49 protein-coding genes (2 of these 49 only partly in view) are annotated in these 57,671 nt (G+C 60.2%); 11 read left to right on the top strand and 38 right to left on the bottom strand.

What is annotated here, in order from left to right; translation table 11 throughout:
- Positions 1-3,158, top strand: partial view of a PAS domain S-box protein gene (locus IB248_RS10255; protein ID WP_192240772.1) — the 3' portion only. Its footprint begins 517 nt before the window's first position; only the last 3,158 of its 3,675 coding nucleotides appear in the window; its start codon lies off the left edge, out of view; the stop codon is at positions 3,156-3,158.
- A 223-nt stretch (positions 3,159-3,381) separates the two neighbouring features.
- On the opposite strand, the gene IB248_RS10260 is transcribed toward IB248_RS10255, so the two are convergent.
- A complete protein-coding gene (locus IB248_RS10260; protein ID WP_169681219.1) occupies positions 3,382-5,334 on the bottom strand; it encodes an acetoacetate--CoA ligase in 1,953 nt (650 codons plus the stop codon).
- Between the two features lie 163 nt (positions 5,335-5,497).
- Here IB248_RS10260 and IB248_RS10265 point away from each other — a divergent pair, with 163 nt between their 5' ends.
- A complete protein-coding gene (locus IB248_RS10265) occupies positions 5,498-7,378 on the top strand; it encodes an AsmA-like C-terminal region-containing protein (RefSeq protein WP_192240773.1) in 1,881 nt (626 codons plus the stop codon).
- On the opposite strand, the gene IB248_RS10270 is transcribed toward IB248_RS10265, so the two are convergent.
- From IB248_RS10270 to IB248_RS10290, 5 genes are all read right to left on the bottom strand, one after another.
- Positions 7,379-8,197, bottom strand: coding sequence for an ABC transporter permease subunit (locus tag IB248_RS10270; protein WP_025659499.1), 819 nt, complete (start codon positions 8,195-8,197; stop codon positions 7,379-7,381).
- 2 nt (positions 8,198-8,199) lie between these two features.
- Positions 8,200-9,111, bottom strand: coding sequence for an ABC transporter permease subunit (locus tag IB248_RS10275; protein WP_062375944.1), 912 nt, complete (start codon positions 9,109-9,111; stop codon positions 8,200-8,202).
- A 3-nt stretch (positions 9,112-9,114) separates the two neighbouring features.
- Entirely contained in the window at positions 9,115-10,257 is a 1,143-nt protein-coding gene (locus IB248_RS10280) for an ABC transporter ATP-binding protein (RefSeq protein WP_169681215.1), read from the bottom strand.
- Positions 10,258-10,350: 93 nt separating this feature from the next.
- Positions 10,351-11,451, bottom strand: coding sequence for a polyamine ABC transporter substrate-binding protein (locus IB248_RS10285; protein WP_062375939.1), 1,101 nt, complete (start codon positions 11,449-11,451; stop codon positions 10,351-10,353).
- A 126-nt stretch (positions 11,452-11,577) separates the two neighbouring features.
- The gene (locus IB248_RS10290) at positions 11,578-12,990 is read right to left on the bottom strand and encodes a short-chain fatty acyl-CoA regulator family protein (RefSeq protein ID WP_192240774.1); all 1,413 of its coding nucleotides are present in this window, start codon (positions 12,988-12,990) and stop codon (positions 11,578-11,580) included.
- 191 nt (positions 12,991-13,181) lie between these two features.
- Here IB248_RS10290 and aceA point away from each other — a divergent pair, with 191 nt between their 5' ends.
- Both aceA and IB248_RS10300 read left to right on the top strand, forming a co-directional pair.
- On the top strand, positions 13,182-14,471 hold the full coding sequence (gene aceA, locus IB248_RS10295; protein WP_018856837.1) for an isocitrate lyase: 1,290 nt from the start codon (positions 13,182-13,184) through the stop codon (positions 14,469-14,471).
- Positions 14,472-14,493: 22 nt separating this feature from the next.
- The gene (locus IB248_RS10300) at positions 14,494-14,730 is read left to right on the top strand and encodes a hypothetical protein (protein ID WP_025659502.1); all 237 of its coding nucleotides are present in this window, start codon (positions 14,494-14,496) and stop codon (positions 14,728-14,730) included.
- Positions 14,731-14,747: 17 nt separating this feature from the next.
- Here IB248_RS10300 and IB248_RS10305 read toward each other — a convergent pair whose 3' ends face one another.
- The gene (locus IB248_RS10305) at positions 14,748-15,617 is read right to left on the bottom strand and encodes a LysR family transcriptional regulator (RefSeq protein WP_018856835.1); all 870 of its coding nucleotides are present in this window, start codon (positions 15,615-15,617) and stop codon (positions 14,748-14,750) included.
- 87 nt (positions 15,618-15,704) lie between these two features.
- On the opposite strand from IB248_RS10305, the gene IB248_RS10310 reads away from it, so the two are divergent.
- Positions 15,705-15,938 (top strand): hypothetical protein, encoded by a 234-nt coding sequence (locus IB248_RS10310; protein WP_018856834.1) that lies wholly within the window; start codon positions 15,705-15,707, stop codon positions 15,936-15,938.
- On the opposite strand, the gene IB248_RS10315 is transcribed toward IB248_RS10310, so the two are convergent.
- The 4 genes from IB248_RS10315 to IB248_RS10330 all read right to left on the bottom strand — a co-directional run bounded on the left by IB248_RS10315 (position 15,911) and on the right by IB248_RS10330 (position 22,275).
- A complete protein-coding gene (locus IB248_RS10315) occupies positions 15,911-17,752 on the bottom strand; it encodes a methyl-accepting chemotaxis protein (protein ID WP_169681211.1) in 1,842 nt (613 codons plus the stop codon). The genes IB248_RS10310 and IB248_RS10315 overlap by 28 nt on opposite strands.
- A 194-nt stretch (positions 17,753-17,946) precedes the next feature.
- Positions 17,947-20,475, bottom strand: coding sequence for a HAMP domain-containing methyl-accepting chemotaxis protein (locus tag IB248_RS10320; RefSeq protein ID WP_018856832.1), 2,529 nt, complete (start codon positions 20,473-20,475; stop codon positions 17,947-17,949).
- Between the two features lie 324 nt (positions 20,476-20,799).
- Positions 20,800-20,943 (bottom strand): hypothetical protein, encoded by a 144-nt coding sequence (locus tag IB248_RS10325; RefSeq protein WP_018856831.1) that lies wholly within the window; start codon positions 20,941-20,943, stop codon positions 20,800-20,802.
- Positions 20,944-21,093: 150 nt separating this feature from the next.
- Positions 21,094-22,275: an NAD(P)/FAD-dependent oxidoreductase gene (locus tag IB248_RS10330; RefSeq protein ID WP_025659507.1), complete on the bottom strand. Its 1,182-nt coding sequence runs from the start codon at positions 22,273-22,275 to the stop codon at positions 21,094-21,096.
- Positions 22,276-22,400: 125 nt separating this feature from the next.
- Between IB248_RS10330 and IB248_RS10335 the strand changes: the two genes are divergently transcribed.
- The 5 genes from IB248_RS10335 (at position 22,401) to edd (ending at position 29,349) form a co-directional block, all read left to right on the top strand.
- Positions 22,401-23,837, top strand: coding sequence for a glutamine synthetase family protein (locus IB248_RS10335; protein ID WP_025659508.1), 1,437 nt, complete (start codon positions 22,401-22,403; stop codon positions 23,835-23,837).
- A gap of 13 nt (positions 23,838-23,850) precedes the next feature.
- Positions 23,851-25,149, top strand: a complete 1,299-nt coding sequence (locus IB248_RS10340; RefSeq protein ID WP_018856828.1) for an FAD-binding oxidoreductase — start codon at positions 23,851-23,853, stop codon at positions 25,147-25,149.
- Between the two features lie 133 nt (positions 25,150-25,282).
- Positions 25,283-26,758, top strand: coding sequence for a glucose-6-phosphate dehydrogenase (zwf, locus tag IB248_RS10345; protein ID WP_192240775.1), 1,476 nt, complete (start codon positions 25,283-25,285; stop codon positions 26,756-26,758).
- Between the two features lie 11 nt (positions 26,759-26,769).
- Entirely contained in the window at positions 26,770-27,468 is a 699-nt protein-coding gene (pgl, locus tag IB248_RS10350) for a 6-phosphogluconolactonase (RefSeq protein ID WP_112649568.1), read from the top strand.
- A 60-nt stretch (positions 27,469-27,528) separates the two neighbouring features.
- Complete coding sequence (gene edd / locus IB248_RS10355; protein ID WP_018856825.1) at positions 27,529-29,349, top strand: phosphogluconate dehydratase; 1,821 nt, start codon at positions 27,529-27,531, stop codon at positions 29,347-29,349.
- A gap of 73 nt (positions 29,350-29,422) precedes the next feature.
- On the opposite strand, the gene IB248_RS10360 is transcribed toward edd, so the two are convergent.
- The 6 genes from IB248_RS10360 to IB248_RS10385 form a co-directional block, all read right to left on the bottom strand.
- Complete coding sequence (locus tag IB248_RS10360; protein WP_018856824.1) at positions 29,423-29,776, bottom strand: hypothetical protein; 354 nt, start codon at positions 29,774-29,776, stop codon at positions 29,423-29,425.
- Positions 29,777-30,045: 269 nt separating this feature from the next.
- Positions 30,046-31,137, bottom strand: coding sequence for a sn-glycerol-3-phosphate ABC transporter ATP-binding protein UgpC (gene ugpC, locus IB248_RS10365; RefSeq protein ID WP_018856823.1), 1,092 nt, complete (start codon positions 31,135-31,137; stop codon positions 30,046-30,048).
- 21 nt (positions 31,138-31,158) lie between these two features.
- Positions 31,159-32,811, bottom strand: coding sequence for an alpha-glucosidase family protein (locus IB248_RS10370; RefSeq protein ID WP_169681208.1), 1,653 nt, complete (start codon positions 32,809-32,811; stop codon positions 31,159-31,161).
- Positions 32,812-32,837: 26 nt separating this feature from the next.
- Positions 32,838-34,001 carry a carbohydrate ABC transporter permease gene (locus IB248_RS10375; RefSeq protein WP_018856821.1) on the bottom strand — a complete coding sequence of 388 codons (1,164 nt, stop codon included), beginning with the start codon at positions 33,999-34,001 and terminating at the stop codon, positions 32,838-32,840.
- Between the two features lies 1 nt (position 34,002).
- Complete coding sequence (locus IB248_RS10380) at positions 34,003-35,016, bottom strand: sugar ABC transporter permease (RefSeq protein ID WP_018856820.1); 1,014 nt, start codon at positions 35,014-35,016, stop codon at positions 34,003-34,005.
- Between the two features lie 164 nt (positions 35,017-35,180).
- Positions 35,181-36,545 (bottom strand): ABC transporter substrate-binding protein, encoded by a 1,365-nt coding sequence (locus IB248_RS10385; RefSeq protein ID WP_169681206.1) that lies wholly within the window; start codon positions 36,543-36,545, stop codon positions 35,181-35,183.
- 286 nt (positions 36,546-36,831) lie between these two features.
- Between IB248_RS10385 and IB248_RS10390 the strand changes: the two genes are divergently transcribed.
- Positions 36,832-37,878, top strand: a complete 1,047-nt coding sequence (locus IB248_RS10390) for a substrate-binding domain-containing protein (protein ID WP_169681204.1) — start codon at positions 36,832-36,834, stop codon at positions 37,876-37,878.
- On the opposite strand, the gene folD is transcribed toward IB248_RS10390, so the two are convergent.
- From folD to IB248_RS10495, 21 genes are all read right to left on the bottom strand, one after another.
- Entirely contained in the window at positions 37,857-38,756 is a 900-nt protein-coding gene (folD, locus tag IB248_RS10395) for a bifunctional methylenetetrahydrofolate dehydrogenase/methenyltetrahydrofolate cyclohydrolase FolD (RefSeq protein ID WP_169681202.1), read from the bottom strand. The genes IB248_RS10390 and folD overlap by 22 nt on opposite strands.
- A 117-nt stretch (positions 38,757-38,873) precedes the next feature.
- Positions 38,874-40,604, bottom strand: a complete 1,731-nt coding sequence (locus tag IB248_RS10400) for a succinoglycan biosynthesis protein (RefSeq protein ID WP_192240776.1) — start codon at positions 40,602-40,604, stop codon at positions 38,874-38,876.
- Between the two features lie 87 nt (positions 40,605-40,691).
- On the bottom strand, positions 40,692-41,495 hold the full coding sequence (locus IB248_RS10405) for a WecB/TagA/CpsF family glycosyltransferase (RefSeq protein ID WP_169681316.1): 804 nt from the start codon (positions 41,493-41,495) through the stop codon (positions 40,692-40,694).
- A gap of 317 nt (positions 41,496-41,812) precedes the next feature.
- Positions 41,813-42,319, bottom strand: coding sequence for a membrane protein (locus tag IB248_RS10410; RefSeq protein ID WP_025659519.1), 507 nt, complete (start codon positions 42,317-42,319; stop codon positions 41,813-41,815).
- Positions 42,319-42,684, bottom strand: a complete 366-nt coding sequence (locus IB248_RS10415; RefSeq protein ID WP_018856813.1) for a hypothetical protein — start codon at positions 42,682-42,684, stop codon at positions 42,319-42,321. Before IB248_RS10415 ends, IB248_RS10410 begins: the two co-directional genes overlap by 1 nt.
- Positions 42,685-42,701: 17 nt before the next feature.
- A complete protein-coding gene (locus IB248_RS10420; protein ID WP_025659520.1) occupies positions 42,702-43,268 on the bottom strand; it encodes a rod-binding protein in 567 nt (188 codons plus the stop codon).
- A gap of 31 nt (positions 43,269-43,299) precedes the next feature.
- Positions 43,300-43,713, bottom strand: a complete 414-nt coding sequence (locus IB248_RS10425) for a hypothetical protein (RefSeq protein WP_018856811.1) — start codon at positions 43,711-43,713, stop codon at positions 43,300-43,302.
- Positions 43,714-43,717: 4 nt separating this feature from the next.
- A complete protein-coding gene (gene fliR / locus IB248_RS10430) occupies positions 43,718-44,470 on the bottom strand; it encodes a flagellar biosynthetic protein FliR (RefSeq protein WP_018856810.1) in 753 nt (250 codons plus the stop codon).
- On the bottom strand, positions 44,467-46,554 hold the full coding sequence (flhA, locus tag IB248_RS10435; RefSeq protein ID WP_192240777.1) for a flagellar biosynthesis protein FlhA: 2,088 nt from the start codon (positions 46,552-46,554) through the stop codon (positions 44,467-44,469). Before flhA ends, fliR begins: the two co-directional genes overlap by 4 nt.
- 88 nt (positions 46,555-46,642) lie before the next feature.
- The gene (gene fliQ, locus IB248_RS10440; protein ID WP_018856808.1) at positions 46,643-46,909 is read right to left on the bottom strand and encodes a flagellar biosynthesis protein FliQ; all 267 of its coding nucleotides are present in this window, start codon (positions 46,907-46,909) and stop codon (positions 46,643-46,645) included.
- A 63-nt stretch (positions 46,910-46,972) separates the two neighbouring features.
- On the bottom strand, positions 46,973-47,413 hold the full coding sequence (gene flgD, locus IB248_RS10445) for a flagellar hook assembly protein FlgD (RefSeq protein WP_018856807.1): 441 nt from the start codon (positions 47,411-47,413) through the stop codon (positions 46,973-46,975).
- Entirely contained in the window at positions 47,404-47,853 is a 450-nt protein-coding gene (gene flbT / locus IB248_RS10450) for a flagellar biosynthesis repressor FlbT (RefSeq protein WP_018856806.1), read from the bottom strand. Before flbT ends, flgD begins: the two co-directional genes overlap by 10 nt.
- Positions 47,850-48,197 carry a flagellar biosynthesis regulator FlaF gene (gene flaF / locus IB248_RS10455; protein ID WP_007530128.1) on the bottom strand — a complete coding sequence of 116 codons (348 nt, stop codon included), beginning with the start codon at positions 48,195-48,197 and terminating at the stop codon, positions 47,850-47,852. The genes flbT and flaF overlap by 4 nt, the downstream gene beginning before the upstream one ends.
- Before the next feature lie 36 nt (positions 48,198-48,233).
- On the bottom strand, positions 48,234-49,355 hold the full coding sequence (locus IB248_RS10460; RefSeq protein WP_025659523.1) for a flagellar hook-associated family protein: 1,122 nt from the start codon (positions 49,353-49,355) through the stop codon (positions 48,234-48,236).
- Between the two features lie 3 nt (positions 49,356-49,358).
- The gene (flgK, locus tag IB248_RS10465) at positions 49,359-50,825 is read right to left on the bottom strand and encodes a flagellar hook-associated protein FlgK (RefSeq protein WP_018856804.1); all 1,467 of its coding nucleotides are present in this window, start codon (positions 50,823-50,825) and stop codon (positions 49,359-49,361) included.
- 18 nt (positions 50,826-50,843) lie between these two features.
- Entirely contained in the window at positions 50,844-52,145 is a 1,302-nt protein-coding gene (locus tag IB248_RS10470; protein ID WP_192240778.1) for a flagellar hook protein FlgE, read from the bottom strand.
- Between the two features lie 129 nt (positions 52,146-52,274).
- On the bottom strand, positions 52,275-52,946 hold the full coding sequence (locus tag IB248_RS10475; protein ID WP_018856802.1) for a winged helix-turn-helix domain-containing protein: 672 nt from the start codon (positions 52,944-52,946) through the stop codon (positions 52,275-52,277).
- A 283-nt stretch (positions 52,947-53,229) separates the two neighbouring features.
- Positions 53,230-53,793 carry a lytic transglycosylase domain-containing protein gene (locus IB248_RS10480; RefSeq protein WP_025659524.1) on the bottom strand — a complete coding sequence of 188 codons (564 nt, stop codon included), beginning with the start codon at positions 53,791-53,793 and terminating at the stop codon, positions 53,230-53,232.
- The gene (locus IB248_RS10485) at positions 53,735-55,141 is read right to left on the bottom strand and encodes a flagellar hook-length control protein FliK (protein WP_192240779.1); all 1,407 of its coding nucleotides are present in this window, start codon (positions 55,139-55,141) and stop codon (positions 53,735-53,737) included. Before IB248_RS10485 ends, IB248_RS10480 begins: the two co-directional genes overlap by 59 nt.
- Before the next feature lies 1 nt (position 55,142).
- Positions 55,143-56,438 (bottom strand): chemotaxis protein MotC, encoded by a 1,296-nt coding sequence (gene motC, locus IB248_RS10490; RefSeq protein WP_169681191.1) that lies wholly within the window; start codon positions 56,436-56,438, stop codon positions 55,143-55,145.
- Positions 56,439-56,441: 3 nt separating this feature from the next.
- Positions 56,442-57,671: the 3' portion of a MotB family protein gene (locus IB248_RS10495; RefSeq protein ID WP_192240780.1), read on the bottom strand. It continues 9 nt past the right edge of the window; only the last 1,230 of its 1,239 coding nucleotides appear in the window; its start codon lies off the right edge, out of view; the stop codon is at positions 56,442-56,444.

Raw genomic sequence — 57,671 nt, forward strand, 5'->3', positions numbered from 1 at the left:
CCAAGGCCATGACGACGCTTGCGGGCGGCCACGCGGACCGATTGGTGAAACGGCCCGTTGCCACCGGCAAGGGCCTCCTTCCGGCCGCCGTCGGACGACTCAGTGACGAGCCGGCCCTCAATCTCCTATTCGCCGTTGAAACCGTCATCGGGCATCTCGACCCGATCGACTCTCAGGCGCCCGCAGAGGACTTTTCCACAGCCACCGTTAACCATAAGGAGGCACCGCAGGTCGCGAGCTTTGTCGACGCGATCGATGCCATTGCTGGCATCGAGGACATGGAAGAGCTTCCCGAGGAGAACAATCACGAGGGCGAACCCGAAGCCATGACCACGGAAGCTGCCGCAATCGCCGAGGAGGCGATCGGCGCTGAAGCGATGGGCCAGGAAGCCGAACCGCTGCCGGCTCCGACGGACGAGGCTGCCGAGGAACCGAACGCAACCGAGACAACGCCGGAACGCCTGACGGATGAACCCGCTGTGGCCGCTGCCGTCGCATACAGTCCTGCGGAAGCACCAGCAACCGAACATGTGGGAGCCGCCGCCGATCAGGATGCCGCCGGCGCCCCTGAGATAGAGCAGTCGGAGCCAGCCCGGGCCGCCAAGGCGGGTACCTTTGTGTTCAATCCAAATAGCCGCGCGACCCGATTTGTTTGGAAAATCGATGCGGCGGGACGGTTCAGCGAGGTGTCGAGCGAATTTGCCGAGGCGGTCGGACCACATGCGGCTGACATCGTCGGCACGCCCTTCAGCGATATTTCGGCACTCTTCAATCTCGATCCCGATGGCAAGATCAGCGAAGCTCTGGCGCGGCGCGACACATGGTCGGGCAAGACAATCAACTGGCCGATCGAAGGGACGAGTCTGGCAGTCCCGGTCGACCTCGCGGCCCTGCCCACCTACACCCGAAGCCGGGAATTCGACGGTTTTCGCGGCTTCGGTGTCGTGCGCCTGTCCGATGCCGCCGAAGATCCTTTGGCGCTAGGCCTGACACTTGGCCCGAACGGCATCGACGCGGCAGCGCTCGAGCAGCAGGCGGAAACCTCTGACGACGCAGCGTTGTCGGCGCTCGCCGATGAAGTGGCGACCAGCGAGCCGACGGTGGTGGAGACGGCCGCCCCGGCTTTCGAGCCGGCTGCAGAAGAGGCCGCAACCACCGAAGCTGACATTGAGGCGACACCCGAGCCGACGAAACCACAACCATCAGCAGAGCCGCCGGCCCTGCGGATCGTCGAAAGTCCGAGCCGCCGCCTGACCGACAAGATCGTACAGCTCCACGGGGCCGGGCCGCAGCTCACCTCCGCCGAGCAGGCAAATTTCCGCGAGATCGCCAAGCGTCTCGAAGCCTTCGGCGTTCGCGAGCCGCGCAGCGACGACGAGCCTCGGGTAAGCGAAACCGGGAAGCGCGACATCGCGGCAGCGGAAACGCCGAAGGCCAGTATGCATGCTGATCAATCCTCCGCATTCGAGGACGATTCGGTAGACGCCTCGCCTGAACAGAAAGAGGGTGACGAGGCACAGCCTTCTGTCAACGAACCCGAGACGGTCACTTCGGCCTCCGCACCCGACGACGGTGTGACCGAGGGGTTGGAAGAAACCGTCAGCCAGATGGATATGCTGGCGAGCTTCATTCCGCCGCGCGCAAAGATGGGCGCCGGCCTGTCCGCGGCTGCCATCGACCAGCTGCCTGTCGCCGTCCTCGTGCATGCGGGCGACCAGTTGATCCACGCCAACCCGGAATTCATGCGACTGACCGGCTACAAGTCGCTGGAAGCCCTGGGCGAGGTCGGTGGCATCGATGCGCTGCTGCAGCGCTCGGAGCTCGAAGGAAGTGCCGGCCGCTCCGGTTCGATGATGCTGGTAACGGTCGATGATAGTCTCGTTCCGGTCACGGCGCGGCTGCAGTCCATTCGCTGGGAGGAAAGCAGCGCCTTGATGCTGGCGTTGATGCCGGCGGCAAGCGACGCGGCAGTTCGCGCGCGCCCTGCGCCGCCCGCAGAGCCTCGTTCGTTCGAAAGGATGCTGGAGAAGGTCGCCAAGCTGCAGGTGGAAGTCGAAGAACTGCGCTCGATCCTGGAAACGGCGACCGACGGCGTCGTGGTGATCGGCGCTGAAGGCGACATCCGCTCGATGAACCGCTCGGCAAGCGCGCTGTTCAACTACGATGAGGACGAGACCCGCGGAAAGCCCTTCGTCATGCTGTTTGCGCATGAGAGCCAAAGAGCTGTGCTCGATTACCTCGGCGGCCTCTCGGGCCACGGCGTCGCAAGCGTGCTTAACGATGGCCGCGAAGTCATCGGACGCGAAGCCGGCGGCGGCTTCGTGCCGCTGTTCATGACGATGGGACGCCTCACCTCCTCGAGCGGCTATTGCGCGGTCATCCGCGATATCACCCAGTGGAAGCGTACCGAGGATGAACTGCGCAGCGCCAAGAGCGCAGCGGAGACGGCGAGCGAACACAAGACCGACTTCCTCGCGCGCGTCAGCCATGAGATCCGTACGCCCCTCAATGCGATCATCGGCTTTTCCGACATGATGGCGAGCGAGCGCTTCGGCCCGATCGGGCATCCGCGCTATGTCGAGTATGCCAACGACATCGGTCGTTCCGGACGCCATGTCCTCGATATCGTCAACGACCTGCTGGATATCTCGAAGATCGAGGCCGGCGAAATGGACCTCGATTTCGGCGCCATCGACCTGAACGAGGCGGTTTCGGAGGCGGTCTCGCTCCTCCAGCCGCAGGCCAACAGCCAGCGAGTCATCATCCGCACAGCCCTATCCCAGGCCGTGCCTGACGTCGTCGCCGACCTCCGTTCGGTCAAGCAGATTGCACTCAACATCCTGTCGAACTCGATACGGTTCACGCCGGCGGGCGGACAGATTGTCGTCTCCACCTCCTATGAGGCAAACGGCAGCGTCGTCTTGCGGGTGCGCGATACCGGCGTCGGCATGACACGGAGCGAACTGGACCAAGCCATGAAGCCGTTCCGTCAGGTGTCCGCGCAGTCTCGGCCGCGTGGCGAAGGTACGGGACTCGGCCTGCCGCTGACCAAGGCGATGGTCGATGCCAACCGGGCCATTTTCGCGATCAGTTCCGCACCCAACGAAGGCACGCTGGTAGAGATCGCCTTCCCGTCACAGCGGGTCCTTGCAGGCTGAACGAAAAAAGGCAGCCGGAGGGGCTGCCTGAGAGTTGGGGTGTGCTGTTCAACAAAGGCTTAGTTAAGCAACATCATGTTTCAGGAGCCCAAGGCTCCGGCTGCCTCGTTCATCTGCAGCCCCAAGTTAAATTCATTCATGACCAACGTTTCTTAGCGAAAAGTTGCCGCAGCCTTCAATCTGTTAACGGTGAAAGCTTGTAGTGGCCGGTTGCACCCGTTGCTCACGCGCGCAGTTCGGCAAGCCCCGCGAAGAGATCCAACGCCTCCGGATTGGCAAGCGCCTCCTTGTTCTTGACCGGCCGACCGTGGACGACCTCGCGCACCGCAAGTTCAACGATTTTCCCCGATTTGGTGCGAGGAATATCGCTGACGGCAATGATCTTTGCCGGCACATGCCGTGGCGAGGCGCCTGTGCGAATGCGGCTCTTGATCGCCTTCGTCAGGTCATCGGTCAGGAATACGCCGGGCGCGAGGCGCACGAACAGAACCACGCGGACATCGTCATCCCATTCCTGGCCGATGCAGAGAGCCTCCGCGACTTCGCCCATCTGTTCGACCTGATTGTAGATCTCCGCGGTTCCGATGCGGACGCCGCCGGGATTGAGGGTGGCGTCAGAGCGCCCGTGAATGATGATGCCCTCGTGCGCGGTCCACTCCGCGAAGTCGCCGTGGCACCATACATTGTCGAAACGCTCGAAGTAGGCTGCCCTGTACTTCGCCCCATCAGGATCGTTCCAGAACATCACGGGCATCGACGGAAAGGCCTTTGTACAGACAAGTTCACCCTTTTCCTGGCGAACCGGCCGGCCCTCGTCGTCCCACACATCCATCGCCAGGCCGAGGCCCGGCCCCTGGATTTCGCCACGCCAGACTGGCTGCAAGGGGTTGCCGAGGACGAAGCAGGAAACAATATCCGTGCCACCGGAAATAGATGCGAGTTGCACGTCTTCCTTGATGCCTTCGTAGACAAAGGAGAAGCCCTCCGGCGAGAGCGGCGATCCGGTCGATGTCATCAGCCGAAGACTGGAGAGGTCGTGAGTGGTGCGCGGCGTCAGCCCGCTCTTGCGCACCGCGTCGATATATTTCGCCGAGGTCCCGAAAACAGCAAACTTCTCGGCTGCCGCAAAGTCGAAGAGCACATTGCCGTCAGGCGCGAAAGGCGAGCCGTCGAAAAGGCAAAGCGTGGCACCTGCCGCCAAGCCGCTCACCAGCCAGTTCCACATCATCCAGCCGCATGTGGTGAAATAGAAAAGCTTCTCGCCGGGTTGAATTCCGCAATGCAGCCGGTGTTCCTTGAGGTGCTGCAACAATGTGCCGCCGACCGAGTGGACGATGCACTTCGGAACGCCGGTCGTTCCCGATGAGAAGAGGATATAGAGCGGGTGCGCGAAGGGCAGGCGCGTAAACTCGACAGAACGCGGCTCGAAGGGCGCGATGAAGTCGTCCAGCGTCTTGGCGCCGGGTGTTTCGTCGGCGACCGCGGCGGCACCCCCTGCATAGTGGACGACGAGGCATGGCGCGCCGAGTTGCTTCGTCACGGTCGCCACCTTGGCCTTCACGTCCTGCAGCTTGCCGCCATACCAATAGGCGTCGCAGGCGATGAAAAGCTTCGGCCCGATCTGGCCAAACCGATCAAGAACACCCTGCTCCCCGAAGTCGGGCGAACAGGACGACCAGATCGCGCCGATCGACGCGGCCGCCAGCATGCAGGCCACCGTCTCGGGCATGTTCGGCATCATCGCCGCAATCCGATCTCCGGGACCGATCCCCATTGCCTTGAATGCCTGCTGCAACCTGGAAACCAGGCCACGCAGCCGGTCCCAGCTCCAACGATCGGCAACCTTGTCCTCCCCCCGAAAGATCAGTGCATCGTCAGCGCCTTCTCCGGAAAGCAGGTTCTCGGCAAAATTCAACATCGCATCCGGGAAGAAGCGCGCATCGAGCATGACATCGCCATCGAGGAGCGCGCGTGCTCCGCGCTCGCCCTTGACGCCGCAGAACTCCCAGACCGATGTCCAGAACCGTTCCCTGTCGGCGACAGAAAAAGCGTGCAAATCATGGTAGCTTGTCAGGGAGAGATCGAAGTCACGGTTGCACTGCTGCATGAAGGCGTACATCGGGCTCGCTTCGACCGATGTGCGCGAAGGTATCCAGAGTGGCTTATCGTCGCGCATTCGAGACTTCTCCTATTTGTTCGCCTGTATACCATGCAATATCAGCTTATAAAGGGAGTGACGAGCAAAGTCAGAGGCTCGCGTTTGCATGCAGCTTGCATTTGATATATCGGGCATTTCAGAGCATTAACGGCGGCGACGGCCGAAAATACCGGCGGAATTCATGGGTACGTCAAGACAACCGCGATGGCGGAAGAAAATCAGACCCGTGTCACGCTGGCTGCCTGGCTTCGCCCGGCTTGCCACAGTCACCCTGCTTGTCGTCCTGTCGATCTTCGTGGCGCTTCGTGTCGCCGCCCCCTACCTGATTTCAACCGGCCTCGTTCGCTCCGGCATCGAGGATGCCCTGTCCAAATGGGCCGGCTATCGTGCCGAGGTCGCGGGCAAGCCGGTCATCGAATTCTGGCCGACGCCTCGCATCACCCTCAGCAAGATCTCGGTTCACCAGAAAGGCGACAGCAATAGGCTGCTCGGAACGATCGAAAGCCTCTCCGCCGAGTTCAGCCTGATCGATGCGATCCGAGGGCGCGCGAGCTTCCACGAGTTCCACCTTTTCCGCCCAAACCTGCAACTCACCCGTGAAAGCAGCGGCGTGATCGACTGGACCAATGAGGGGCTTCTGGCGCGAGCGATCTCAGGCGCGCGTGAGGAAGGTGGAAGAGAGGTTCTAGATCGGAAACTGGATGCCGCCGTCGGTGCCATCACAGTTGAGGATGGCACCGTCAACGTCGCCGATGTCGCAAGCGGTAGGACTTATCGCTTCGAGGGTGTGACCGCCGACGTCAGCTGGCGCAAACTGTCGAGTCCGATTACCGCCGTGCTGATCGCACGGATGAGTGGGCAGGATCTCAAGCTCGATTTCTCGTCCCCCAGCCCGCTTCTCATTTTCGGCGGCAACAAGGCCGAAATGAGCGGATCGCTGACTTCGAGCCTGCTCACGGCACGGTTCCAGGGACTCGCGAACATCTCGCATCTCTTTGACCTCTCCGGCAACATGGCGCTGAACATCCCCGATCTGCCGGCACTGTTGACATGGGCCGACCGCTCGCTGCCGGGTATCGCGACCCTCAAGACCTTCTCGATCGAGACCGATGTCGCTTCGGTTGCGAACGGATTCCGCTTCGACAATGTCGATATGAGCATGAATGGGTCGAATGCGAAGGGCGTGATGGACGTGGCCTTTCCGCCAGGCAAACGCGCCAAACTCGGCGGCACGCTGGCCTTCGACCAGATGAATTTCAGGTCGCTCTTCGATGCATTCGTGCTTCGTCTGGCCGCCGGCGAGGCTGGCGGACGGCCTGATGGCGGTGCGCTGCAGAAACTCGATCTTGATCTCCGGCTTTCCGCGAAACAGGCCCTCATCGAACCTTTCATCCTCTCCGATGTCGGAGCGGGCATCATCGTTTCCAGCAACGAGGCAAAGTTCGACATCGGTGACAGCGAGTTTGAAGGCGGCTCCCTGTCCGCTCATCTCGAGGCGATGCGCGGTGATTTCGACGGCGGCGGCAAACTGCAACTGTCGATCCGCGGCGCCGACTTCGCCGGGCTGATCGAGCGGCTTCAGCTGAAGGGGCCACTCCCCCTTGCCACCGGCTCTCTCGACATGTCGATCAAAACGACAAAGCCGCTCTGGAAGGTCGAAGCCGGCGACGTGACGGGCAGGATCGCTTTCCGCGCGCGCTCGGGCTCGCTTCCGGGCTTCGATGCGGAGGCCGTACGCGAAGAAGCCACGCGCGCGGACTTCTTCACGCTGAACGCGGTATCCCACCGTGCCTTTGCCTTTGACAATTTCGACATCGCCGCCGATCTCGCCGATGGCGTGGCGACCATCCATGGCGGCCGTATCGAAGGTCCCCAGCAGACGCTGATCCTTTCCGGCGTCATCCCATACCACTCGAATGGATTGGCACTGTCGGGGACGATCGAAGCAACTGACCCGACAGCATCGACGAGTTTCCCGCCTCTGCCGTTCTTCGTTGGCGGCGCGTGGCCGGAGCCGGTGATCTCCCCGGCTCCCGTCACGCAGCAGGGATCGACCAAATAGTCACGGCGCGTTTGCAGCCGCACGTTCGTCACGCTCGCGCTGCAGTTCACGGCGTTTCGTGATGGTGGAGGCGCAGATGACGCCAATCGCCACGACTGCAATGAGAATAGTGCAGACCGCGTTGATTTCAGGCGTTACCCCGAGACGGACCTGGCTGTAGATCTTCATCGGCAGCGTCGTCGCCCCAGGGCCGGAGGTGAAGCTCGCGATGACGAGGTCATCCAGCGACAGCGTGAAGGCGAGGATCCAGCCGGAAAGCACGGCAGGCGCGATGATCGGCAGCGTCACTTCGAAGAAGGTCCGCACCGGTGGTGCGCCAAGATCCTGCGCCGCTTCCTCAATCGACCTGTCGAACGTCAACAGTCGCGACTGCACAACGACGGCGACGAAGCACATGGTGAGGGTGGTGTGCGCCAGCGTGATCGTCCAGAAGCCGCGGTCGAAACCGATCGCCACGAACAGCAGTAGAAGCGACAGGCCGGTAATCACCTCGGGCATGACAAGCGGTGCATAGACCATGCCGGAAAACAGCATGCGGCCGCGAAAGCGCGTGTAGCGCACCAAGGCGATCGCGGCGAGCGTTCCAAGGACCGTTGCCGCCGTGGCCGAAAGGAGGCCGACGCGGATCGTCACCCAGGCGGCATCGAGCAGAGCCTGATTGTGCAGGAGCGAGACGTACCATTTGGTCGAGAAGCCGCCCCAGACAGTCACCAGCTTCGACTCGTTGAAGGAAAACACCACCAGCAGGACGATCGGCAGATAGAGAAACGCAAAGCCGAGCGCGACGGAGGCGATGTTGAAACGGGTCCATCTCAGCATGTCTATCTCCCCTGCTCGTCGGCCTTGGCCTGCGCGTTCTGGAAGAACACGATCGGGATCACCAGGATCAAGAGCAGGATCGTCGCCACCGCCGAGGACACCGGCCAATCGCGGTTGGAGTTAAACTCGTTCCACAGCGTCTTGCCGATCATCAGCGTCTCCGATCCGCCAAGCAGGTCGGGGATAACGAACTCGCCAACCGCGGGGATGAACACCAGCATGCATCCGGCAACCACACCTGGCAGCGACAGCGGGAAGGTTACCCGCCAGAATGCGGTAATCGGCGTGCAGCCGAGATCCTGCGCTGCCTCGATCAAGGTGCCGTCCATCTTTTCCAGCGAGGAATAGAGGGGCAGGACCATGAACGGCAGATAGGAATAGACAATGCCGATGTAGACCGCGACATTCGTGTTCAGAATGATCAACGGCGTATCGATGGCGTGCACCGACAGTAGCAGCTGGTTGAACAATCCCTCCGGCTTCAGGATTGCGATCCAGGCGTAGACGCGGATTAGGAAGCTCGTCCAGAACGGCAGGATGACGAGCATCAGTAGCGTCGGACGGATGCTGCGTGGGGCCTGGGCCATGCCGTAGGCGATCGGATAAGCAATCAGCAGCGTAAGGAACGTCGATACGCCAGCGATCACGACGCTCGATATGTAGGCGTTCAAATAGAGCGGGTCGTCGAGCAGATAGCTGTAATTCTCGAAGGAAAAGGTGCGCATCTTCGCCCAGAACTCGGCCCAGCCGTCAGCCAGAGCAAAGACCGGCTCGTAGGGAGGCATGGCGATTGCCGTCGTCGAGAGCGATATGCGGAAGACGATGAAGAACGGCGCCATGAAGAACAGCAGCAGCCAGACATAGGGAATGATGATGACCAGGCGATTGTAGAATGCGGAACCGAGCTTGCCCATGGTTCAATCCTTGAGGAGGACGCCGGCATCCACGGCGAAGGTAATCCAGACTTCCTGGTCGTAGGTGAACGGGTCGTCGACAGCGCGCTGCGCATTGAGGAGCGAGGCCTTGACCACCTTGCCGCTCTTCAGCTTCACGTGGAAGACCGTCATGTCGCCGAGATAGGCGATGTCCCACAGCTCCCCGGACGCCGCGTTTACCCTTGGATTGGCTGGCGGCTTGCGCGAGACCTTCAGCTTTTCCGGACGGATGGCAAAGCCGACTGGCGCGCCCATTGCCGGCTTTTCGGGAGTGACGACACTGATCGAGAAATTTTCGTCGACGGCGATCTCGACGGTGCTGTCGTTCGTGCTCGCGACCTTGCCATCAAAGATATTTACGTCGCCGATGAAGTCGGCGACGAAGCGGGAATTCGGCGCCTCGTAGATCTCCGCCGGTGTCGCGACCTGGATGACCTTTCCGTGGCTCATGACCGCAATGCGGTCCGCCATGGTCATCGCCTCCTCCTGGTCGTGGGTGACCACGACAAAGGTCAGGCCGAGGTTTTGCTGCAGGTCCATGAGCTCGAACTGTGTTTCCTCGCGCAGCTTTTTGTCGAGCGCGCCAAGCGGTTCGTCGAGCAACAGCACCTTCGGTCGCTTGGCAAGGGAACGCGCCAGGGCCACGCGCTGGCGCTGGCCACCGGACAGCTGGTTCGGCTTGCGCGTGGCGAACTTCTCGAGCTTCACCATCTTCAGCATCTGCAGAACGCGCTCGGTGATCTCCTCTTTGGGCATGCCATCCTGGCGCAGGCCGAAGGCGATATTCTTCTCCACCGTCATATGCGGAAACAGCGCATAGGACTGGAACATCATGTTGACCGGTCGCTTGTACGGTGGCGTTCCAGCCATGTCGGTACCGTCGAGGACGATTTCGCCCGAGGTCGGCTGCTCGAAGCCTGCAAGCATGCGCAGCAGCGTGGATTTCCCACATCCGGAAGCCCCAAGCAGGGCAAAGAACTCACGATGATAAATATTCAGGGACAGGTCATCGACGGCGGTGAAGTCACCGAACCGCTTCGTGACGTTATTGAACGATATGAACGGCTTCGATGCCGGGTCTGCCCACGGCGCAAAGGAACGGCGAATATTGCCAAGTGACTTCATTATGTGCCCCGAAAAGTCATTTTGAGAACCGACGTCCCCGCAATCGGCATGATAAGGAAAGGCCCGGGCGTTGCCGTCCGGGCCTGATACTCTTTACTGGCCGGTGACGACTTTCGTCCAGATCCGGGTCGCCGTGCGCTGCGTTTTCGGATCCCATGGGGTGACGCTATAGAGCTTCTTCATCACGTCCTCGCTCGGATAGACCGACGGGTCTTCGAGGATTTCCTTGTCGATGAACTGCTGCGACGCCTTGTTGCCGTTGGCGTAGAATACGTAGTTGCTGGCCTTGGCGATGACTTCAGGCTTCATCATGTAGTTGAGGAATTCGTGCGCCTCGGCAACATGCTTGGCATCCGCCGGGATCGCCATCATGTCGAACCACATCTGCGCGCCCTGTGACGGAATGGAGTAACCGACCTCCACGTCGTTCTTGGCTTCGGTCGCACGGTTGGCAGCCTGGAAGATGTCGCCGGAATAACCGAAAGCGATGCAGATGTCGCCGTTCGCCAAGGCGTTGATGTATTCCGAGGAGTGGAACTTGCGAACGAAGGGCCGTACCTTTTCCAGCATTTCGCCGGCCTTCTGCAGATCGGCCGGCTTGCTCGAATTGGGGTCAAGTCCGATGTAGGTCAAGGCAGACGGCAGGACGTCCTTCGGCGCATCGAGGACATAGATGCCGCAGTCCTTGAATTTTTCCGCAACCTTCGGATCGAAGATGACTTCGAGGCCCGGCGCCTTTGCGTCCGGCCCGAGGATTTCGGCGAGCTTTTTCTTGTTGTATCCGATCCCGTTGGTGCCCCACATGTAGTCCACCGCGTATTCGTTACCGGGGTCGTACATGGCGGTGCGCTGCTGGATCATATCCCACATATTCGAAAGGTTCGGCAGCTTGGATTTGTCGAGCTTCTGGAAGACGCCGGCCTGGATCTGGCGCTGCAGGAAGTCGCCGCTCGGGACGACAACGTCATAGCCGGTACCGCCGGCGAGCAGCTTGGTTTCAACCGTCTCGTTGGAATCGAAGGTATCGTAGACGACCTTGATGCCGGTTTCCTTGGTGAAGTCTTCAAGGATGGAGCTGTCGATATAGTCCGACCAGTTGTAGACGTTGACCACCCGCTCCTGCGCAAAGGACGGCGCAGCGGCGAATGCAAGCACAACGGCGCTCGCTGCAAGTCTTGCGAATGTTGACCTCATGATATCTCCTGTCTTCTTCTTGCTTTGTGGCGCCTGTAGACGCCGACCCTCTGGTTTTGCAAGCAGACTAGAAATGTTTTTGTGAGCCCACAAGCGCAAAAACCTGCACTCTCAATCATTTCACAATCATTGAAAATCAAAGCTGCTGAGGCCCGCAACCATCTCGTCGAGGCCCAATGGTCGTGTGACCGGCGGCTCGGCGCGTGAGAGGCATCCGCGCCGTTCGCAAAGGCGGCAAGCAGGTCCTATCGCAACTGGCTGCTGAGACGTTGCGACCTGGCCGTAGACCGACGCTTCGCCTGCGGCAGCGTCGCAGCCGATCTGCAATGCGGTGCGCCTGACGCGCTCGCCGAACGCGGCGTTCGGCCCTTCAAGCGTCCGGGAGACCGTGAGATAGCGGGCGCCATCCGGCATTTCGACCGTTTCGGCAAGGATCTGGCCCGGCTGCAGGAAGGCGGCATGAATGTTCAGCTTGGGACAGCCGCCGCCGAAACGCGAATGCGGGAAACCCTGCGCCCCAGCCCGCCGCAGTCGGTGACCGGCGGCGTCGATCTCAATCATAAAGAAGGGAATCGCGGAAGCGCCCGGTCGCTGCAGCATGACCAGCCGCGCTGCGGCCTGCGCATAGGAAACTCCGAAGCGGGAACGGAGGATATCTACATCGTATCGGCTGCCTTGGGCCGCGGAGAGAAATGGCCCATAGGGCATGGCAAGCGCCAAGGCGCCGTAACGACAGAGTTCGAAGCGCGCTATCCGCTTCGCCTCCGGCGTCGACAGCGCCAGACCATCGAGTTCCGCCAGGATCGCATCACGCAAGGCGAGCGTTGCCACCTCGATGGCGATCTCATGCGCCTGATCGGCCGGCGACAGGCGCTCGGAAACGAAGAGCCGCATCGAGTGCCGGTCGAAGCGGCGCCGCAGATCGGGCATGACGTGAACGGGAAGGACACGCACGCTGATCCCGCGTTCCGCCCGCAGCCACTCCCTGAACGCGGCCGGCAGATCGCGCGTCTCGGCAAAGCGGGCCAGGAAGGTCTCCGCCGCAGCCTCCAGTTGAGAGAAATAGGCGGAGCGCCGCTCCATGATATCGCGGACCTCGTCGGCCGGCAGCCGCGCACCGGCGAGCGGTACCTGCCCCGCGCCGGCCGTCAACGACGTCAGGTCCGACAGGCGGCTCGCCTGTTCGCTATAGGCCCGGTACAGCTTGATGATGCCGCTTGCCGCGTTGGGCGCGGCCTCCGCGACCTCCACGAGTTCCTGGTCGCCGGGAAGCTCGCCGGCCAGGAGCGGATCCGCAAAAATCTCGCGCAGCTGGTTGAGGCTGCCGCCGCTCTCGTCCCTCAGCTCCTCCAGATCGACTTTGTAGACCGACGACAGCTTCAGGAGCAGTTGCACCGTCAGTGGCCGCTGGTTGCGCTCGATAAGGTTGAGATAGGATGGAGAGATGCCAAGCTCCTCGGCCATCGCTGACTGATTCAAACCGAGGCCGTTGCGAATGCGCCGGACCTTTGGCCCCGCAAAAATCTTGCGCTCCGCCATGTGACAATCCTTTACAAAAGTCCGCGCAGATAACTTTACAATACTTTACAAATTGACAGAGCCAGCCTGTCAAGGCTTTGCATCCTAACTCGTTTCTGATGGCTACTCCATAGAAAACTCTGGTCTTTTTCCGGGATCTGTAAATTCTGTCAATCATCCAAACTGACCACACAATCTGCAAGGAGCATAAGATGACAGAATTTGACAAGCTGCACCGGGACCTTCCAGCTGGGCGATTCAATGGGGTTGAGCGTCCCTACTCGATCGATGACGTCAAGCGGCTGCGCGGCTCCGTCGAACTGCGCTATTCCCTCGCGGAAATGGGCGCCAAGCGGTTGTGGCAGCTTCTGCATCAGGATGATTTCGTCAATGCTCTCGGAGCCCTGTCGGGCAATCAGGCGATGCAGATGGTTCGCGCCGGATTGAAGGCAATCTACCTGTCCGGCTGGCAGGTCGCCGCGGATAGCAACACCGCCTCGGCCATGTATCCGGATCAATCCCTCTATCCGGCAAACGCCGGTCCGGAACTGGCCAAGCGGATCAACCGGACCCTGCAGCGCGCCGATCAGATCGAAACATCAGAGCAGAACGGCCTCTCCGTCGAGACCTGGTTTGCGCCGATTGTTGCTGACGCGGAAGCAGGCTTCGGCGGCCCGCTGAACGCCTTCGAGATCATGAAGGCCTATATCGAGGCCGGTGCAGCCGGCGTCCATTTCGAGGACCAGCTGGCGTCGGAGAAGAAGTGCGGCCATCTCGGCGGCAAGGTCCTGATCCCGACCGCAGCACACATCCGCAACCTCGATGCGGCTCGCCTCGCCGCCGACGTCATGGGTGTTCCGACGCTCGTCATTGCCCGCACGGATGCGGAAGCCGCCAAGCTACTGACCTCAGATATCGACGAACGCGACCAGCCCTTTGTCGACTACGATGCCGGCCGCACGGTCGAAGGCTTCTATCAGGTTCGCAACGGGCTCGAGCCGTGCATCGCCCGTGCCGTCGCCTATGCACCGCACTGCGATCTCATCTGGTGCGAGACGTCGAAGCCGGATCTCGAGCAGGCACGCCGTTTTGCCGAGGGGGTCCACAAGGTGCATCCCGGCAAGCTGCTCGCCTACAACTGCTCGCCGTCGTTCAACTGGAAGAAAAACCTGGATGACGCGACGATCGCCAAGTTCCAGCGCGAACTCGGCGCAATGGGCTACAAGTTCCAGTTCATCACGCTTGCCGGCTTCCACCAGCTGAACTTCGGCATGTACGAACTCGCCCGCGGCTACAAGGACCGGCAGATGGCTGCCTATTCCGAATTGCAGGAGGCGGAGTTCGCGGCGGAGATCAACGGCTACACCGCGACCAAGCATCAGCGCGAAGTCGGCACCGGTTACTTCGATGCCGTTTCGATGGCCATCACCGGCGGACGTTCGTCGACTACGGCGATGAGGGAATCCACCGAACATGCACAGTTCAAACCAGCAGCAGAATGATCGCACCAAGGAGGAGAATGCCATGCCTACTCTTGCACGCGTCAAGGAACGCGCTGAAGAACAGTCCACCTGCATGACCACAGACCAGCAGACGACGATCCGCACGCTCGCCAACGATCTGCACCGACTGAACCAGTCGGTCATGAAGGCGGTCGATGCCGGTGTCTCCGTCGAGATCGTTCGCTCGGCGAGACACCACGGCGGCGACGGTAACTGGGGAGATCTTTTGATCCCCATCATAGTCGCGGGGCGCAACTGAGATCGCGGCGGGCGCCCTCAACTTCGGCTGGCGCGCCTGCCCGCAAACAGATCGACATAGCTCTTCAGCAATTTCGTCATGCGATCGGCAACGGTCCGGATTTCCGGCCGGTGCCGATCCTCGTTGTTCATGACGATCCACTGCCGGTGGCGCAATTCCGGCAGTTCGCCGCCAAGACGCTGCAGTTCGGGATCGAGGTCGCCGACGAAGCATGGCAAGACCGCCTTGCCCGCCCCTCCTCTCACCAGCTCCAGCAGCGAGCGTGGCCGGTTGACCGTTGCAACGATCAAGCCGCCTGCATTGCGGTGCGGCCAGCGGAGATAGTTCGAGATCGCATCCTCTTCGGAGACGGCCACCCACCTGTCCTCGGTCGCGTCAACATTGCGTCTCGTATAGACCGCGTAGGCCACCTCGCCCAGCAGGCGGGCGGCAAGGTTGCTTTCTTCGGGCTCGAAGGCGCGGATGCCGATATCGCTTTCCCTGTAATTGAGGTTGGCGCGCGCTTCGCCGACCGTCAAAGAGATAGCGAAGGCATCGCCGGGTTTGCGGATCGCGGCGAAATTCTCCGTCAGAAGCCACGCGACCCAAGTGCCGGCGGCAACCTTGACCGTCGCACCAACGCTCCCGGCCTGCCGCCAGGCGTCAATCTTGCGCGCCGCGGCCTCCATGTCCTGCAGATGATCCAAAAGGACCTGGCCATCCGCGGTGAGGCTGTAACCCTTCTGGCTGCGGATGAAGAGCGCCTTGCCGATCTCATGCTCGAGATCGAGCATGCGACGACCAATCGTGGCGGGACTGAGCCCGCTCGACGCACTGGCGCCCGTCAGCCCGCCGAAGCGAGCGACCTGCACGAATAGCTGAAAGGAATCCCATTGTGTGTTTTTCATCGATGAAAAACATAGTGAGGAAATTCCCGTTTATAAACCAAATTTCGAGGAATAACTAAGGCGATGCCCATATAGAAGGACATCGCCATGATCACTCTCATCGCCGTCGCCCAGATTGCAGACCTGCTGAATGGCAGTCGTGACAAGTACTCGGCAAAGGCCGAAAGCGAATTCTACGAGAGCCTCGGCAGCTCCCGCGCGGTCCGTGTCGCGGCTTTCCTCACGTCTCCGTGGCTATGGAGCGGGAAGCGCCGCTCCGGAAGAACGGACGCTTGCCGATCCGGGAACGTCGGTCACGCCGCATGCCTCACGCGGTCGTAATTCTGGGCGGCTTCGAACCGGAACTGCTGTACCAGCGTCATCAACGCATCGGCCTCGTTGGCGAGCTGGCGGCTCGCCTCGGTCGTTTCCTCGACCATGGCGGCGTTCTGCTGCGTCATCTGGTCCATCGCATTGACCGCGCCGTTGACCTCCTGCAGGGCAGCGGACTGATCCTGGCTTGCCGTCGCAATCATTTCGACATGGCTGCTGATCGCAATGATCTCCTGGCTGATCGCGGCGAGCACGGCACCGGTCTTCTGCACAAGGCCGGAGCCTGCGGTAACCTCGCGCGTCGACTTCTCGATCAGCCCCTTGATTTCGCGCGCCGCATCGGCGGACCGCTGTGCAAGTTCCCGCACCTCCTGCGCAACCACGGCAAAACCCTTGCCCGCCTCGCCAGCCCGGGCGGCTTCGATACCGGCATTCAACGCCAGAAGGTTCGTCTGGAACGCAATGTCATCGATGACTTCGATGATCTGCTCGATCTGCTTCGACGCCTCTTCGATACGGTTCATCGCCGCGACCGCGTCGGTGACGACAGCGCCTGAACTATCGGCGTTTTTCTTGGTCGCGGACACGGCATCATTCGCTTCGCGGGCACGTACGGCCGACGATTTGACGGTCACGGTGATTTGCTCAACTGCGGCCGCCGTCTCCTCCAGGTTGGCAGCCTGTGCTTCCGTACGCTTCGAAAGCTCATCGGCAGACGCCAGCATCGCGCCGGAGTTGTTCTGGATCGAAGCGGTGTTGTCGCGAATGCGCGCCAAGGTTTCCTGCAGCCGCACGAGCGACGCATTGAAATCGACGCGAAGCTGCTCAAGGCGACCGACAAACGGCGTCTGGATCGTCTGCGAAACATCGCCCTGCGCCAGGCGCCCCAAACCGGCGGCGAGCTGGTTGACGGCGAAGTCGATCTGGCCGTCAAGCGCGCGCTTCTCGGCGTCGTTGCGGGCACGTTCACTATCGCTAAGCTGCCGCTGTTCGGCCGCCTGCATCTCCAAGTCCTGGCGGGCGCGGGCGTTGTCGCGGAACAGCGCGAGCGCGCGTCCGATCGCGCCGAATTCGTTCTGCTTCTCAACGCAAGGGATCGGCCTGTCGAGATTGCCGTCGGAAATCGTATGAATGGTCGCCGTCAGCGCCTCGAGCGGCCTGATGGACGCCTGGATGGCGAAGTAGGCTGCCACGCCGACGAGCAGCAATACCGCTACACCGACACCGGCCACCAGCATCAGCAGTTGCTGCAGGCTGCTGTAATAGACCTCCATCGGGATGCCGATGAACAGGATGCCGACGTTTGAACCGGCCGTGTTCTTCACCGGAAAATAGCCTGTCATGAACTTCCGACCGAAAAGGTCAGCCGGGCCGTAGTAGGCCTGCCCCTTGGCCAGTACCGCCTGCGCGGGATGATCCGCCGCGAGCTTCGTGCCGACAGCGCGGTCGCCGTTCTCTTTCTTGACGTTCGTGGAAACACGGACGTAGTCGCTGCCTTGGCGTTCAAAGACGGTGGCAACGCCAGCAATCGACTGTGCCGTGCGATCGACCAGAACGTGATCGCCGAGCGATGGCAGCTTTTCCTCGGTTACCCCGGCAAGCTCGTTGTTGCTCACGTCGACCTTCACTCCGGCATCGCTCGCGCCGTAGAGGACCGCCATCGTCCTGCTTGCATCCTTGGCGTCAGACACGGCGCTCGTCATCACGTAAGCGCTCAGATTGTAATAGGTGGCGCAGACGATCGCTGCGGTGCTGAAGACGAGTAGAACGAGTGTGATGGCGACGATCTGACGTACGATGGAAGCCGAGAACAGGCGTAGCATAGGTATCCCCTGAGACGTGAGCCCCGGAGGCTAATGCGAAAATTTAAAGAAAATCTTCAAAAAATTGATAATCGTCGAAAACTTAAAAAGACGCGGCCGATATTCGGAAAAACAGAAGAGCCCCGGTATACCGGGCCCGGTATACCGGGTCCCGGTATACCGGGGCCTTCCAAGCGCTTGTTTTGGTCGTCGTCTTATGCCGCGCGGTAGACGCTCGCCTGCATGTCGCCGTCGATCTTGAACTGCTGGATGAGCCGCAGCAGTGAATCCGCCTCGACCGCAAGCTCGCGGCTTGCTGCCGTCGTCTCTTCGACCATGGCCGCATTCTGCTGCGTCATCTGGTCCATCTGGTTGACCGTCGCGTTGACTTCACCAAGTGCGCTCGACTGATCATGGCTCGCGCGGGCGATCGTTTCGACATGCTGGCTGATCGTGACGATCTGGGCACTGATCTTCGCGAGCACCGTGCCGGTCTCCTGCACGAACTGCGAGCCGGAGCTGACTTCGGTGGTCGACTTGTTAATGAGACCCTTGATCTCCTGCGCCGCAGCAGCGGAGCGCTGCGCCAATTCACGCACTTCCATGGCGACGACGGCGAAGCCCTTGCCGGCTTCACCGGCGCGTGCTGCCTCGATGCCGGCGTTCAGAGCCAGCAGATTGGTCTGGAATGCGATCTCGTCGATGACGCCGATGATCTGTTCGATCTGCCGGGACGCCGCTTCGATCCGGCCCATTGCGTCGATCGCGTTGCTGACGACAACTGCGGAGTCGTCGGCGCTGCGTTTTGCCTGACGCACGATCTGATCGGCGTCCTTGGCCCGCTCGGCCGAAGAACGGACCGTGACAGTGATCTGGTCAACGGCAGCGGCGGTTTCCTCCAGCGAAGCCGCCTGCTGCTCAGTACGCTTGGAGAGGTCTTCAGCAGACTGAGCCATCTGGTTGCCGTTGCCCTGGATCATCTCGACGTTGTCGCGGATCTGGCTCATGGTGGCCTGCAGGCGCATCATCGAACCGTTGAAGTCCTGGCGGAGCTGCTCGAGGCGACCGATGAACGGCGTGTCGATCGTGGTCGAAATATCACCCTGCGACATGCGCTCGAGACCGGAGGCAAGCGCATTGACAGCAAACTCGATCTGGCGGTCCATTTCGCGCTTCTCGGCGTCGTTGCGCTGGCGTTCATGCTCGGCCGCGACGCGCTCTTCCTCGCTCTGCTCCTCAATGCGGATCTTGGAGATCGCATTTTCCTTGAAGATGCCAAGCGCGCGGGCAATGTCGCCGATTTCGTCATACCGCTGGTCGCCCGAGATGTTGGTGTCGAGCGCACCATCGGCAATGCGGCGCATCGCGGCGGTGATCTGGCCGATCGGGCGCTGCAGCGTCAGGACAAGGGCAATACCGCCGATGATCGAAACCAGGATGCCGAGGCCCGTCGTCAGCACGGAGATGCCATTTGCCTGGGTGCGCTCGGCACCGGCGCTCTTCTTCTGCAATTCGGCAAACGTCGTGAGCTGCCCCCAGACGGCATCAAGCTGCTGGCGAGCGGATGCGTAGTCGGTGACGCGCTGGTTGATCGTGTCGACCAGGCTCTGCGCATCCTTATCCATGGAGGCAAGGGCAGGCGACATTGCCGCGACGATGTCTTCCGCGAAATTCATGCCCTTCGCGCTGGCGAGCAGCGTGTTTAGGTTGGTGCCGAGCGTCGCGATCTCCTGATGCAGGCGGACGCGATTTTCCTTGCCAGGCTTGGCAGCGAACTCACCGAGCACGAGTTGCAGCGAGTAGATCGCGCTCTCCAGACGGCGCGTGTCTTCGAGAACAGAGTTCGTCTGCGCGATACGGCTGTCGAGCTCGACGAAGGTCGTCGTCGCTGCGCGCATCATCTGCGTTGCCGTCAGCTGGGTATAGGTCGACATCTGACGGAAGCGGGAGACAAGTCGCCCGAGATTGGCGATCGCCTCGTCGGTGCCGGCATCGGCCGCCGTTGCCTGCGCCTTCACGTCGCTGATCGTCTGCGACAGCGACTGTGTCATGCTCTTCTGGTTCGCGGGGACCGAAATCTCGATCAGGCGCTGCGCCTTTGCGATAGCGGGAATGGCGTCCGTGACGACCTTCAGCTTGTCAGCCGGCAGCTGGGCCTTGTTGAAGTCGGCCATGACGGCCGCAAGGGTATCACCGCCCTTCAGCAGGCGGTCGGCGGCGCGCAGCGTTGCAGTGGCGTTGCCCTCATCCTTGCGGATGTTTTCCTCGAGTTGCTGCGCATCGTAGTTGACGTTGAAGCGGCTGGTGATCATCACCTTCTGCGCGTCATCGATCGACTTGCGAAGGGCGAGCTCCTGCTCGTGCAGGGTCCAGAGCTTGCCCACGGTGTCGGAAATTCCCGAGGTACCGTCGATGGCGGCAAGAAGGTTGTCGCGACCGCCATTGTCGCCGATCTGCTTCAGCGTGGCGTTCAGCGTGCCCTGTTGCGTCTTGATGTCCCCGTAAAGCTTGTCACGCGCTTCCTGGCTGGTCATTTGCAGGAAGTCGTCCATGGAGCCATAGAGATCCTTGAACCCGCTGAGCGACTGCAGGACGCTGTTGGAGATTTCCATACGTCCCTGCAGCATACCCGAAGCATAGAGGCCGGTCAGGCCGACGGCAGAAATGCTCACGACGAAGGGCAATACAAAGATCAGGACCTTGGTCTTGATCTTGAAACGGGAAAGAAACTTGTCAATCAACATAGCGGTTCCGGCCTTCCATACACCACTCCTCCCGCCGGCCGCCTGGCGGGGCGCCGACCGAGTGCATCGAGCTGCTTTATTGGAACATTGGAGTCCCGGACGGCGAGGCCCGGTCGGCAGTCATTGCCGGTTCGCCTCACGCCAACGCGGAAGCGCCCAAAAAATCATCGAGCAAGTTTTGCAGAGGATGTCTTAATTTTCGGATAAGCGGAAATTACGGATAGCCGCAATCAAATCGATTTTAGCGGTGGTCAAATCGATTTGGCCCAGAGATGGCCGGCGGCCCGAATGCGGCCGATGCTCACAGATCCGAGATCGGGAGTGTCAGAACCAACGTGCGAGGAGGAGAGCGGCCACGGCGGCCAATGCACTGGCAGAGAGGACGAAGTAGCGTGCGGCAACGAGCTTGTTGTCGGGCTTGGCTTGAGCGATTGCAATGGCGCGGGCGCGTCGTGCGTTCCTGTTCATTTTGCAGAACCTCACTTCATTTCTGACACAACAATCCAACAAAACGACCTGTTGGTAAAGCTCTATTTAGGAAGTGCTTTTCCACTCCGTCATGAGGCAGGATGGCGCACCCTTCTTAAGAACTCTTGAATCGAGCAGATAGTTTCGCGCCTATAGAGATTCACCGGCGACGAAGCCCGAAGCCCAGGCCCACTGGAAGTTATAGCCGCCGAGCCAGCCGGTCACGTCGACACATTCACCGATGAAATAGAGGCCCGGAATACTCTTCGCCGCCATGGTACGGGAGTCGAGCCCCGTCGTATCGATGCCGCCGAGCGTCACTTCGGCAGTCCTGTAGCCCTCAGAGCCGGACGGCTTGATTTTCCAGCTTTGTACCGCTTCGGCCAAACGCGCCAGGACCTTGTCGGAAAGATCGGCCATATGGCCGACGATGCCTTCTCGGTCGGCCAGATATTGCGCCAGCCGCTTCGGGAGTATCTCGGCCAGCGCCGTCTGAGCGGACTGCCGGCCATTCACCCTTTTCGCCGCCTTCAGATGTTCGAACAGATCGACATCGGGCTCGATGTCGACGGTGATGTCCTCGCCCTCGCGCCAGTAGGAGGAGATTTGCAGGATCGCAGGGCCGCTGAGGCCGCGATGGGTGAACAGCAGGGCTTCGCGGAATGCTGTCTTGCCGTGACGGATTTCGGCTGGCGCCGATATGCCCGACAGGTCGGAAAGGCTTTCGAGCGTCGCCTGATCCAGGGTCAGCGGCACAAGTCCAGGCCGCGTCTCCACCATGGGAAGGCCGAACTGCTCAGCAATGCGATAGGCAAAGCCCGTGGCACCCATTTTCGGGATAGACTTGCCGCCGCTCGCGATCACCAGCGAGCGACATTCATATGCCCCCTCCGACGTCGAGATGCGGAAGCCTTCGCCGCTCTTTTCCACGTCCGCGATCTCGGTGCGCAGATGCAACGCCGCTCCGGCAGCCTGCATCTCATCGAGAAGCATGCGGATGATGTCCTTGGCGCTGTCGTCGCAAAACAGCTGCCCAAGCGTCTTCTCGCGCCAGGCAATCCGATGACGATCGACCATGGCAATAAAATCCGAAGGCGTGAAGCGCGCCAGCGCCGACTTGCAGAAATGCGGATTGGCGGAGAGGAAGCTCTTCGGGCCGGCGTGAATGTTGGTGAAATTGCAGCGCCCCCCCCCGGAGATGCGGATCTTTTCGCCCGGCGATTTCGCATGGTCGAGAACGATGACCGAGCGGCCGCGCTGAGCGGCGCGAATGGCGCACATCATGCCGGCTGCGCCCGCGCCGATGACGATCACATCGCTTTTTCGCTGCAAAACCACTTCCCTTGTCGAAAGGCATCTTCTTTTTCCATCAAGAGGCGAAAGTCAACGTGCCTCCCCCTCGCCAATTGCCAAACTCCAGCTATGATGCCGTCACGATCAACGCAAACCGGTGTGTCATGTCCCCAAAAAAGACGACGCTGAAGCCTGCCAGAAACGTACCTGCCTCGAAGAAGACACCCCCGGACCCCGGACATCAGCGCGGCGTGGAAAACTGGAAGGAAGCAGCGCAGTTCTTACGGGCGCGCGGCATTGAAGACATCGAATGCATTACGCCGGATCTTGCCGGCGTGCCGCGCGGCAAGATGATGCCGAGTTCCAAGTTCACGTCAAACACCTCGCTTGCGCTGCCTTCGGCGATCTACCGTCACACCATCTCCGGCGAATATCCGGACGAGACGGAAAGCTTCCGCTACGAGCCGCGCGACAGCGACCTGAAGCTGGTGCCTGACCTTTCGACGCTTTCGGTCGTCCCCTGGGAAACCGACCCGACGGCGCAGGTGATCTGTGATATCGTTAGCGTGGATGGGGAAGAGGTCCCCTACACGCCGCGAAACGTTCTGAAGCGCGTGCTGAAACTCTATGGCGATCGCGGCTGGAAGCCGATCGTGGCGCCCGAGATCGAGTTCTACCTCGTGGCGAAGAATGATGACCCGGATTATCCGCTGCATCCGCCGAAGGGCCGCTCCGGCCGTTCGATCCTCGGGGGTCAGGGCTATTCGATCGCCGGCATCAACGAATTCGACGAACTGATCGACGACATCTACCATTTCTCGGAAAAGCAGGGTCTCGAGATCGATACGCTGATCCACGAAGAAGGCCCGGCGCAGCTGGAAATCAACCTGCGCCACGGCAATCCGATCGAACTTGCCGACCAAGTGTTCCTGTTCAAGCGCACGATCCGCGAAGCGGCGATGAAGCACGGCATCTATGCCACCTTCATGGCCAAGCCGATGCAGGGACAGCCGGGCTCGGCGATGCACATCCACCAGTCGGTCGTGAACCAGGAAACCGGCAAGAACATCTTCTCCAACCCTGATGGTTCCGCCTCTCGTGAGTTCTTCCATTTCATCGGCGGCCTGCAGAAATACGTGCCGAGTTCCATGGTGATGCTGGCGCCCTATGTGAACTCCTATCGGCGGCTGACGCCTGACATGTCGGCGCCCGTCAACAATGCCTGGGGTTATGACAACCGCACGACGGCGTTCCGCGTCCCGGTATCCGATCCGCAGGCACGGCGCGTCGAAAACCGCCTGCCGAGTTCGGATGCCAACCCTTACCTTGCGCTCGCCGCCTCGCTCGCATCGGGCCTGCTCGGCATCATGAAGGGCATCGAGCCGACAGCACCAACAGAGGATACGGCAAACGAGGGCTCGATCGAACTGCCACGCGGCCTTCTGGAAGCAGTCGCGTTGATGGAAGACGAGGAAGCCTTCGAGGAAGTGTTCGGCAAGGAGTTCCTCGGCATCTACGCCGGTGTGAAGCGCGGAGAATTCGAAACTTTCATGCAGGTGATCAGCCCCTGGGAGCGCGAATTCCTTCTGCTGAATGTTTAGGGAGGGCTTCATCATGACATCGCAGGAGAGATGGCAGAGCCCGATTGCGCCCGGCATTTCCTGGTATCAGGCAACATCAGGCGAGCGGCCGACCTACCCGGAAATGGACGGCTCGAAGACATGCGACGTCGCAATCGTCGGCGGCGGCTACACCGGCCTTCAGGCCGCCTACAATCTCGCCAAATCCGGCGTCTCGGTGGTTCTCATCGAGGCGTGCCGGTTCGGCGACGGCGCCTCGGGGCGCAACGGCGGCCAGCTCGGCACCGGGCAACGCTGGTGGCCGGAAGAGCTTGAGGAAAAGATCGGCTACGAGCGTTCGCGCGCGCTGTTCGATCTCGCCGAGGCGGCCAAGCACCATCTCATGGATTTCGCGACCGACTATCAGATCGACATGGACTACATGCCGGGGCAGATGAACGTTGCACACAAGCCGAGCTACAGGGCCGACTACTACGAAAACGCCGAGATCGCGGCGATGCGCTACAACTATCCGCATGTGCGCTTCATGGACAAAGCCGAAACGCAGGAACGGCTCGGCTCGACGCGCTACCACTGCGGCGTTCGCGACATCGGGACGGGCCACATCCATCCGCTGAAGCTGCTGATCGGCCTTGCCCGGGTTGCCGCCAATGCCGGTGCGCAGATCTTCGAGATGACCAAGGCCTCGGCGATCCTTCATGGCAGCAGCAAGGTGTTGATCGAGACGCCAAGGGGCACGATCACTGCCGACAGGGCGCTGATCGCCTGCAACGGCTATGTCGGCAATCTCGAGCCGGTGACGGCAAGTCACGTGATGCCTATCCGCTCCTTCATTGGCGCCACGGTGCCGCTCGACGCGCATCCGCAGGTGCTGCCGGGCGGCGAGTCCGTGGCCGACTCGCGCTTTGTCGTGCGCTACTTCCGCAAGTCCAAGGACGGACGATTGCTCTTCGGCGGGCGCGAAGCCTATACGGCCGACAATCCGCGCGACATAACGCAGCACATCCGCCGGCAGATCGCCGAGATTTACCCGGCGCTTCGGGACATCGAGATCACGCATGCCTGGGGCGGTTCGGTCGGCATCACCATGCCGCGTCAGCCTTTCGTGCGCGAGGTCATGCCTGGCGTGACGTCGATCGGCGGCTATTCCGGTCATGGTGTCATGCTCGCCAATTACTGCGGAAAGCTCTATGCCGAAGCGGTTCTGGGAAAATCGGCGGATCTCGATCTTTTCAAGTCGCTCGATATTCCGGCCTTTCCCGGGGGTGCGGCCATGCGCGCTCCGCTGCTTTTCCTGGCGCTCTCCTGGTTTGCACTGCGCGACAAGTTTTAGTCAGATTGCGGATTTCATCGCGCGGCAATTCGATCTAAAACCTCTTTCCGAGAGATTCATTGCATCGCACACTGGCTTTTTTAAATCGATTAGATTAAAGAGCCAATAACCCGTCTGATTGAGAGACATCCTCATGAGCAGCCAAACCATCCCCGTTGAACCCTTTGATTATGTCGTTTTCGGTGGCAGCGGCGACCTTGCGGAACGCAAGTTGCTGCCTGCCCTTTACCATCGTCAGATCGAGGGGCAGTTCTCCGAACCGACCCGTATCATCGGCGCGTCGCGTAGCCCGCTGACGAACGAGGAATATCGCAAGTTTGCCCAGGACGCCCTGAAGGAGCACCTCAAGAAGGGCGAATACAACGAGGCCGAGGTTACGAAGTTCCTGCAGCGCCTGTACTACGTGCCGGTGGATGCGCGTTCGGATGCCGGCTGGGATCAGCTCAAGAAGCTTCTGGACGAAAGCAAGGATCGCGTGCGCGCCTTCTACCTCGCCGTTGCTCCGGGCATCTTCGGCGACATCTCGCAGAAAATTCATGACCACAAGCTGATCACCAAGTCGACGCGCATTGTCGTTGAAAAGCCGATCGGCCGCGACCTTGCTTCCGCCCTGCAGCTGAACGACACGATCGGCAAGGTCTTCAAGGAAGAGCAGATCTTCCGCATCGACCACTATCTCGGCAAGGAAACGGTGCAGAACCTGATGGCGTTGCGCTTTGCCAATGCGCTCTATGAGCCGCTGTGGAACGCCAACCATATCGACCACGTGCAGATCACAGTTGCCGAGTCGGTCGGCCTCGAAGGCCGCGCCGGATATTATGACACCGCTGGCGCGCTGCGCGACATGGTGCAGAACCACATCATGCAGCTCGTCTGCCTGGTCGCGATGGAGGTCCCCTCCTCGATGGACTCCGAGGCCGTCCGCGACGAGAAGCTGAAGGTGCTGCGCGCATTGAAGCCGATCAATGCATCGAACGTCGAGACCAATACCGTTCGCGGCCAGTATCGCGCCGGCGCTTCCAGCAGTGGTCCGGTCAAGGGTTACCTTGAGGAGCTCGAAGGCGGCGTTTCGAACACCGAAACCTTCGTTGCCATCAAGGCCGAAATCGGCAACTGGCGCTGGGCTGGCGTTCCCTTCTACATCCGTACCGGCAAGCGTCTTGCCGGCCGCATGTCGGAAATCGTCATCACCTTCAAGTCGATCCCGCACTCGGTCTTCGACCAGTCCGCCGGCCGTATCAACCAGAACCAGCTCATCATTCGCCTGCAGCCTGATGAAGGCGTCAAGCAGTCGCTGATGATCAAGGATCCGGGCCCGGGCGGCATGCGCCTCCGCAACGTCTCGCTCGACATGAGCTTTGCCGACGCTTTCCAGGTCCGCAATCCGGACGCCTATGAACGGCTGCTGATGGACGTCATTCGTTCAAACCAGACGCTGTTCATGCGCCGCGACGAAGTCGAGGCCGCATGGCAGTGGGTCGACCCGATCTTGAAGGGTTGGGATTCGACCGGCCAGAAGGTTCAGGGATACACCGCCGGCACCTGGGGCCCCAGCCAGTCGATCGCGCTCATCGAGCGTGACGGCCGCACCTGGCACGACAACCTGTAGGATAAAGAACGATGGCAGCGACGATGCATGCTTTTGCCAATGGCGCGGAACTGGCTCGCAACCTTGCCGACAAAGTCGCTGCGTCGCTTTCCGCGGCAATCGACGCACGGGGAGCTGCAACCTTTGCCGTTTCCGGCGGCTCGACGCCGAAACTGTTTTTCCAAGAGCTTTCGGCCCGCGATCTCGACTGGACCAAAGTGACCATCACACTCGTCGACGAACGCTTCGTAGCGGCGAACAATCCGCGCTCGAACCATCTGCTGGTGGCCGAAAACCTCCTGCGGAACAAGGCGAAGGCTGCAAACTTCCTGCCGCTCTACCAGGCAGCAGGCTCGGTCGAGGAGGCTGCGAGGCTTGCGACGAGCGCGACGGCCACGATCGGCAATCCCTTCGATGTGGCGATCCTCGGAATGGGCGGCGACGGCCATACCGCCTCGTTCTTTCCGCGCGGCAGCAATCTGAAGGTCGCGCTCGACCCCAACACGCCGCGTGGTATCATCACCATGGAGGCGGAGGGCGCGGGCGAGCCGCGGCTCACCTTCACCTTCTCCAGCCTTCAGGATGCAAAGCTGCTCGTGCTTCACATCGAAGGCGAGAGCAAGAAGGACGTCCTGACGAAAGCACAGAGCGCCGGCGACGAGGCAGAGATGCCGATCCGCGCCATTTTGCGGCGGGCGGCGAGCCCCGTCGAAATCTACTGGGCTCCATAAGCCTTCGGGCAGATAGCCGCGAACGAAAAACTGAAGAGCAAACAAGGCAGGATACCTCCCATGTCCGCTAATGCACGCATTTCTGCGATCACCTCCCGCATCGTCGAACGATCGAAGCCGACACGCGGACTTTATCTGGAGCGCCTGCGCAATGCGACCTCCAAGGGTGTAAGCCGCTCGGTTCTCGGTTGCGCCAACCTCGCGCACGGCTTTGCGGTCTGTTCCCCCGCCGAGAAGGACGCGCTTGCAGGCGACCGCGTGCCAAACCTCGGCATCATCACTTCCTACAACGACATGCTCTCCGCGCACCAGCCCTTCGAGCATTATCCGGCGATCATCCGCGAGGCGGCAGCGGAAGCCGGGGGCATCGCGCAGGTCGCCGGCGGTGTTCCTGCCATGTGCGATGGCGTCACCCAGGGGCAGCCGGGAATGGAGCTTTCCTTGTTCTCGCGCGACCTGATCGCCATGGCTGCCGGCGTGGGCCTCTCCCACAATATGTTCGATGCCGCGCTTTTCCTCGGCGTCTGCGACAAGATCGTGCCCGGCCTTGTCATCGCCGCCCTCTCCTTCGGGCATCTGCCGGCGATCTTCGTGCCGGCCGGTCCGATGACGTCGGGCCTGCCGAACGACGAGAAGTCACGCGTGCGCCAGCTTTATGCCGAAGGCAAGGTCGGCCGCGCCGAACTGCTGGAAGCAGAGTCGAAGTCCTACCACGGTCCGGGCACCTGCACCTTCTACGGCACGGCGAATTCGAACCAGATGCTGATGGAGATTATGGGCTTCCATATGCCCGGCTCCTCCTTCATCAATCCAGGCACTCCGCTGCGCGAAGCCTTCACACGCGAAGCTGCCAAGCGTGCGTTGGCGATTACGGCCCAGGGCAACGAATACACGCCGGCCGGTGAGATGATCGATGAGCGCTCTATCGTCAACGGCGTCGTCGGCCTGCACGCGACCGGCGGCTCGACGAACCACACGCTACACCTCGTCGCCATGGCGCGGGCAGCAGGCATCCAGCTGACCTGGCAGGATATTGCCGAGCTATCCGAGATCGTGCCGCTGCTGGCGCGCGTTTATCCGAACGGCCTTGCCGACGTGAACCACTTCCACGCCGCCGGCGGCATGGGCTTCCTTATCAAGGAGCTGCTCAAGCACGGCATGGTGCATGACGACGTTCGTACGGTCTTCGGCCATGGCCTGCAGGCTTACACGATCGATCCCCGCCTCGGTGACGACGGCACGATCGTGCGCGAACCGGCACCGGAAAAGAGTGTCGACCCGAAGGTGCTTGCCAATATCGAAACCCCCTTCCAGGCCAATGGCGGCCTGAAAATGCTTCGCGGCAATATCGGCAAGGCCGTCATCAAGATCTCTGCAGTCAAGCCGGACCGCCACGTCATCGAAGCGCCGGCCATCGTCTTCCACAGCCAGCAGGAACTGCAGGACGCTTTCAAGGAAGGCAAGCTCAACAAGGACTTTATCGCCGTCGTTCGCTTCCAGGGACCGAAGGCGAATGGCATGCCGGAACTGCACAAGCTGACGCCGCCACTCGGCGTGCTGCAGGATCGCGGCTTCCGCGTGGCACTTCTGACCGACGGCCGTATGTCCGGCGCTTCGGGCAAGGTTCCGGCTGCAATCCACGTGACGCCGGAGGCTGTCGATGGTGGTCCGATCGCTCGCATCAAGGACGGCGACATCATTCGCCTCGACGCGATCGCCGGCACGCTGGAGGTTCTGGTCGATGCTGCCGATCTGGCGGAACGCGAGTCCGTGGTTGCCGATCTTTCCGAGAACGAATTCGGCATGGGCCGCGAGCTGTTTTCGCCCTTCCGCCGCGCCGTCGGTCCTTCGGATCGCGGGGCCAGCGTCCTCTTCCATTGAGGCAATAGCCCGCTCTAGAAACAACGAAGCCCGCGAGGAAACTCGCGGGCTTTGCTTTTGATGCTTGGCGAAATCAGCCGCGGATGTCGAGCACGCGATCGCGGTGTGCCGGGTGTGTGCTGTAGACGAAGATCTTGTTGAGTTCCTTATCATTTAGCATGCGCAGAAAGCGAACTTCGATCGTGTTGTTGGCATTCACCCGCGTTAGCATGCAGCCGATCTTGGTGATGCGTGCATCCGGGATATCGAGATAGAACTGCTTCGGAAGGGCGTACTGGGTGAGGAGCGCGAGGACGGCCGTGCTCTTCGAAATGCGAATGATATCGCAACGCCGGGACGCCATGTGCATGACGCCCTTCTCAGTATATTCGATGCGTGCGGCATTCATCGTATCCTCCATTTTGAACCGCACTTCGCGGTCGTACATGAAGGATTCCTCCTTATTTAGAAAGTGCTGCCCGGAAGGCATTGGATTCGATGCTGCCACCGCCGTATTCCCTTCGATATTCAATGAGGAAATACTAGCTGGCGATGTTTAACAGAAGGTGAGAGTAGTTTCGATCCGGCACGCTATACACACTGAACGCCGCAGCGAACCTGCAAGAATAAACCCGTTTTCGATCAAATACATAACAAAGCCCGGGCAACACATCGCGGTCCCCGGGCCTGATTTTTCTCGTTCGCAACGAGGCAACTTTATTTACGATACGTGCGCCCTTCCGCATCGAAAAGATGCAGCTTGGAGCGGTCGGCCGAGAAGTGCATCTTCTGGCCCTTCTTGATATCGTAAATGCCAGGCAGCTTGACGATGATCGGCTCGCCCGGAACGAGACCCTCGATGTAGAGCAGTGTCACTTCGCCGAGCGCTTCGACGATCGAGACTTCGCCCTCGAAGAGGTAGTCGTCGCCGGCACCGGCGATGCGTAGATCCTCGGGGCGAACGCCGAAGCTCGCGGTCTTGCCCTTCTCAGAGCCCGCCGTCGGAATGTCCAGCGTTACGGACTTGCCGCCGGTCAGCGTCACCGTCGTTGAGTTGCCAGCCTCGGTAATCGTCGACGGAATGACGTTCATGGCCGGAGAGCCGATGAACTTGGCGACGAAGAGATTGGCCGGACGCTCGTAGAGCTCCAGCGGTGCGCCCACCTGCTCGATGTTGCCGGCGGAAAGAACGACGATGCGGTCGGCAAGTGTCATCGCCTCGACCTGGTCGTGCGTGACGTAGATCATTGTCGTGCCGGCCATCTGCTCGCTCAGGCGGGCGATCTCGATGCGGGTCGCGACACGGAGAGCTGCGTCGAGGTTCGACAGTGGCTCGTCGAAGAGGAAGACCTTCGGATTGCGGCAAATGGCGCGGCCGATGGCAACACGCTGGCGCTGACCACCGGAGAGCGCTTTCGGCAGGCGATCGAGATATTTGCCGAGTTGAAGACTGTCGGCCGCCGCACGAACACGGCGATCGATCTCCTGCTTGTTTTCGCCGGCGATCTTCATGCCGAACGCCATGTTGTCGTAGACCGTCATGTGCGGATAGAGCGCATAGGACTGGAACACCATGGCGATGCCGCGCTTCGACGGCGGCACATCGTTGACCAGCTGGCCATCGATATACATGTCGCCACCGGTAATGTTCTCCAGGCCGGCAATCATGCGCAGCAGGGTGGATTTTCCGCAGCCCGAAGGACCGACGAACACAACGAACTCGCCCTCCTTGATCTCCAGATCGATGCCGTGGAGAACGTCCACGGAACCGTAGGATTTGCGAATATCCTTGAGCGTCAGTCCAGTCATTAAATCCTCCTCCTCAAGTCGTCAGGCGAGACGAGCGAAGTACGCTCCCCATGCCGGAATATCGATCTTCTCACCGTAGTTATTGCTGACGAAGCCGTGGCCCGTCAACGCCTGCCAGTCACCGGCAGGCAAAACGACGGCACTTTCGGTAGCGCTTATGTTGAAGACGCAAAGCAGCTTTTCGTTGCCGTACTCGCGCACGAAAATCAGCACGTCCTCCTGCGGTTCCATGAACTCGATCTCGCCCTTGGCAAAGGCCGGATGCAGCTTGCGGAAGGCGAGGAAGCGGCGATAGTGCTCGAGGACCGAGTTCTCGTCGCCCTGCTGGACGCTGACGGCGCGCAGGATGTGTTCGACAGGAACCGGCAGCCACGGCTTGACGGTCGAGAAGCCGCCCTGGGCGACCTGGCTATCCCAAACCATCGGCGTGCGGCAACCATCACGGCCCTTGAATTCCGGCCAGAACTGGATGCCGTAGGGATCCTGCAGGTCCTGATAGGCGAGATCGGCCTCGGTCAGGCCGAGTTCCTCGCCCTGGTAGAGGCAGACGGAACCGCGCATCGTCATCAGGAGCGACGCATACTGCTTGGCGAATGCATCGTGATCGGCGACCAGCGAGCCCCAGCGGCTGACATGGCGCATGACATCGTGGTTGGAAAACGCCCAGCAGGCCCAGCCATCGGGTGCCGCGGCCGCGAAGTCTTCCATCACCTCCTCGACGCGTTCGGGCGACAAGGGGTCGGGCGCCAGGAACTCGAAGGCATAGCACATATGCATCTTGTCATTGCCTGACGTGTATTCGCCGACGATCTCAAGACCGCGTTGACTGTCGCCCACCTCGCCGACGGCAGCAATCGCCGGAAACTCCTCGAGCACGGCGCGGAACCGCTTCAGGAACTCCAGGTTCTCCGGCCGGTTCTTGTCGTAAAGGTGCTCCTGGAAGTTATAGGGATTGACCGCCGGAGCGGTTGAAGCGTTGCGGCGCTCGGGGGCGAGCGCCGGATTGTCGCGCAGTTCCCTGTCGTGGAAGTAGAAGTTGATCGTATCGAGGCGGAAGCCATCGACGCCGCGCTTCAGCCAGAAGCGGACGACATCAAGCAACCGGTCCTGAACCTCGGGATTGTGCAGGTTCATGTCCGGCTGCGAGGTCAGGAAGTTGTGCATGTAGTACTGCATGCGCGTCGGATCCCACGCCCATGCGGAACCGCCGAAAATCGACAGCCAGTTGTTCGGCGGCGTGCCATCAGGCTTGGCATCAGCCCAGACATACCAGTCGGCCTTCGCGTTGGTCTTGCTGGATCGGCTCTCGACGAACCAGGGATGCTGGTCCGAGCTGTGCGAGATGACGAGGTCGATCATCACGCGAATGCCGAGGCGATGGGCCTCTGAAATCAGCGTGTCGAAATCCACCAGCGTGCCGAAAATGGCATCGACGTTCTCGTAGTCGGAGACATCGTAGCCGAAATCGCGCATTGGCGAAGTGAAGAAAGGCGAGATCCAGATCGCGTCGGCGCCGAGGGCGGCGACATGCGGCAGCCGGGCGGTGATCCCCTTCAAATCGCCGATGCCGTCGCCATTGGAGTCCTGGTAGGAGCGCGGATAGATCTGATAGATCACCGCGCCGCGCCACCAGTCCTTGTCGGCCGTCAAAATGGATTGGGATGCCATGCTCATGTTTCCTGTTCGATCGTCTTGGGTTGCTAACCGCCCTTGACCGAGCCCGCGAGCAGACCACGCACCAGATAGCGCTGCAAGCCGAAGAACACGAGCAGAGGTACGACAATGGTGACGAAGGCCGAGGCCGTCAGGATTTCCCAGTTGCCACCCCGTGACCCGAGCAGCGCGTTCAGCGCGCCTGTCAGCACGAGGTGGTCCCTGTCGGTGCCGAGGAAGACCATGGCGACAAGCAGGTCGTTCCACACCCACAGGAACTGGAAGATCGCAAAGGATGCGAGCGCGGGGAAGGACAAGGGCAGTACGATACGGGTAAAGATTTCAAAATCGCTGGCGCCGTCGACGCGGGCGGACTCAATAATTTCCCTCGGGAGACCGGCGATGTACGCGCGCAGCAGATAGATTGCGAGCGGCATGCCGAAGGCAGTGTGCGCGAACCAGATGCCGGGATAGGTCTTCGACGGAGCGTCGAGCAGTGCGCCGATGCCGTTGTAAAGTCGCAGAAGCGGAATGAGCGACATCTGCAGCGGCACGACGATAAGGCCGACAACAAGCGCGATCAACAACGCGCGCCCCGGAAACTCCATCCAGCTCAGCGCGTAGGCCGCGAAGGCGGCGATCAGGATCGGGATGATCGTCGCCGGGATGGTGACAGTCAGCGAGTTGATGAAGGACTGCCCGATACCCTCGCTGGTCAGAACGTTCTTGTAGTTCTGCAGCGTGAATTCCGGCGGCGTGGCGACGGAAATATAGACACGGCGGCCGCCGTCATCCGGTCCGAAGGCGGCATACTTCATATAGCGATAGTTGCCGTCGGCTGCGACGGTGAGCGACACGCCGTCGCCGAGATCAGCCGTCTCGCCCGCCTTGTAGGCGGACGGCTGCTGGACGCGCGTGCCGAAAGCGCGGATGGAGCGCCCCTGCTGTCCTTCCAGCACATTGCCCGAAATGACGTAAATGGCGCCTTCCTGCTTCTGCTGGTCGGGCTGTCCAAGGCGCACGGCAACGGTGCGTGACGAGCCCGCAAAGGCCGTCCACCAGCCGGAGACGACGAGCTGGTCCTTGTCGCGCAACGCGCTGACAAAGATACCGAGCGTCGGGATCAGCCACAGAACGACGATCACCAGGACCGCAAAGTGGACAAAGAGACGGGCGGGGCCGATCTTGAAGAAATCTCGGGTAAGCGTCATCTCAGTGGCCTCCCAGCTCGCGATTGGCGCGACGGACGTTCCAGACCATGATCGGCGTCACGGCCAGCATGATGATCAGCGCGATAACAGCACTTCGGCCGGAGTCACCACCGCCTCGGAACAGCCAGTTGAACATCAGGTTGGCGAGCACCATCGTATTCCATTGACCGTTGGTCATGGTCAGCACGATGTCGAAGACCTTGAGCACGAGAATGGTAATCGTGGTCCAGACAACGGCGATCGTACCCCAGACCTGCGGCACCATGATGCGCCAGAAGATCTGCCAGCCGTTTGCGCCATCGATGACGGCGGCTTCAATGGTTTCCTCAGGGATGCCGCGGAGCGCCGCGGACAGGATTACCATCGCAAAACCGGTCTGAATCCAGATGAGGATGATCATCAGGAAAAAGTTGTTCCAGAAGGGAACCGAGATCCATACCTGAGGCGTCCCGCCGAACAGCTGGACGATCGCGTTGAGGAGGCCGATCTGCACATCGTTGCCGCCGCGGTATTCGTAGATGAACTTCCAGATAACCGATGCGCCGACGAAAGAGATCGCCATCGGCATGAAGACGATGCTCTTGGCGATATTGCCCCACCAGATGCGGTCGGTCATCACGGCGATGACGAGGCCGAAGAAGGTGCAGGCCGCCGGCACGACCGCCAGCCACAGGATGTTGTTGAAGATCGACTGGCGGAATTCGCGGTCGGTGAAAGCCCACTGATAGTTCGCAAAGCCGACAAACTGCTCACCGGAGCGGTCATAGAAGGACAGGATCAGCGTCGCGACCACGGGATAAACGAGGTAGACGACAAGGAGGAGAAGGGCCGGCCCGATGAACAGCCACGGGCGGATCATCGCCCGGCGATTCAGGTTGCGCGCTGCGGAATGAATGTCACCATCCTTCACCGGCAGGGACCAATCCAGGATCTTGTTGGAAAAATAGAAGTAGGCCGAGCAGGCGAAGACCGCCACGACCACGACCCCCAAAGCGGAAACTATCTGCGACAGCATTCGTCCCTCCCCCTGCTACCCTGTCTGTCCTGACGGGTATGCGCGCCGATGTCGTCACGCCGCCATCGCTCGACGCGACAGGCGACAGTGGCCGGACACTCCCAGTATCCGGCCATGTATTTCAACCATGCCGCCGCAACCGACGGCATGGAACTCAGGCGATGTCACTTGATCGCGTCCCAGGCACCCTGAATTTGCTTGGCGGTGTCTTCCGCAGACTTGCCACCAACGAAATCGACCATGCCTGTCCAGAATGCGCCCGCGCCGATCTTGCCAGGCATCAGGTCGGAACCATCGAAGCGGAAAGTCGTCGCAGTCGTCAGGATCTCGCCTTCCCGCTTCATCTGATCGTTTGCATAGGCTGCCGTGTTGACGCCCTTGTACGGCGTCAGGAAGCTGGACTGCGCCATCCAGACTTCGTGTGCGATCGGCGTCTTCAGGAATTCAACGAACGCCCGGGCGGCCTTGGAGTCCTTCGTGACGGTTACGAGCGTACCAGCGCCCAGAACCGGCTTGCCGAGATCGGCATGCGCCGCATAGGTCGGCATATAGAAGAAGTCGGCATCCTGACCGAGCTTCGTGCCTTCTGGGAAGAAGGACGGAATGAATGAAGCCTGGTGATGCAGATAGCACTTCGGCGGCACGCCGAAGAGACCCTTCGGGCTGTCGCGGAAGTCGGTCGCAGCTACGGCTGCAACGCCACCGCTGACATACTTCTCGTTCTTGGCGAAGGAGCCGAATTCCTCGATCGCGGCAACGACGGCCGGATCGGTGAACTTCACTTCGTTGGTCGTCCACTTGTCGTAAACATCAGGCTTCTGCTGGCGCAGCATGATGTCTTCGATCCAGTCCGTTGCCGGCCAGCCGGTCGCACCACCGGAGCCGAGGCCGATGCACCACGGCACGCCGCCGTCCTTGACGATCTGGTCGGTCAGGGCATGGAGCTCTTCCATGGTCGTCGGGACCTTGTAGCCTGCTTCCTTGAAATTCTCCGGCACATACCAGACAAGCGACTTCACGTCGGCCTTGTATGGGAAGGCGTAGAAGGCTTCCTTGCCGTCCTTGCCCTTGTAGGTGCCATAGCCAACCCAGCTGTCGCCGGCGCCATAGTTTTCCTTGACCCAAGCAGAGGTCTCATCGCCGAGCGGCGTCAGGAAGCCCTTGCCGGCGAGGTCGGCGAGAAGGCCCGGCTGCGGCAGGATCGCGATGTTCGGCGGCGAGCCAGCCTGCGTGTCGATGACGATCTGCTGTTCATAGTTTTCCGAAGACGAGTACTTGGCGTCCACGCCGGTCGCTTCGGTGAAATAGGCCAGAATGCTGCGGAAGAAGGCTTCGTCTTCACCGCGCCATGGCCCGAAGATGGTCATCTGCTCGCCCTTCAGGTCGGCATGAGCAGCCTTGAAGTCGTCGTAGCTCTTCCAGTTGAACTTCGAATCCTGCCCGGGGGCAAACTTCAGATCGGCAGCCGACGCGGCACCCGCAGCAAGAAGCGCCGCCGCGGCAACGCCCATCAAAAACGTCTTTCTCATGTGATCAACCTCCCATCACAATCCCAACCGCACTTTTGAAACTATTTGGATGCCGTTCCAAAGCGCTTTGACAAATGCACTCATTTCACTTTCGATGGAAAAGAGTCAAGCTATTTCGCAAAAAGGGCAGCAGACGCGGCCCTGTTATCCCCGAAGTACCGACGCCACACCCTTGGGAATATGGCGCGATTTTGCTTGAGTCAAGCGGTGCAGCTGCTACATAATTGAAAGCGCTTTGGATGCCATTTGGAGCTGGCGGCCAGTGCGAGCGGAGGAAGCATAACACGTGAATCTCAAACAGCTATCGGAATTGCTTGGACTGTCGCAGACGACGGTAAGCCGCGCATTGAACGGCTACCCCGAAGTCAATGAGGCGACGCGCGAGCGCGTGCTGCAGGCCGTCAAGGAAACCGGATACCGTCCGAACAAGGCGGCCCAGCGGCTTGCGACCGGCAAGGCCGGTTCCATCGGCCTCGTAATGCCAACCGCTCCCGACCACTATTCGGACGTCCATTTCGGCGAATTCCTGACGGGCCTCGGCGAGGAGGCCGTGCGCCACGACTTTCATTTCGTGATCATGCCGGCCGATCCCAACGACGAAGTGGGCGCGCTGAGGCGGCTTGCGATCAGCGGCAATGTCGATGCGCTGTTCGTCGCCTATATGCGCGGCCATGATCCGCGACTACCGATGCTGAAGTCGCTTTCGATGCCCTTCCTCGTGCATGGCCGCTCCTTCGGCTCCGAGCCGGACTATCCCTACCTCGACATCGACAATGAAGGCGCTTTCTACGATGCCGCGCGCCTGCTGCTTCAGCTCGGCCATACGCGCTTTGCCCTGCTCAACGGGCCGGAGCATCTCGACTTTGCGATCCGTCGCAAGAACGGAATGATTGCCGCACTTTCAGAGCGGGGATTGTCGCTTCCGGACGATCACATGAGCCACACATTAATGACGGACGAGCTTGGCCAGACCGCAATGGAGCGCTTTCTGCAGATACCGGAGCGGCCGACGGCCATCCTCTGCTCCAGTACGGTGTTGGCGCTTGGCGCGATCCGCGCCGTAAACCAGGCCGGCCTGAAGCTCGGGGAGGAAATCTCGCTGATCGCGCATGACGACGTCCTGCCACATCTGAAGCCCGAGAACTTCTCGGTGCCGCTGACGACGACACGATCCTCGCTTCGGGCGGCAGGCGTGCGCATCGCCCAACGGCTCATCGGAACGATCAAGCAGGAAGGGCCCTTCCCGGAGCAGGAGCTCTGGAAGACCGAGCTGATCGTCAGGGCCTCAACGGGCCCTGCTCCACGGCAGGATCAGAATGTCGGCGGTGTCTGACCGGCGGTGCGATGGGCGGCAATGACGGTGTTGGCCATCAGCATCGCAATGGTCATCGGGCCCACACCACCCGGAACCGGCGTAATGACATCGGCGACCCTTGCCGCCTCTTCAAAGGCGACATCCCCGACCAGACGAGTCTTGCCTTCACCTTTCTCGGGAGCCAGAATGCGATTGATGCCGACGTCGATGACCGTGGCGCCGGGCTTCACCCAATCACTCTTGACCATTTCCGGCCGGCCAACGGCGGCAACCAGAATATCCGCATTGCGGCAGACAACGGGCAGATCCTTGGTGCGCGAGTGAGCGATGGTGACCGTCGCGTTGGCGTTCAGCAGCAACTGCGCCATCGGCTTGCCGAACAGGTTCGAGCGGCCGATGACGACGGCATTCAGGCCGGAGAGATCTTCGCCGTGCGTGCGGCGCACGAAGACCATCGCGCCGGCTGGCGTGCAGGATACCAGGCCCGTTTCAAGGTCGCCGGTCGCAAGCTTGCCGGCATTGACGACGTGCAGACCGTCGACATCCTTTTCCGGCAGGATCGATTGGATGATCGGTTCGGATTTCAGATGCTTCGGCAGCGGCAGTTGCACAAGGATGCCGTGGATCGAGGGGTCGTTGTTCAGTGACGCGACGAGTGCCGCCAACTCATCCTGCGTGGTCTCGACAGGCAAAGTGTGCTGGACGGATTTGAAGCCGCATTCCTTCGCCATCTTGCTCTTGGAGTTGACGTAGGCGTGGCTGGCCGGATCATTGCCAACGATCACGACCGCAAGACCCGTCTTGACACCGCTCTGCTTGTCCAGCGCCGATGTCGCCGCCTTCACCGTTTCGATTACGGAAGCTGCGACCTGTTTGCCATCAATCACTGTCGTCAAGACTATCTCCTGCCCTTGCTTTCGCCCATTGTAGCCGGTGGCGCCCAGCGCGATTTGCCTGTCCACGCCCTATCCTGCCTAAAATGGCAAATGCAAGAACAATCGTGTCGCAGCTGGTCAGGATGCCGCCTGCCGGGTACGCAACCTGTCGCGCATGGCGGCGAGCTCCGCGCGTATAATGTCCACTTCCTGCGGCATCGCGGCAGGCTCAGCTGCCGATGGCGCGACGACAACCGGCTTCGGGGCGGGAGTGGGCAGCGACGGTTCCTTCCTTGCGGACGCCGTGAACCTGGCGCGCGCTTTGAAAGACACTGTCGCAAGACCAAATGCGAGGCCAGCAAAGGCACCGAGCAACGTGGGGAGCCAGCCCTCCTCCGCCGGCACTGCGGCGACCTGCACCGCCTTCTGCAGTCGCAGGCTGCCGGCACCAGGCGTCACCGCTCCGGTCGTGATCGCATCCTCAAGGCGCTGGCGTGCCGCAATCGCCTTGTCGCGAAGCTCGGCGAGTTTCGCCAGGTCGACACCCGTATCCTTGCTTTGCGCAACCAGTGAATTGCGACTGTCGCTTAGCTGCCGCTTCTCGACTGTCGCCTGCTTCATCTCGTCGGTCGTTTCGCGGAGCAGCCGGGCGATGTCGTCACCGATCGCTGCTTTCAAGCCGTCGACCTCTGCCTGCTGAGCTTGCAAGCGGGGATGGCGGGGACCGAGATTGGCCGACAGCTGTGAAAGAGACAGTTGTGCCGCCACATACTTGTCGCGGCGATCGACGAGCGTCGGCGACATGAGGTCCGCATCCAGCGTACCGGCAATGACATCGCCAACCTTCGCCGCCTTCAGACGACGGGCCCTTTCCTGGGCAGCAGCAATTCGCTCGTCCCCTGCCTTCAGTTCCGCGTCCATGCTCCCGATCTGCCGCTGCAGATCGATGGCAACCTTCACGTTGCCTTCGCCACTTTTCTGCGTGAAGGCCGTAAGATCGAGTTGCGCCGCGTCGGCCGCCTTCTTCAGCGACCCGTCTTCGGCCGCGGCCTTTGTGGTTCCTGAGCCTGTCACGACAGACGCCAGGTAGTTCGCAATGCGCGCGGATTTCTCGGCGCTGCCGGTCGTCACCTTGAAATCGATGGTGCCGGCGTGAGGGTCGCTCGTGGTGCGGATCGCGGAAACGAGCGATGCTTCTGCGTGCGAAAGCGGATCGGCGGCAGCGCCATCGGTCGAAAGCAGGTCGACAGCCACCGCAAACGCATCCGAGGAGAGGCCGAAAAATTCCGGATCGCGATCGAGTTTCAACGCAGCGACCGTTGCCGCGATCGCGTGGGAAGACCGAAGCGTCTTCTCGGCCGCTTTAGCGACGGCCGCACGGCCTTCGCCGTCACCTTGGACAGCGAACACAGCGTCAGCGCTATAGCGCGCCGTTTCGGCCGGGATCAGGGCACCGCTCGCCGCGCCCAATGCGGAGATGAGAGCAACTATCGCAAGTGGCTTCAGACGCTGCGATTTCGGTGCACTGTGTTCGGTAGGCAGCGTGGCCACGTTCGGGGTCGCTGTCGCTTCTGTGGCGCATGTAACTTCCGAAGGCACAACAGAGGACGGATCGATCGCGGCAGCCGCTGCATCGTTCGCAGCCTCGAGCCGCTTGCCCAGGATCGTTTCGATGCGGCTGACAAGCGGCGGCGGCGCCTCCGCATCACGGCTGGCCCGCTGCCGCTCGAGCGCACGCTCGATCACCCCGAGCAATTCTGCCTCCGCAGCCGGCATCGCGGCCGCAGTTTTGGATGGCATCGCCACACGCTCGCCCTCGACCGCCACAGGTCGGCGGAAGGCTTGGCTTCTCGGGTTGTTGTCGTACATCGCCAGATCTCATGCGTATGAACGGTCGAAGCCATCCGCGAAAGCGGACGGGTTAACCAACACTAAAAGTTCATGGCAAAGAAAAGGTTAACTGGCGGGCCTTGCGTCGGTCAGTTCCGTATCCGCATGCGGCGTTCCGTCGTACCGGAGGGCGTAGTACAGGAAGGCAGCAAAGCCCAGGCCGGAACGAAGGCCAGGGCGCGCCGGCCATTGCGTCCAGCGATAGGCGCGTTCAAGTCCCACCGTCCGTACAATCTTCGGCACGGGGCGGATCATACCGGCCACGACATCGAACAGGTCGCCGACAGCAAGCACCAGGCGAGCGTGATCCGCCCGGATGTTCTCTTGGATCCATTTTTCCTGAAATGGAGTGCGCGCTCCGACGACGAGTATGTCGAGCATTTGCCCGTCGATCTGATCTACGATCCGCGACCTGCCTTCTGTGTGGGAGAGGGTGTCGGAAATGACGGTGAACTCGTGCCATGGCGCGTGCCGACGGAATTTCGCTGCAGTCAGGCGAGCCTCTTGAGGGTTCGTGCCGATAAGGCCGATGCGGCGCGGTATCTCCATGAACGTCAGCAGCGCCGGCACGAAATCGGCGGCCCTCAAGCTGGCAGGGAACGGCGAGCCATGCGCCACCTTCGACGCGATGTTGAAACCTGGACCATTGGGAAGCAGCAGGTTTTGTGCAAGAACGGCGCGATAGTCGCTGTCGCGCAGCGCCATGAGCATGTTGCGCGCGGTGACGAAGGAAACGGATGTCTGCCCGACCGGTATCGACAGGAGTTCATTGAAAAGCACCAGGGCGTCATCCCAGCCTAGGTCGCAGACCGGCAGATCGAAAATCGCGCGGCGCGACGACAAGACCGCGAAATTCGCGATCAGGTTCATGCCGGTTTCCTGACGATAGTGTTTCATGCGCATGCATCCCCGAACAGATCACATAGCCGCACCAGACGATTCAACATCGACCGGTGGCGTTGGCCTGGGAGCGCATGAGAGAATTCCGAGAAACAGAATGTCAGTGCACAGTCAGCCCATCGGGCCGGTCTTGTAACAGCGCGATTTCAACTATCTCTTAGGAAAACCGTTTGAATTTCGCCCCTTGGTGGAAGGAATTATTAACCGTCTACAGTCGGCACAAAAACGCAGAAACGGCGCCCCAAGGGCGCCGCTTAAAGCAAGGACCGAGTCACTCTCTGGCAGCTTTAATCCGCTACCGGTTCCGGAGCGACGACGTTGACGGGCTTGCCCGTCCTCTTGTGTTGTCCGGAGTCACTCGTCTTGGGGAGGTAGTCGAGCTGTTCCAGCATGACCTGCTCGATATACTCTCCACCCAGATGCTGGTTGACGTCCTTCTTTATCATCTCCCGAAAGGCGTTCGGATCGAAGGATTTCATGTTGGAGATGTCGATCATCTTGTTGCCGACGAGCAATGTAAAGAGCTCGTCGGTCGTCATTTCCGTCAGAGGCAAGGACACGTTCTTCACCGCGTCCTTGTTCATCATGAAAGAGATCCTGCCGAGGAAGTAGCCGGTAATTGTACCGTCGGCGATGATCGGCACGGTGATCGTCTCGCCCTTTACAAGCTCGAGCTGGCTTTGCTTGGAATCATCGGGGGCCGGCGCAGGTGCCGTTGCCATGTGCACCGAGAAATAGACCGATGCCAGCGTGATCGCGCAAACCCAGACGCCTGTCAGAACGAGCTTAATCATCAAGCGTCACGTGCTACGAATTGCTCTTGGGAATAGGTGCCGTCGGCGTCCGCATCCTGGACTGCATTCTTCAGGAGATCGGCAACGGTGCGGACCGCTTCCAGATGCGCTTCGACGCGCCGTGCGTTCAGCACCAGCTTCTTCTTGAGCCCATGCAGCTGATCAAGATGCGTGGCAGCCAGTTCCTTCGGGTCTGTGTCGCGGAAGAGCATCGACAGCTCGTAGAGGCAGCGGCTCTTGTGCGTGTTCGACACCTTGAGATCGAACTGCGGATCGTTGCCGATACGCGTGTTCTCGTTGTCGATGATCATTTCGAGGCGTCCAAGAACCGATTTGATACGATAGTCGTTCGAGATTATTTCCATTTTTGTCCTCGATTTTCTCAGGCGTCATTGGCGGACTTGTTGTCCGCAGTTGGTGTACCGAAGGTCTTGCGCTGGAAGTCGTCGATCATGCTCATCGCCATGTTGCGATCGTCCTGATCGGTGGAAGCGTTGGCGACCTTGCCTTCCTGCTTCTTCAGCGCATCGTGATAGAGCTGCTTGGCAATGCCGATGCCGTCGCCCTTCGAAATCTCGTTGCCGAGCTGTTCGGCCATCATGCCCTTCCAGATATCACCGGTGGCACCCTTGCCGTACACTTCTTCGCTGTCGTTCGGCAGCATGTTCTTGATGAAGTTCTGCAGGACCATGGCCTCGAACTTGCGGTAGGTTTCCGGCACCTCTTCTGTCTTGGTGCTGCGGTTTTTGCTGTCGCTCAAACCGGTCTTGCCCGCGGCGCGATCGAGAATATCGACGGCCGAGGTAAAGCCGTTGCCGGCTTCGGCGAGACTGTTGGCGGCAAACGCCGCCTGGTTTGCCTTCAGTTTTTCCTGGGCTGCCTGCACCTCGAGCGGGTCGGCAGCTTTGACAACATCCAGGACCAGATCACTCGGAGGTGAAATAGCCAAGTCACAATCCTCTTGATTAAGATTGTGACGATTATGATTTTTGAAGCTTGCTGGAGGCTGGCGTACCGAATTTTTGATCGATGAGATCATAGACTGCGTTGTCGGCGGCTTCGCGGCGCTCGGCCTCGAGCGCCTCACGCATGCCGTCTTCCAGGCGATCGCCCTTGGCGCGTTCCTGAACAACGCGCATTTCGTGAATCTGCTGCATGCCGATCAGCTGCTTGTCCTTGATCCCCAATCGGTTGAAGCGATCCGCATAGCTTTGCGAGAAGGCATGATGGACCGGGTCCATGGAGCCGAGCGCCAGGATGACGCTGTCCATTTGCTCGTTGACTTCCGACCGCTGACGGCTCGTTTCGGCAAGGTCGAATTCAGCCATCTGCTCCAGATGACGTTGAACCGCCACGAGGCGTTTCAGTTTCTGTGAGCGCGTCTTGTCCACCATGTCGCTACCTGCCGATGAACACGCTGGCGAAGGATTGGCCGAACTGGCTGACCAGCGCCGCCACTGAGAAATAGAACAGGAACAGGCCGCCGAGAAGCAGATAGGGCGTCGAAATGAAATACACCGGAATCTGCGGCGCCAGCTTGTTGATGAAGCCGATCGCGATGTTGAACATCAGGCCGTAGATCAGGAAGGGGCTTGAGAGCCGCAGCATGATCATGAATGTCGATGACAGCGTGTCCGTGAACGAGATCAGCGTGCTGCGCATCTGCAGGATGCCTCCGAAGGGCATCGACGTGTAGGAATCGACCAATGCCCGGAAGACGACGTGATGAAAGTCCATCATGAACAGGATCATCATGCCGGCAAAGGTGATGAACCCTGAAAGGCTGCTTTCCGGTGAATCTTCGAAGATATCGCCCGCGCTCGGTTGAGTGTAGCCGACCATCATCGCAATCACGCTGGCTGCGAACTGCAGGCCGAGCGTGTAAAGCCGAGCAAGCATGCCGTACATGACGCCAACCAGCGACTCGCTGAAAATGTAGCCAATATAGGTGGCGTTCGAGGTGTGGACGATCGGATAGACCGTTTCCCAGAGCACTGGAAGGATCGCAAGGGATAAGGCAGCTGCAATGAAAACCCGCAAGTGCGGTGCGACACGGGCAGACGAAAAGCCGGGCATCACCAGAACACAGCCGCCGATCCTGCAGAAGATCAGGAACAGCGCCAGGACGGTCCCTTGCGGGTCTGTTATCATGAAATGGAGCCCAGAATCTTTATCTCGATGCCCTTGGCCAGCTCGACATGCGACAGGACCGGGAGCGTTGCGAACAATCGTTCGATGATCATGCGCACATAGGAGCGTGTTTCCGGCGAGGTGACAAGGGCGAACGGCAGGCCGCGATCCATGAATTCACGGATAACTTTCGTCGCCTGCTCGCTGAACTCTTCGAGCATGCGCGGGTCGATGTCGAACTCGATGATCTCGCCCTTGTTGTCGCGCTTGAGCGCCTGATGGAAGGCGAGATCCCACTTGTTGCCGAGTCGCAGCACGCGAAGCACGCCGTTGTCCGCGAGATCGCCGCAAAGCTGCTGCGCCATGCGAACACGCACATGCTCGACAATCTGCTCGGTCTTGCGGACATGCGGCGCGAGTTCGGCGACGGCTTCCAGGATGAGGTGCAGGTTGCGGATCGACACACGCTCGGCGAGGAGCAATTTCAGCACGGCCTGCAGGCCGGAATAGGACATGTGCGACGAGCAGATCTCGTCCGCCAGCTTCTTGTATTCCGGATCGAGCCTGTCGATCAGGACCTTCACATCCTTGTACGACAGGAGCGCCGGCAGATTGTTGCGGATGACTTCGCTCATATGCGTCAGGACGACAGAAACGTTGTCGATCGGCTGGAAACCCTCGCGCTTCAGATCGTCGGCGAATGCTTCGAGTATGGAAACCGCCGGCATGCCGAAGGCTGGTTCGCGAATCTCGTCGCCCGGAATGCTTGGCTTGCGGCCGGAGCCGGTGACAACAAGAACTTCGCCAACGCGCAGCATGTTGGACGCGACCGTCGTGCCGTGGATTCGGATCTGATAGGACTTCTCGGCAATGCCGATATCGTCCGTGACCTTGATCTCCGGAACAACGAAACCGTACTGCGTCGCGAACTTCTTGCGCATCTTGCCGACGCGGAAGGCAAGCTCCTGGTGAGCGCCGAGCAGGCGTGTCGACACCATCTTGCCGAGCGCGAGCTCGATTTCCGATGTGCGCAGCACCGACTTGACGGAATCCTTTTCGAGTTCCTTGTTCTGGACGACCTTCTTTTCTTCCAGCTCGCGACGAGCCTTGTTCTCCGCCTCGACCTGGCGGGGAATGAACCAGGCACCAAAGGCCAGAAGACCGGACAGGAACATGAAGGGCACAAATGGCAGACCCGGCATCAGGCCGAGGATCGCCATCAGAACCGCAGAAACAGAAAGCGCCCGCGGATAACCGCTGAGCTGGTTGACGACTGCCTGTTCGGTGGAACCGACGGTGCCGCCGCGCGACACGAGAAGGCCGGCTGCGAGAGAAACGATGAGGGCTGGCATCTGCGAAACGAGACCGTCACCAACCGAGAGCTTGACGAAGACGTCGGCGGCTTCGGAGATCGGCATTCCATGGCGGAAGTAACCGATGATGATGCCGCCGAAGACGTTGATGCAAGTGATCAGCAAGCCGGCAATCGCGTCGCCGCGAACGAACTTGGACGCACCGTCCATGGCGCCGAAGAAGGAGCTTTCCTCTTCCAGCTCCTTGCGGCGGCGCTGTGCTTCCTTCTCGTCGATGATGCCGGCCGAAAGGTCGGCGTCGATCGACATCTGCTTGCCAGGGATCGCATCGAGGGTGAAGCGCGCGCCGACTTCCGCGATACGCGTAGCACCCTTGGTGATAACGATGAAGTTGATGGTGATCAGGATCAAAAAGACGATCAGACCGATCACGAAGTCGCCGGACATGACAAGGCTGGCAAAGCCCGCGATGACACCGCCGGCGGCATCATGACCCTCGTTGCCATGCGATAGGATGACGCGCGTCGTCGCGATGTTCAGCGCCAATCGCGTCATGGTCGCGATCAGAAGAATGGTCGGGAAGGACGAGAAATCGAGCGGCTTCTGGATCCACAGCGCCACCATCAGGATCAGCACCGAGAAGGCGATCGAGAAGGCCAGTCCCATATCGATCAAGAACGGCGGGATCGGCAGGAAGAGCACGCAGATAATAACGATGATGCCCATGGCAAAACCGATATCACGTACGCTAAGTCCGGCTTTCGGGAGGGGGAGTGCAGGAGGTTGCGCCATTTCGATTCCGTCTCTTCATGAGAGGTGCGGGCATGATGCCCACCAATTCGGAACGAGACTTAAATGGCGAAGCTTGCGCGAAAGTGGCTCAGAAACCTGACTGAATGCGCGAAAACACCAGATTGGTGAAAATCGAAATCTGCGATCCGACGAACGGAGCCGAGATGCCGATGGTGACGAGGACGGCCACGATCTTCGGAACGAAGGTGAGTGTCGCTTCTTGAACCTGCGTCAGCGCCTGGAACAGCGCGATGATCAGACCGACGATCATGGCCGCTGCGACCGCCGGGCCGGCGGAAACAAGAACGGTCCAGATCGCTGCCTGGAATAGGTCAAGTGCATCAGCTTCATTCATTGCAGGCAACCTCATATCGCCTTGCGGTCCGTCCGGTGTGGCCGAACCGCCTTGTCATTTCAACTAGCTCGAAGACGATGTGTCGGTCGTCGTCGGAGCCTTGTCGGCCAGGGTGATTCCCGCCTGAACGAGAATACTACCGCCATCCGTCGTCGTCGCAATGATGCCGTCGGAATAAACCTTCACCGACGCAACCGTGCCCTTCACGCTGCCGTCAGCGCTTGTCATGTACTTGCCGATGTAGCTGCCAGCCTGCGTCAGGCTGGAGCTCGCCAGCAGCGTGTCCAGCTTGCTGTTCGTCTGGATCGTCTGCTCGACCTGCGAGAAGCTCGCCAGCTGCGACATCTGTTCGCTCGCGTCCACCGGATCCGTCGGATCCTGGTTTTTCATCTGCGCGATGAGGAGCTGCAGGAAGTTGTCGTAGTTGAGCGTCGCCTTCTGTTGCGCGCTCGAGGTGCTCGACGACGAAGAACTATTGACGTTTGAGACGCCGTCTACCGCCATGGTGCGATCTCCTTGCGAATCTGCTCGACCATCGTCGGGTGCATTTCTTGGTTGTTGAGAATGCTATCCTCGATCGGATAGAGACCGCGGATCGCCTTCAGGGCGTCGAAGGCGCGGCCGGTCGAAACGAGACCGTCAACGCGCTTCAGTTCGGCAAGGACTTCCTCGTTCTTGAAGCAGGTCAGCAGCATCGTGATCGACTTGCGGAACATCGCGGTCGACTGATCCTTGCCTTCCGGATTGATGAGGATCATCTGCGCGATGAAATAGAGCTGGCGCAGCGGCGTCGTGGCGTCTTCCGGCTGGAGGACGTGGTTTTCGAGAAGGAATGTTACATCATTCAGGAATTCCAGCGCGACCTTGCGATCGACGCGCAGGACCGCACCGTTGATGAAGATCTTTTCCCCGGCTTTTAGCGAGATACGAAGTGTGCTTTTCATTTTAGTCCATCCCTGATGATGGTGGTAACGTCGATAATGCCTTGGTAGTTTGTCGATTGCCGGCGCCTGATCCGATCGCACTCCTTCAAGATCCAGATCGCGATGGAGATGAGGTTGGCCCGCAATTGGATTTCAAGCTGGTTGTCCGGATGCTTGAGATCCTCGATAAAACTTACCCAAACGCGCCGGGTGTAGAACAATGCATCGATGGCTTCCCGGCTGTATTTCTCTTTGTCTCGCGCAATCGACAGCAGCTCTATGGACCGGTCGAGAACTTGACGCTCCCGTTCCTTCGCATCGGCCACCGAGTCCTCCATGATCTCGGAGTAAGAGAACTGATACATTCATGCATCCTTCTTTGTCTTTCGTACCTTTGATCATCAAAGGTAATTCACGAGACTCAACTGCTGGATTTTCGATACGATGGTGTAGGCGGTCTCCAGCTGAGTCTGGAGGGTATTGACCAGCGTCGACGCTTCCGACGTATCCACGCCCTGAAGATCGACGAGCTTGTTCTGAAGAATGCTCGACTGTGCATCGAGAGCGTCATTGGCCTTCTCGACGCGCTCCTGCGAAAGGCCGAGTTGGCTCGCCTGGGTCACGATGCCGGTCGTGGCCTGCGCGGCATAGCCGATCGCCGTGGAGGTGACCTTGCTCAGTGCGTCGGCGCCCAGATTTTGGCTGGCCAGCGCCGACACTGTGATCGAAGCCAGCGCGAAGTAGCGCATGCCGTCCGAGTTGGAATTGGTCGACGACGTGACGACTTCAGAGTTGCTGATGCGGCTCGTCATGTTCTGGTTCGAAGCAGCCGACCAATCGCTCCAGGCCGGCGGCGTGACGTAGGCCGCGGGTGCAACCGGGGTCGGTGCGCCGGGCGGCGGGAATGCAACCGGTGTGGAGGTGCCGTTGAACGTGTCCTGGGAGAACATCGGCTCAACGAAGTTCGTGATGAAGGTGCCCATCTCGGCGCCGGTCAAAGAGCTGACCGGCTTGCCCAGGCCGCTCGCGTAGGCTTCGAGGTTCGTCTGAATGGCGGTCGTTGCGGCATTCTGTTGGTTGGTGAGCGGCTGCACATCGGTGTTGATACCCGAGAACAGGTACTCGCCGTTGAGCATCGAATTGCCCGTGTCCATCAGCTGCGAAAGCGCGTCGCCGGCAGATTGCATGGCCACCGCGATGCTGGTCTTGTCCTGGCTTCCCTGAAGCGCGGTCAGCTTGGAGACCAGTGCGTCGCCGGCCGTCTTCATACTGTTGAGGCCGAGCTGCGAAGCTTCGAGACGCGCCGATACGATGGAATTGCTGCCCTTGAGGGCCTTGATGCGGCTGACCTCAGCTGTGAAATTCACGCTCTTGGCTGCACCAGAGCCCAGGGAGGCGCCGATGTCGGCGTAAACGCCCGTCGTCGCCTCGAGAGACGCGGTTACCAATTGCTTCTGCGACTGGCGGATCGTCAATCGCATTGCGTTCTGAATGGCCGAACTAGAAATAAATGAACTTTTCATGGCTTAACTCGCTATGTCTAGCAATGACTTCAACATTTCATCGACAGCGTTTAGGATCTTGGTGGCCGCCTTGTAGGACTGCTCGATGTCGAGGAGCAGGGTCAGTTCTTCGTCGAGATTGACGCCGGTCTCGTTGGAATAAGCTTCCGTCGAACGCGAGAGCGCCGCCGCCGTATTCTCGGACGCAGTCGTCGCATCGCTTCGATACTGCTCGAGCCATCCGATCGAATTGGAGGCGTAGTCCATGATGTTCACGTTGGACGAGATGCCGGCGGTCGACGAGAAGGTCTGGGCCGCGCCCATCGCCGTGTAGAGCGCATCGAGATTGTCGGAGAAACCGCTGCTGCCCGTCGGGTTGAGATTCGTGAGGCCGGTGATCGTGCCGTCACGCAATTTCATGGGGTCGCCGCCCTGGTTGGTGATGACGGCGGCATTGACCGCAATCGTACCCGCGATGCCATCGATCACGCCTGTGGTCGTCGGTGTGCCGCCAGTTGCTCCGGTCGCCGTTTTCCAGACGAAAAGACCTGGCTGTGTCGTAGTGGGAGTGCCGCCGGTCTCCGAGAACATCGTCACGAGAGACTTTGCGATCTCATCGAGCTGCGACTGGAACGTCGTTGCGATGTCATCGCGCACTTGTAGCAGTGACTGCAGGCTTCCCTGCGCCGTCGTTGTCGACCCTTTGCCACTGCCGAGCAGCACGCCGTCGATGTAGACGCCGTTGCCCTTTGTCTGGGCGGTGTAAGTGTCCTGCGCGACGAAAGTAACCGTTCGCGGAATGGTGTCGAACACGACGGTTCCGTCCGTCGTATAGAGCGCCATGTCGCCGTTTTGACGGTCGACGGCGTTGACACCGACAATCGAAGAAATCTGCTTCAGCAGCTTGTCGCGTTCGTCCAGCGCATCGGCAGGGTTACCACCGGTTGCCGTTTCGCTCTTGACGGCATCGTTCGCCGTCTTGAACTGCGCGAGCAGCGTATTGAGCGTCGAAACCTGCGTTGCAATTTCCTTGTCGGCGCCCAGGCGTACCGCCTGCACGGATTTCGTCGCGTTGTTCAGCGAATTGGCGACGTCCTGCGCAGCCGTGACTGCGCTTTGCGCGGCAATGGTGCTGCTTGGCGATGTGCGGAAAGCCTGCAGCTTTTCGCGGAACGTCGCCAGGTAGTTGGCCGGCGACGTCTCGTAGTCGTTGCCGCCCATGATCGATTTCAGGTCGGTCAGACCACCAAGCAGCGTCTGCTGGCCACTGTCTTGCGCACTCGCCTTCAGCCACTGACGCATTAGCGCGTCTTCTTGCGCGCGGCTGATCTTCACAACCTGCGCTCCATTCAGCGACGTGGTGATCATCGCCTGCCGGCGCACGTAGTCGCTGTTGCTGGAGTTCGAGATATTGTTCGACACCACACTGCTTTGAGTGCCGGTGTTGCTGAATATGCTCTGCGCGGTATTCAGTGCGGAAGTGAGCGACATGGCTTATCCGAACCCTACTTATCTCTTGAGGTTGACGAGGACGTCCATGATGTCGGACCCCGTCTGGAACACCTTGGAATTGGCAGTGTAGCTGCGCTGCGACTCGATCATTTCGGTCAGTTCGCCGGCGAGGTCGACGTTCGAGCTTTCAAGTGCTCCCGCCTGGATCGTGCCGAAACCGTTGGTCTGCGGGAAGCCGGTGACCGTCACGCCGGACTGGCCGTTTGCGCTATAAACGTTGCCGCTCATCAGCGTCATGTTGTCCGGGCTGGCGACGGTCGCTAGCGGAATGCGGTAGAGCGGCTTCGACGTGCCATCCGCATACTTGGCATATACCGTGCCGTCCTTATCGATCGTGACATCCTTGACCGGGCTGGCGGCCTGGCCGTTCGGCGTGCCGCTACCTGCAAAATCAGCGGCGAGCTGCGTGAAACCGCTAAGGTCCATGGCGATCGAACCGGTAGTGACGGGATCGGCGATGGTGAGGGCGCCAGTGCTGACCATCTTGCCGTTGGCATCGAACGTCAAATTTGTCGAGCCAACGAGAGCCGGACCCGGCGTCGAAGTGTACGGAAATGATGAGGTTCCACCTGTTGCCGCATCGTCATGACGGAAGACTGCAACCTCCCACGTGCTCGCAACACCCGGAGCTGCCGGCGGGGGCGTCGTCACGGCCGTCTTGGTGAAGTAGAAATCGTACTGAACCGTGTTGCCGAGCTTGTCGTAACCAACCATCGACATCTGCTTCGTGTCAGCTGTGATCGGCGCCGTGTTGGAAGACGGAAGGTTGCCAGTTGCGACGTTGGCATTGGAGTTCAAGTTGCCGGTAAAGGTACCGGTCGTCGAAGCGATCGCCGTCAAGCCGGACTGGTTGACGTTGATCGGCACGAGTCCCGAGAAACCGTTGACGACGACGGCCGGCGCGCCAGCGTCGTAAGAATAACCCATCAGCTTGAAGCCGGCGGAATTGACCAGGTTGCCTTCGGGGTCTTTGGTGAAATCGCCGGCGCGAGTCAGAACCGGAACGCCGTCCGGGCTCTGAACGATGAAGAAGCCGTCGCCCGAGATCGCCAGGTCGTAGCCTGATGTCGTGTAGGAGATGTCGCCCTGTTCCGAAACCGACTGGCGAACGGATGTCTGGACGCCGCCCGAATTATAGTTACCCGAGGTCGATGGCAGGACCAGCGACGAGAAAGCGGTCGAAACGGACTTGTAGCCCGCCGTGTTTGCGTTCGCGATGTTATCGGCGACGGTGCTGAGGCGGTTTGCCTGGGCGTTCATGCCGGACACGGCCGTCTTCATGCTGCCAAAAATGCTCATCTGAAAACCTCGATTCCCTTAGTAGGCTTGAGAGTATTTGGTGGGCCTTGCGTGAGGCTGTCTGGCGTTGAACCAATGTCGCGAGAATGCAGCGACCAGGTTCAGGCAACGCGGCCCGTTCTGAAAAAATCAGTTCCAGTCAATGCAATAGCCAAGGAAGCGCTTCGAATCGACCGGATCGAAGCCCAGCTTCTTCCGAAGCTTCTTGCGCAGCTTGGAAATATGGCTTTCAACCACGTTTTCTTCGACTTCGTCGTCGAAAATCCCGTAGATCGCGTTGAAGATCTGCGTCTTGGTGACACGACGACCGCGGTTTGCAATCAAGTACTCAAGGATGCGACGCTCGCGACGGGGGAGCGCAAAAACCTCACCGTGAATTTCCGGATCGCGGCCGTCGGAGAACACGCGGATCGCACCGATATCCGTGTGGCTGGAAATCGCTTTCAGTCTGCGCCGAATGGCGGCAGCTCTAGCCAGGATCTCGCGGGGATGCACAGGCTTGCGCACGACGTCATCGACGCCACAATCAAAAAGTGCAAGGGTGTTTTCCAGCGACGGCTGATCGCTGACTGCGATAACCGGCGCCATGGTACGGTCACGGATCGCGCGCGGCAGCTCGAAAGTCTGCTGCCCCTGCCCGATCAGGAACGCCTCGACGGCCGCGACATCAGCGTCCGCCGCCGTCTGAACCCATTCGCCAAATTCACGTGGATCAAACCCTGTGGAAGGAATGCCTTCCCGCCCAAAAAGTGAAGTGTAACCATCTTTCACGAGCTCACGCTCATCAACCACTACGATCATTCGTCCGCCTCCGAATCACTTGTGGTACCTCGATGCTCTATGGGTACGAATCGCGCGATTCCGGGACAAGCTGTAGGAACTTACTGGCAGGAATTAATAGTTGATTAAGAATTGAGGCGCGATTTGATCTAGATGTAGTAGCGGTCCGAAATTATGCACACAAAAATTTCGTGGAAAAGTTAACAAGGTCTAAAATGTGACTTGCCTTGCCATATTGAGACAGATTCTCGCCACAATATGACACATTTCTGTTTTGTTCTGTTTTCTGCTAGTTTTGATTGAATCAATTTTGGCAGAAGGTGCTCGCATTGCGAGTCCATTTTCCGTAGCCGGTGGCGACCAGATTGGCGATGACCCGGCAGACATATTGCTTCTGGGCAGGGTCATTGTTGGGACCGGCGTGATAGCGGGCCACTGCCATCGTCCAGGTTTCGTGTCGGTCGTGGAGATTGCGCAGGAACCTTGCCGCGTATTCCACATTGCGGCGGGGGTCGAACATCTCTTCCGCGGACCGGAAATTCTCACCATGGTAGTATTGGTTGATCTGCATGCAGCCGATGTCGATGAGCTTCGCGCCCGATCGGCGCGCCACATCGACCTGCCTCAGAGCATCCTGCTCGGAGGGCGGAAAGAAGGCTTTGCCTTCGATGTTCAGCGCGTAAGGGTAGAGGGATCCCTTGCGCCCGGTTTCGGTCAGACCCACGGAATAGAGTATGCCTTCCGGAATACCGTATTTCAGTGCGGCGGCTTGAATCTCCACCTCGCAGGCGCTGTTCGACGCTTCAGCGCTAGAGGTAGACGTCGCCAGTGCGACTACTGCCAGCGGCGCCAGAAGAAGTGCTTTCAACACCGCTTTCGCCCGAGTCATTGAAGCCTCCGCCAGTTCGCTGTCCTGAGTGATTTTGGCGCTCACGCGCCTCCCCGCCTTGGCCTTGCTGGGCAAACGCCTGGCCCTGCTGCTGGCCCTGTGCGGTCGCTTGGTTGCCCGTGTCCGAACGGTCGACCGGCGCCATGCTGATCGTCACGTTGTCGATCGCGAAGCCCTGGCTGCGCAATGCCTCGATGATCTTCCCGTGGTCTTCCTTGAGCTGCCGGTAGGCAGCTGGTGTCTCGACCTTCAAATCGACGTTGAGCGCGTCGCCTTGCAGCCGCATCGTCGCCGTGACGAGACCGAGTTCGATCGGATTCATCTGGATCTTGAGTGTATTCACCACCTTGCCGGTGCTCGTCCACTCAGCGGCGTTCGACAGCGAAGAACTCGCCTGCATGGCGTGCGCCCATTCCTGATCACCGGATATGGCGGCCGTCACGGCGGCAGAATTGGTGTTCTGCGCAAGGCCGATGTAGCGGCGCGAATCCAGAACAGAGACGCTCTCGATGTTAGCCTTGCCGCCGGACTCGGCGGCATCCGTGTCAACATCAAGATGCATGTCCATGGACTGACCACGGCCATCGGCACGGGTCAGCCGGAATGTCGTCGCGTCGATACCGCCTTCGGCCTCAGTGCCGGGTAACTGGACGTCCGCGGTTGTATCGACGCCGGTCAGACCTGCGTCAACAGACATCTCATCCTTGGCCTTGACGCTGGCAACGGACTTTTCTTTCGGTTCTGTCGATACCTTGCCTTCCGGCTTCGCGCCTGCCATCGCCGCGAACGCTGCAGCCGCAGTTCCGTCCGTCGGGACTTGCTTGAGTAAGCTCAGGACATCAGACAGCGCGCTATCGTCCGGGGCGACCTTCTGGTCGTCGGCACCGTCGGCCTTCGTCTCCTTGGCGCCCTTTCGAACCGTTACAGCGTCATCATCCAGCCTATCCGAAAGATCCTGCAAATCGGCTTCATCAGCGTGCTTGCCCTTAGGCTTGCCGTTATGTTCCGTCGTCTTCGTTTCTTTGTCCGCCGAACCAGACGCTTTCTCTTTCATCTGCGCCTGCGCAGCGAGAGATGTGCTGCCGAGATCGATCAATGGCTGAGTGCTTGGGCGTCGCGGCGCAGTGGATGTACTGCCATCGGTGCCGTCGCCTGCCTGCTGGCCGGCCGTGGACTGTTCGGCGGAGTCATGCTTTCCGCCGCTTGCCTTGTTCAGGGCATCGGAGAACCCGCCTGCATCCGCATCGCCACCGCTGCCCGTCTGGCGGCCAATGCCAGAGGCAGCCCCTGCTCCGGATGCTCCCCCCAAAACACTGATGTCCATCATCTCAATTACTCTCTTTGCTCAAGAGGCCGTCGATCTCATCCAACTGCGATCGGCTTGACGTCACGAATGCGTTGAATGACGGGTCGGCGTCCTGCTGTCCCCCAACATCGGACGGCGGCCCCCCCGCCGCTTCTCCCACAACGGGACCTGGAACTGGGTTTGGTACCTCCCCCTGATCCGCTTCAGCCTGTTCAGAAGTAATTTCTTGGCCATTAGATTTAGGGGTCGTCGCTTGCGTCAAGCTTGCCGGTTCAGGCGGACGAAGCACTTGTTCCGCAATAGCTTTTGCCGCGGCTCTTAGGGCCTGGTCGCGCGGCGACAACTCCTGCTCGGGGATGGATTCGATGTTCTTCGTGGCCGCATCGATCTTGTCGGTCGGGATCGCCGCCATGCCGCCGTAGAAGTCCGCCAGCGCTCCAAAGGCGTTATCAGAATCGCCTGCAAGCGTCTGGGCGCGCGCCGCGGCCATCCGTGCGAGATCGCCCTTGCCGGCGATCGCCGCCGCGCGGGCGATACGGAGGTAGACCTCGCGCTGCCTGGCCTCGTCCATGAAGGAGAGGATGTTAACAACGTCGTCCGGCTTCACCTCATGATCGTGATTGACCAGCAGGCTGACAAAAAGATCCGCGAACTGGCTGGCATATGGCGAATGCAGGAAACGACGCACGTAGCGCTGCGAGTAGTCGAGACCCTTATCCACCATCCCTGCTTCGACGCAGATAGACACGGAGCGGCGTAGCGCCGCCTCCTCGACGATCGTACCCGGCGCATAGAGGCGAGCCTGATCATACAGCTTCAGCGCTTCCACTGGACTCTTGGCAATGGTGACGTTGCCGCCCACCAGCGCCAGATAGGGACCGATTTTCTTGTCCTTGTATTCGTTTGCGGTCTCGACAAGGCTCTTTGCAACAAGCAGGCCTTTGCCGCTCAGATATTTCCGCAGGACGTCGCTGACCCGGTTGTCGAAGTGACCGTTCACGTCGCGCGCGACGAGATATTCGAGGGTCTCCGGATTACCACCGCTCATCGCGTAGATTAGCGCCGCATCGACATTACGCTCATCATCGAAAACCGATGGATCGATCGTGCGTAGACGCTGATCGATCGTCCCGAGCATGAAGCGCTGCATCTCGGCAGCCGAGTGATCCCCGAGCACGACGGAATCCTGCACGAACTGCAGCGACCGGAGCATCTTGTAAGGGACAATGTCCTCCTGATCTTCCGCGTGCACGCCGGTAGCAGGGCTCACCGCAAGCCCCAAAAGCAAAAGCAGAAGACGTTGGTGGTGACGGACCATGGATTATCCCTGATCCGCCTGCAGCAATATCTCGATGCGCCGGTTGGCAGCATTGAACGGATCGGCCGGCTCCTTCAGCATGCGATCGGCAAAGCCCGAAACCTGCGAGACGCGTTTTTCGTCGAGTCCGCCCCGAACGACCATGTAGTAGGCCGCCTGGGCACGATCCATGGACAAGCGCCAGTTCTCGTTTTCACCCTTGTATTGACGGCCGTCCGTATGACCGCGGATGGCGACTGCGCCCGGCTTGCTCTTCAGGATCTCACCGATCTTTTCCATTGCGAGCACCATTTCCTTGCGCGGAACGGCCGACCCGATATTGAACATGGAATCGTCGCTCTGATCGGAGATGCTGACCAAGAGGCCGCCTTCCGACGCCGTAACCGTGAGGCCTTCGGCGAGCTTGCCGGCCACGCCGCTGATCTGCTGCGCGATTTCCTTTTGCAGGTCCTCGGCCTTCTTCTGCCCAACGGCTTTTTGCGCCTCGGCTTGCGGCTTGTCCTTTGCTGTCGCTGCGGCTTGTGCGTCCTGACTCTCGCCGGCGTCCGCCGCTTTCGTCAGATCCGCCGGGTTCCCGGATTCGGCCTTCGCAACTTCCGTGGCGTCCGCTGCTTCATCAGCAGGAACATCTTTCGAAGCCGGCTGCCTTTTGTTGGCATGGGTAACTTCGACCTGCTTCGTCCAGAAGTCGGGATCGAACGGGTCACGATAAGCCTGGCCACCGTCGGCTCCGGTTGCAGGACCGGAGTCGCTCGCGCCGCCCTCACCCTTGGCGCTGACGTTTGCCTGCTGGCCGACCTCCTGCGCAATTTCTGCCAGGACCGAATAGGGATTCTCGAAGAAGTCGGCTTCGGAGTAGTTCGTTTGGTCGCCGGATGTCGAGGTCTGGTCGTCGCCGTTTGCCGCCGCCGCGCCCTCGTTGGGTTTGTCCTCCTTTTCCTTCGACTTCTCCTGATTCTGATCGCCATCCGCCTGATCGACAGGCTTCTTCAGGCCTTTTTGCGTGGGCTTCTCGTCGGAGAGCTTGATCGGATTGAAATAGGTCGCGACGGAGGCCTTGGTTTCCTCGTTCGCGGCGTTGACCAGCCACATGACGAGAAAGAACGCCATCATGGCCGTCATGAAGTCGGCGTAGGCGATCTTCCAGGCGCCGCCATGCGCCCCATCGTGATCGCCGCCGCCATGCCGCTTGACGATGATGATCTCGTTCTTGCCGTGATGGTGGTTTTCGCT

Origin of the sequence: Rhizobium sp. RHZ01 (assembly GCF_014851595.1) — a bacterium.
Lineage (GTDB): Bacteria > Pseudomonadota > Alphaproteobacteria > Rhizobiales > Rhizobiaceae > Rhizobium > Rhizobium altiplani.

Excerpts from the sequence above, each read along its gene's own strand:
- IB248_RS10260 (WP_169681219.1), bottom strand. The coding sequence starts at position 5,334 with ATGCGCGACGATAAGCCACTCTGGATACCTTCGCGCACATCGGTCGAA.
- IB248_RS10265 (WP_192240773.1), top strand. The coding sequence starts at position 5,498 with ATGGGTACGTCAAGACAACCGCGATGGCGGAAGAAAATCAGACCCGTG.
- IB248_RS10270 (WP_025659499.1), bottom strand. The coding sequence starts at position 8,197 with ATGCTGAGATGGACCCGTTTCAACATCGCCTCCGTCGCGCTCGGCTTT.
- IB248_RS10275 (WP_062375944.1), bottom strand. The coding sequence starts at position 9,111 with ATGGGCAAGCTCGGTTCCGCATTCTACAATCGCCTGGTCATCATCATT.
- IB248_RS10280 (WP_169681215.1), bottom strand. The coding sequence starts at position 10,257 with ATGAAGTCACTTGGCAATATTCGCCGTTCCTTTGCGCCGTGGGCAGAC.
- IB248_RS10285 (WP_062375939.1), bottom strand. The coding sequence starts at position 11,451 with ATGAGGTCAACATTCGCAAGACTTGCAGCGAGCGCCGTTGTGCTTGCA.
- IB248_RS10290 (WP_192240774.1), bottom strand. The coding sequence starts at position 12,990 with ATGGCGGAGCGCAAGATTTTTGCGGGGCCAAAGGTCCGGCGCATTCGC.
- aceA (WP_018856837.1), top strand. The coding sequence starts at position 13,182 with ATGACAGAATTTGACAAGCTGCACCGGGACCTTCCAGCTGGGCGATTC.
- IB248_RS10300 (WP_025659502.1), top strand. The coding sequence starts at position 14,494 with ATGCCTACTCTTGCACGCGTCAAGGAACGCGCTGAAGAACAGTCCACC.
- IB248_RS10305 (WP_018856835.1), bottom strand. The coding sequence starts at position 15,617 with ATGAAAAACACACAATGGGATTCCTTTCAGCTATTCGTGCAGGTCGCT.
- IB248_RS10310 (WP_018856834.1), top strand. The coding sequence starts at position 15,705 with ATGATCACTCTCATCGCCGTCGCCCAGATTGCAGACCTGCTGAATGGC.
- IB248_RS10315 (WP_169681211.1), bottom strand. The coding sequence starts at position 17,752 with ATGCTACGCCTGTTCTCGGCTTCCATCGTACGTCAGATCGTCGCCATC.
- IB248_RS10320 (WP_018856832.1), bottom strand. The coding sequence starts at position 20,475 with ATGTTGATTGACAAGTTTCTTTCCCGTTTCAAGATCAAGACCAAGGTC.
- IB248_RS10325 (WP_018856831.1), bottom strand. The coding sequence starts at position 20,943 with ATGAACAGGAACGCACGACGCGCCCGCGCCATTGCAATCGCTCAAGCC.
- IB248_RS10335 (WP_025659508.1), top strand. The coding sequence starts at position 22,401 with ATGTCCCCAAAAAAGACGACGCTGAAGCCTGCCAGAAACGTACCTGCC.
- IB248_RS10340 (WP_018856828.1), top strand. The coding sequence starts at position 23,851 with ATGACATCGCAGGAGAGATGGCAGAGCCCGATTGCGCCCGGCATTTCC.
- zwf (WP_192240775.1), top strand. The coding sequence starts at position 25,283 with ATGAGCAGCCAAACCATCCCCGTTGAACCCTTTGATTATGTCGTTTTC.
- pgl (WP_112649568.1), top strand. The coding sequence starts at position 26,770 with ATGGCAGCGACGATGCATGCTTTTGCCAATGGCGCGGAACTGGCTCGC.
- edd (WP_018856825.1), top strand. The coding sequence starts at position 27,529 with ATGTCCGCTAATGCACGCATTTCTGCGATCACCTCCCGCATCGTCGAA.
- IB248_RS10360 (WP_018856824.1), bottom strand. The coding sequence starts at position 29,776 with ATGTACGACCGCGAAGTGCGGTTCAAAATGGAGGATACGATGAATGCC.
- ugpC (WP_018856823.1), bottom strand. The coding sequence starts at position 31,137 with ATGACTGGACTGACGCTCAAGGATATTCGCAAATCCTACGGTTCCGTG.
- IB248_RS10370 (WP_169681208.1), bottom strand. The coding sequence starts at position 32,811 with ATGAGCATGGCATCCCAATCCATTTTGACGGCCGACAAGGACTGGTGG.
- IB248_RS10375 (WP_018856821.1), bottom strand. The coding sequence starts at position 34,001 with ATGACGCTTACCCGAGATTTCTTCAAGATCGGCCCCGCCCGTCTCTTT.
- IB248_RS10380 (WP_018856820.1), bottom strand. The coding sequence starts at position 35,016 with ATGCTGTCGCAGATAGTTTCCGCTTTGGGGGTCGTGGTCGTGGCGGTC.
- IB248_RS10385 (WP_169681206.1), bottom strand. The coding sequence starts at position 36,545 with ATGAGAAAGACGTTTTTGATGGGCGTTGCCGCGGCGGCGCTTCTTGCT.
- IB248_RS10400 (WP_192240776.1), bottom strand. The coding sequence starts at position 40,604 with ATGTACGACAACAACCCGAGAAGCCAAGCCTTCCGCCGACCTGTGGCG.
- IB248_RS10405 (WP_169681316.1), bottom strand. The coding sequence starts at position 41,495 with ATGAACCTGATCGCGAATTTCGCGGTCTTGTCGTCGCGCCGCGCGATT.
- IB248_RS10410 (WP_025659519.1), bottom strand. The coding sequence starts at position 42,319 with ATGATTAAGCTCGTTCTGACAGGCGTCTGGGTTTGCGCGATCACGCTG.
- IB248_RS10415 (WP_018856813.1), bottom strand. The coding sequence starts at position 42,684 with ATGGAAATAATCTCGAACGACTATCGTATCAAATCGGTTCTTGGACGC.
- IB248_RS10425 (WP_018856811.1), bottom strand. The coding sequence starts at position 43,713 with ATGGTGGACAAGACGCGCTCACAGAAACTGAAACGCCTCGTGGCGGTT.
- fliR (WP_018856810.1), bottom strand. The coding sequence starts at position 44,470 with ATGATAACAGACCCGCAAGGGACCGTCCTGGCGCTGTTCCTGATCTTC.
- flhA (WP_192240777.1), bottom strand. The coding sequence starts at position 46,554 with ATGGCGCAACCTCCTGCACTCCCCCTCCCGAAAGCCGGACTTAGCGTA.
- fliQ (WP_018856808.1), bottom strand. The coding sequence starts at position 46,909 with ATGAATGAAGCTGATGCACTTGACCTATTCCAGGCAGCGATCTGGACC.
- flgD (WP_018856807.1), bottom strand. The coding sequence starts at position 47,413 with ATGGCGGTAGACGGCGTCTCAAACGTCAATAGTTCTTCGTCGTCGAGC.
- flbT (WP_018856806.1), bottom strand. The coding sequence starts at position 47,853 with ATGAAAAGCACACTTCGTATCTCGCTAAAAGCCGGGGAAAAGATCTTC.
- flaF (WP_007530128.1), bottom strand. The coding sequence starts at position 48,197 with ATGTATCAGTTCTCTTACTCCGAGATCATGGAGGACTCGGTGGCCGAT.
- IB248_RS10460 (WP_025659523.1), bottom strand. The coding sequence starts at position 49,355 with ATGAAAAGTTCATTTATTTCTAGTTCGGCCATTCAGAACGCAATGCGA.
- flgK (WP_018856804.1), bottom strand. The coding sequence starts at position 50,825 with ATGTCGCTCACTTCCGCACTGAATACCGCGCAGAGCATATTCAGCAAC.
- IB248_RS10470 (WP_192240778.1), bottom strand. The coding sequence starts at position 52,145 with ATGAGCATTTTTGGCAGCATGAAGACGGCCGTGTCCGGCATGAACGCC.
- IB248_RS10475 (WP_018856802.1), bottom strand. The coding sequence starts at position 52,946 with ATGATCGTAGTGGTTGATGAGCGTGAGCTCGTGAAAGATGGTTACACT.
- IB248_RS10485 (WP_192240779.1), bottom strand. The coding sequence starts at position 55,141 with ATGATGGACATCAGTGTTTTGGGGGGAGCATCCGGAGCAGGGGCTGCC.
- motC (WP_169681191.1), bottom strand. The coding sequence starts at position 56,438 with ATGGTCCGTCACCACCAACGTCTTCTGCTTTTGCTTTTGGGGCTTGCG.